Below are 42,660 nucleotides of genomic sequence, written 5' to 3'. Positions count from 1 at the left end.
ACACGACGACTGGTTTCTTTTTGTTTTACAATTTAGAGAAAAGGGCCGTCTCCAGCCAATTTTATGACTTATGGGACAGCCCCTTTTGGATCTTTTTCATGATATGAGCTGAACGAAAAATTCACATGAAAAACGGAGTAGGCGGAATGGTGATGTACAAGCAGCAACAGCGATGGGAAGCACCATCCGCTTGCGTAATGGCGCGTTATGTACATTTTATAGTAAAATCATCGGAATAAGCGAAGTGGAGGAAGAAATTCATGAATCCCGTGTTACATCATTACATTGCTGAGCTTGAATTTACCGGGGATCTATTTTCGGACGTAGAGAAGCTTTTTAACAAACCATATCCCCATTTTAGAAGAAGAATTAGCATTTCCGTATATCCTGCACCAAAAGCTGTCCAGAGAGATGACTATTCAGATCTTTGGACTAACGGATCCGATGCTGCTGAATGCGATTGAATGTCACACGACGCTGCGGAAGTCCATGAGTCTGCTGGATAAGATTTTATTTGTAGGAGACAAATTGTCATGGGATCAAGCACACGCCGCGCCTTTTCTAAAAGAGATAAGGAAGAATGTGAACGATCATTTGTTGGATGAAGCGATTATGATTTATTTTAACCATGTGTGGAGCAATAAAGAGAAGATGAAGGTTGTGCATCCCTGGTTATTAGAAGCCAGACAGTCTTTATTAAAAGAGCCCAAAGGAACATTCACGGATGTATTCGAGTAAGGTCAAGCACCTTCAGGGGTGCTTTTTTCATGGCTTTTGAGTTTCACCTTTTCACGTTATAACCTCGTAAAACCTCTAAAAAAACGGTAGCCGCTTTCGTTTCAAATACCGCAGAAGGGGTCAGAAAAGAGAATTTTCGAACGACCGGGAAGCCGCTTATATCCAACACTTTTAAAGTGCCCAAGGTGAGTTCCTTTTGAATCGTCCATTGTGACAGCAAAGAAATGCCCAAGCCTGCTTCTACAGACTCTTTAATAATCTGAGTGCTGCCAAAATCCATAATATGAGCAGGGGCAAACTGAAATCGTGCAAACATCTTTTCCGCCGCTTCCCGGGTTCCAGAGCCTTCTTCGCGCAGAATCCATATGTCCTCTTGTAGCTCACTTAAACTCACTTGAGATTTACCAGCCAAACGGTGATGATGTGGAACGACGATATACATTTCATCTTCTGCAAACGGTTCAATATACAAATGGTCATGTTGAAATTGTCCTTCAATAATCCCTACATCCAGTTGATTACTAATCACCAATCTTTCGATTTCCTGAGTGTTGCCGATGCTAATGGAGGGCTGAATGAGTGGATATTGACTTCTCATTTGCGCAATCACATGCGGTAGTACATATTCTCCGTATGTGTAGCTTGCGCCAATGGATAGATTGCCTTTTGCCGTATTCATCAGCTCGTCCACCAAATACTGCATTCGAGTATGGAGACGGATGATTTCCTGGGCATGGTGATATACAATTTCACCGGCTTTGGTTAAACGCACATATTTATTACTTCGCTCCAAAAGCCGGGCTCCCATCGTACGCTCCAGCGTTTGAATGTATTGACTTACGGCAGGCTGGGTCATGTGTAACTCTTCGGCTGTTCTTGTGAAGTTTTGTTTCTCCGCTGCCATAACAAATACGATTAAAGATTGATCCAAAGCCAACTCCTCCATTTTCATCATATGTATTTACTTATGGATACTATTATAATGATTTATTTTCCTTATGACAAAATACGCATTAAGCTTTATGAAGACAGAATTGGAGGTATTCACCATGAGCAGTCACATAAAGCGCATGAAATGTTCACTAAGTTCCGGTTTATCACAAAAGCGTTCCCCACACTCTAATCGAAATCGCTTTATCCAGCGTATCTTAGGCATTGGACTGACCATGATATTTGCATCCGTGGGGTATGGTCTGAACGAAATACCTGGCTTTCATTATGTAGGTCCTTTGGCTTGCGCCATGTTTCTCGCTGTCTTATACCGACAGCTATGGGGATATCCCGAAGCTTTACGCTCAGGGGTTGAGTTTTCGGCTAAAAAATTGCTGCGAGGGGCTATCGTATTATACGGACTAAAGCTCAATATGGATGTTGTTATTCATCACGGTATGGGCTTGCTCCTGCGTGATGTGGGCACCGTCGTATTTTCCATCCTGTTTACCATGTGGCTGGCCAAGCGCTTTAAGGCAGATGCTTCGCTCTCGCTTCTTCTCGGTATTGGGACAGGTGTCTGCGGTGCGGCTGCGATTGCGGCTGTTTCTCCCCTGTTGAAATCCAAGGATGAGGATACGGCTATAGGAGTAGGGCTCATTGCTTTGGTCGGAACTGTATTTGCCATTTTGTTTACTGTGCTTCGACCTTGGCTTCCTTTGACGGATATGCAATATGGAATATGGTCAGGCATCAGTTTGCATGAAATTGCACATGTGGCTTTAGCTGCCGAGCCTGCCGGACAGGATGCTCTCGCGATTGGCTTGCTAGCCAAATTGGGCCGTGTCTTTTTGCTAATACCGCTTAGCTTTATGTTCATGTACTGGATGAAGCGAACCGGAAAGATCCACTCGGATGCGAAAATGGAGTTCCCCTGGTTTCTCATTGGATTTGTCATAACAAGTTTGATCGGTAGCTATGTTTTGGGAAAATATATCGTAGTTCCTTCTAGTCTGATGAACGGACTTTCTCACATCACCACATTTATGCTAACGATGGCAATGGTAGGCATGGGGCTGAATGTGAGCTTTAAGACCTTGCGGGAGAAAGCGGTGCTTCCCTTACTGGTGCTGTCCATCACTTCGGTCATTCTTGCAGGCTTAACATTTTTAACCGTGTGAATATGGATACAAAAGAAGTCTCTGCTCGCTATGTAGCTGGTAGAGACTTTTTAGTGCTGTAAATGATAAACTTGAGATATGTGATGACTTATCCGTAACTTTTTACATATTATTGGCGTCTATCAAAATGGCGGGTACTGAGGATACTAGATTGCACGATTTTCATAAGTGAGGATTTTGCAAAAATCCACAAAGCGACGTGTAATCAGGAATATATAGATCGAAATGATTTTATTCGTCTATATATTGTACCTTGGAGCGACTGGAATCGAATTTCGCAAAATCCTGAAGTGAAAATTTATAGAATGGTAGGGTACATAATGAAGAAAATTTGTTTTTTGGCTTTTTTATTTCTGTTTTTATGGGTATTTCCAGGGGAAACTCACGCTACGTCTTCAAGTTCACATATTGAGCTGGATGGTAAAGATTTAAGTACTGCGAAGGGAATTCAGATCCAGGAAGTCAAAGGAAACATATTAGTTCCTCTTCGTCTCATTGTGGAGGAATTGGGTTATAAGGTCAATTGGGAGCCCAAGACAAGTACGGTAACGATACAGGATCGAGATCATAACCTCAGCCTCCAGGTAAATAGCCCCATAGCGTCAGTCGATGGTAATCAAATGGGGTTAACGGTAGCTCCATTGCTTAAAGGCGGAACGACTTATGTTCCTCTTCGCTTTGTATCTGAACAGACAGGGCTTGATGTGACATGGAGCAGCAAGTTAAAAACGGTGTTCCTGACTTCCCCGCCAGTCTCAAGCGGAAGTAGTGTTTCTTTGAATCAGGATTTAGAAGAAACACTGGAGCCAACATCTACTGAGCCTGTTACATCTACTATAGCTCCTGATACAATCGTCCCTGAGCCTGTCATCTCTTCCGACGGACATGCTCAAGGGATCGATGTCTCTCACTATAATGGCAATATAGATTGGCAGCAGGTTGCTGCCGCAGGCAAGATATTTGCTTTCATCAAGGCTACTGAGGGGACAACATACCAAGATAATCAATTTTTAGCAAATGTTCAGGGAGCGAGGGATGCCAACATACTGGTCGGTGCTTATCACTTTTTGAACGCTACAACTACGGATGGTGCTCGTCAGGAAGCTGCTAATTTTGCCAGAGCTATAGAATCGGCAGGGGGCAGTCTGGATCTGCCACCAGTGATGGATTATGAAAATAACCCAAAAGGTCTTACTCCTGCGCAAATTAGTGAGGTGGCTCATGCATTTTTGGATGAAACGGAGAAGCTTACCGGACGTCTGCCAATCGTGTACACGGGAAATGTCTTTGCTTCCAAGTTTGATCTTACACTTTCTATGTATAAATTGTGGGTAGCCAGATACAGCACCACTCAAAAACCGACTGCAGTTCCAGCCTGGGATAACTGGTGGGCCTGGCAGTACAGTAGCACAGGTAGTGTTCCCGGTATCCTTGGTAATGTGGATTTGAATGAATTCAATGGAACGATAGATGAACTCCGTTCTTCGCTGGCGGGAGATATTGAATAGCAGAAGCTTATGACAATAGTAAATCCTCGCGAATCCGGCATAGGATCGGCGAGGATTTTTGGCGTCTAATCGTTTAGTTGGGCATAATCCATACGATTTCGCAGATCCGGACAAAGAATTTCTTTCCGTACACATCCAAAATGACATGATCAGGTTTACAGTCCACTACACATCCGTCAATTCTGCCGCGTGTGGTCTCCAGTACAACATATTTGCCAATGACCGATTTTAATGTTTCTACGACATACGGGTCTACGGGAGTTACCATGATATGATGCGGGGTATGGTGGTGATGGGGAAAAGGTTGATTCGTACTGTAATTGAGCGCTTGATTTGGATTCAATTGCTTCACTCCTTCAGGATTAATTGTGATATCTTATGCTCCTGCCCAGAAAGGGTGTAGGCGGATGCCCAGTCGACGGAGAGAATCATTTCATTGCCGATAAGCCCGGTCCATAGGAAGCCTCTATACATAAGCTATGATGTACCTTGAAATGAAGGAGGAACTTATCCATGGGTGAATGCGAAAGAGGTTGTGGCGGTCAAGTTGGAGGCTACGGAGGTTGGACATCGACAGGGGCTATCCTGGTACTGTTCATTCTGCTGGTCATCATCACCAAGTCGTTTTGGATCTAAATTGAAATGAGTATATTAAATCCCTCACCGGTATAGCTGGTGAGGGATTTAAGCGTTTTAGGAGATCCAAATGGCTTGTTTGTATTGTAAAACACCCCAAATAGCAGCTACCACTTCCTGACGGATGAGTGTCGGGGGTGGTAGCTGTCATCAGAGGTGTCCTAGTTTGGTAGACAGGGATTGACGGTGCAGTGGACTTAAATTAAAGCAATTGCCAACAGGGTGAACAGGCTCAAGGTTAAGATTTGATTACCATATCCATAACCAGGATAGAAAGCAGATGTTTGAACACGCCCGTTTGATTCTTTTTTTAAGTACACGTTATTGCGATCCACCTTCACGATGGTTCCTTCGTGCTGTTGTCCGTCCATGGTCAAAACACGTACCTGTCTGTTCATACAGCCCAAGCAGTTGTAATAAGCGTCCATTCAATCACCCCCTCTTGTACATTCGCATTTTATGAGAGGAATGATGTAACGGTAACGGCTAATATACAGGGAGAAGGCATTCCCACCGATTTATGATCTTATCGGGTTAGGCCCATTCGTGATAAGGGTTAAAGGCGAAGCCGGGATATACGTCTGTAGGGGCATAGGTCCTTTCCGGGGTAGCCTGCTGGTGAGGGGGAGTATCGGCAAGTCTCACATGTATTCCCGGCTTTTTGGTCTGCTGGTGCTTGCAGTCATTGGGTGGACCGATGATCACAGTTTTTTTAATAGGAGCGAGCGCTTCCTGAATTTTATTCTCATTCAGGCAGTAGGTATGAGCCAGAATATTGCCTGGCGTTAATCGCAAGATGTCGGAGCCGAGGATGAATTCAGGGACGGGGGCATTAAAAATCGCTATCAAATGAGTATGGTCCATTGTGGCGACCTCGTAGTGCCACCATCCCTGGGGAACATTAGCGACCTGACCAGGTATGAGCGGGAAATGGTGCAACTCGCGGGTGAAAGGGTTAATTAGTGACACGGTCACTGCTCCAGAGACGCAGTATACCAGTTCTGCTGCATTTTGGTGGTAATGAGGCTCTACGACGTTGGCTGTGCTGAGGTAAATATCCAGCAGCGATATATTCGCCAACGTATTTAGTTGCTGGATTGAAAGCTCGTTGATGTAGTTTTGAGCATCCTTTTGAAATAAAACATTGTCTTTTAAATCATAAGTAAATTGTGCGGAGGGAGAGGTGTAATCCATATATGAATCCACGCGTCGTTCCTGCCTTTCTGCTATTCAGAATTTGATGATCGTACAGCTACCCTATGCATTCGCCCAATGTTGTGTGCAAGGATAGGGGCACTCGTCAGTCCACTAAGGCTAGCGTTATTTGTATGCGCAGTCATAGGACCAGAGCCGGATGATACGTAAATGCGGCTTGTGGTATACTGCAACGGACGTGTGAGAGCATCTTTGTCCGATTCCGTATGTAGCAACGCGTCATTTCCGCAGCTAGGCATAAGCTATAGCAGAAGAAACACATCGGATAAACGCCCCTGAGTTGTACAGGCCGGAGAGGTTGTACCGGACAGAACAAGAAAGAGGAGGTTGTCTGGAATATGAAAAAATTATCTATGTTGGTCCTGTCCTGCGCATGTATGCTGGGCGCTGTGTTGTCGGTTACGCCAGGACAAGTACAAGCGCAATCGTCAGCGTTGACGAAAGGGGCTCAGAGTGAGCAGGTGCTGAAGCTTCAACAGCAGCTTCATTCGCTCGGCTATTTCAAAGCCGGTTTTACCGGATATTACGGCTCTCTGACCAGTAAAGCAGTTGCCCGTTTCCAACGGGACTACGGCCTTACGCCCGACGGTGTAGCCGGAGCGGCAACGCAAGCCAAGCTGGATTCCTTCGGGAAGGTGCGTTTAACCGCCCTGGAGGAGCTGGCCCGGATTATTTATGCCGAGGCACGCGGGGAATCTTTTCAAGGGCAGGTAGCCGTGGGGGCGGTCGTATTAAATCGTGTGCAGTCCAATGAATTTCCAAGCTCGATTCCGGACGTTATTTTGCAGCCAGGCCAGTTCACCGCTGTACAGGATGGTCAATACCGCCTGAAACCGAACAAGACCGCGTATCGTGCGGCAAGACAGGCTCTTAATGGTGCTGATCCGACGAACGGGTCCCTGTTTTATTACAATCCGGCCATTGCCACAGCTAAGTGGAGCAAGAGCCGTCCGGCTGTCATTTCACTCGGCCGCCATACGTTTACAAATTAATTCAACGTAAGAACACGTCACTCGTCAGCCGCCAGTTGCTCCCTGTAGCCAGGAGCAGTGGCGGCTTTTTTTCATATTCACAAATTTGTAATATATTAGTGTCGATTTATCTATTTTAATATTAAAATTTCTACATATTTTTCCGATAATCTTAATAGACAAAAATATGAAATCAAAGGAGTCTTACTGAAATGAGTCAAAATCCTTACAGCATCGAAGTGGATCAAACCATTAAAACGGTACATATGGCGGTGAACGGTGTGTTTAGCCCGACTGAGTATGATAACTTTGTCAAAGAGTATGCATCCAAGACATCCTCCATTCAGTCATCCAGCTTTACGCTCAAAGTAGACTGCACCCAAATGGCACTGCTGGGCCCGGAAGAAGTAGAAAAACTGAAAGGTTCTTTTGTACGGTATAAAGAAACCGGGTTTGCCAAAGTGATTTTTGTTATCAGCCTGCAACAAACGATTATTAAAATGCAACTCGGCCGTGTAGCACGTGAAGCGGGATTAAATAACGTAGATGTCGTCGTACAATAATGCTCTGAAGCGGTGATAAACAGCGAGATGAATGTGTAAGGGGGATCCTGCTGATGAGCCACATTAGAATAAAGGCATTGGGTGTGTATCATCCGCCTCATTCGGTGGATAACGAATATTATATTCGTCATTTTGATGAACAGGGCAAAGATATTCGGCGCTTCATGGAGCATATGGGCAGGAAAAAGCGTTACATTATTGATAGCCCGCATGAGAACGGTTTGACGATGGGGATCGCGGCTGCCAAGAAAGCACTGGATCAAGCTCAAATGACAGGCTGTGATGTGGACATGATCGTGTTTTCCACCCAAGTCCCAGAGTCACTCTTCCCTATGAATGCCCTATTTATTCATCAAGCGATTGAGGCCAGACATGACGTGGTTGTCATGGATTCTAACGCGAATTGTGCAGGCATGACGGTGGCTGTCGATCAAGCCAGCCGATCCATGCTGTCTAGTCCTGACGTGAGGACAGCACTTATCATTGGTTCGGATTATAATTCACTTGTTTCTGGTCCTGAGGATGAAATTACTTATGCGAATTATGGGGATGCCGCTTGTGCGGTTATTTTGGAGCGTACAGAAGAGGATACAGGTTTTATGGATTCTATGTATTTTACGGACCCGGTCAACATAGATAAAATTTTGTACCCGGCTCAGGGATTAGCGGCAACACTCCAAGCAGATGCTCCGGGAAAATATATTCAGTGGCTTCCGTTTGACGCTAATATGGCCTTGCCCCCTACATTTGAGCTGCTTGAACGCATTTTGAAGAAGAACGGACTGGCGCCTCAGGATGTACGGGCTTATTGCCTGTCTCAGTTTTCCCTGGCAAATGTATTGAAGATTCAGGAGCACTTGAAGCTGGAGGACGCCCAAATGATCTATGTGGGTGATCGTTATGGCTACACGGGTACCAGTAGCCCGTTCATTGCCTTGTATGAAGGGATTGAATCCGGTCGCATCCGGCGCGGTGATTATGTGCTGTTCTGGACAATTGGAGCCGGATATCAGTTGGTTGCTATGCTTTATAAATATTAAGAAATATGAAAAAGACCTTGCGGCCGCAAGGTCTTTTTGTGCATTATACCCATTCAAATGTAATGAGAGATTATTTTTCGCAGGCAATTCCGTCATGATCACGGTCGAGTGCTGAGCGGTAGCCGGGATCACCTTTGTAGAGAGGTGCCTTACCTGCCTTTTTAACAGCTGTACAGTTTTTGTAATAGACGGAACTTTGCGTAGCTGATTTGTGGGATTTTTTTGATTTTTTGGCCTCTACGGTTGGGGCGAATTGAAAAGAAACGCTGAATACTAGAGCCGATGCCAGTGCGATGGAGACGATTTTGGATTGTTTGTTCATCCTTACTCTTCCTTTCTGTTCATGACTATAGTCCCGGTCCTTTATACAAATATGTAGGGATTAGACTGGTTATAGTCTATCAGAATCAGGAATATTTTTCTATAAAAAAGGATGAGTAGATAGTTTATGGCTATTTGTTTGTGTTTTGTCCGATTGTTTTGTAAAGTTTATACATTGAATTCCTGAGGGGGCTTATATTGCGGACGTTTAATAGCATAATAGCTAGAGCGAAAATGGGACAACATAAAACAGGAGATGGAGTGTCATGACAATCGAAAATTTATTTTATGGGGATCGGATTAAACTATCCGCTGTCAGGGAAGAAGATGCCGAAACGATGTTCAAATGGGGAGAGGATGCGGAGTATCTGCGTAATGTGGATACGGACCTGGCACTTCCTTATACGCTGAAGCAAATGGAATCGGAAGGTTCACCCAGTTCGAATGAGGTCTATTTCCGGTTGAGAACGTTAGAAGATGATGTCCTGATCGGATTTGTGGCCATTCACGGGATTGAGTGGAATAATCGGATCGGCCAGTTGGCGATTGGCATAGGCAATACGGACTACCGTGGGAAGGGATACGGTGCGGAAGCGGTGCGTCTCATTCTTCGTTATGCCTTTTACGAATTAAATTTGAATCGGGTAGGTCTGGATGTTATTGAGTATAATGAACAGGCCATTCGAACCTATGAAAAGGCGGGTTTCCAGCATGAGGGCAGGGTTCGTTCCGCTGTTCTTCGTGATGGCAACAGTTACGACCGTATTATGATGGGGATGCTGTATTCCGAATGGAATGAAAGCGTTAAAGTTTGAGAGATACACAATTTGTTCATAAAATATTCCATAAACAGTCTTTTAACAGGGTCAAAAGAGGTCTATAGTTAAGTTGTCACATACTGAGATACATAGTGTTTTCGGTGTGAGTCAAAGCTGAGGAGGAATTTACATGACAAACGTTGTAAGGTCTGTTACTTCACCCAAGAAATTTATTTCTGGCCAGAATCTGCTCTCGTCGTTAAATGACTACATTAAGGATTATGGCGATAAAGCCTTTATTATTTGCGATGAGTTTATACTTGAAAGGGCCCAAAAAGAAGCCGGCGCTTCTATTGAAGCGGCTGGCAATCAGGCCATTTTCGAGAAATTCCAATATGAATGTACTAAAGAAGAAATTGAGCGTAACCGGGAATTGGTGCGCAAACATAGCGCTAACATCATTATAGGAATCGGCGGCGGGAAAACGCTGGATACCGCTAAGGCAACGGCTTACTATGAAAAGCTGCCTGTCGTTATTTTCCCGACGATTGCTTCTACGGATGCCCCTTGTACAGCCCTTGCGGTTATCTACAAGAAAGATGGCTCCTTTGATGAGTATTTGTTCCTGCCAACCAATCCCGACGTTGTACTCGCAGATACGGGCATTCTGGCAGCGGCGCCTGCACGCTTCTTTGCAGCTGGCATCGGCGATGCGCTGGCTACTTATTTTGAAGCGCGGGCTTGTTATCAGTCCAATGGGGACAACCTCGTGCTGAACAAGCCTTCCACCACAGGGCTGGGGCTTGCCCGTCTCTGTTATGATACATTGCTGGAAAATGCCGTGAAAGCCAAGCTTGCGGTGGATCGTAAAGTATATACTCGTGCGGTGGAAGATACCATTGAAGCGACAATTTATCTGAGTGGTGTTGGTGCGGAATCAGGTGGTTTGGCAGCAGCTCATGCGATTCATAATGGCATGACGGCTGTTCCTTCACTGCATAAAGCACAGCATGGCGAGAAGGTCACATTCGGCTTGCTAACTCAGCTAGTGCTGGAAAATGCACCGAAAGAAGAACTGGAAACGGTCATCAAACTGGTTAAGGACGTAGGTCTTCCATTGACACTTCGTGATCTGGGTGTAGAGGAGTTTGTCGAGGCTGAATGGCGTCAAGTAGCCGAAGCTGCCTGTGCATCGAATGACACGATGGTCAATATGCCGTTTCCGGTCAGTCCTGCTGACGTGTACAACGCCATCATTGCGGCGAATGCGATTGCAGAATCCTATCAGGGATAGTTTTTTCCCTAAAGAACGAAAATATCTTTTGCAAAAACGGGTCTGTCATATTACTGGCAGGCCCGTTTGGTTTAAACGCGGACTTATATCATATCTTATTCTGACCGATATACATGTAACAGATGAAATTAGGAATGGTTACAGCAGGAGGAGATTTGATGTTGGTACATGGTAAAACACGAAGAGGCAGCTTGTACATCCATATGTCCAGCGGTTTTCACAAAATTGGAGATTATCGGGAAGAATATTCAGTAGCGCTGGGAGATCGACTGATGTCGAGACTGACCAAGCGGATCTATACCATTGTATCTGTGCATCTCGGTGAAGAGGCGTATGCCGATGTTGATCTGGAAGAAGTGATTAGAAATAGTTAAGCGCTTGGCTTGGTTAGACTCAAAAAAGCTTCAATTTCACTCATAGAGGGAAGTTGAAGCTTTTTTTGTTATTTCAGCGCAGGGCCTCGTTGAGAAGGTCCCGTGTGATAATATTATTTTGATTCATAAATGTTCTGATCGCTGATTGCGAATTGGTTGTGGATAGTTCCTTTCCCCATGTCATGGCATAAGCCCAGGTGGGTTGATTTTTTAGCACATTGGCGCTCGGCAGAATATTACTTTCTCCAATTCCAATCGGCTTGCCTTGTGCTAGCTTGAGCAGTCCGGTGTAATAAGAGGCTTTGTAATCATTATTGTAAATGTCAGCTGCGAGAATATCCACTCTGTTTATGCCTGGAAAAGTCCCATTGTACGGTGTGCTGTATGCGTTCGGTGCATTCGGACTCCATACCCATAACAGATTATCTAGATGATGAACATTAACGAATCGGTCATACATCACATTCCACAGTTTGGCGTAATTTTGTTTGTTCCCCCACCAGAACCAGCTGCCGTTCATTTCATGATAGGGTCTCCACAAAACAGGCACATCTGCATCCCGCAAGGTTTTGAGGGAGAGTGCAATCTCATCTATATCGGCAATCAGCTGTCGATATTGCGGGGTACCCGGCGTGATGTAGTGATTAAATTCAGCCTGACTAAGCTTGGTTTGCACGTTTTTCCACGTTTTGGGTTTACCTGGTAACGCCTGATGAAAGGTAATAGCTACAATTCCGCCGGACTGGCTCCACTGAATAGCACTGTCCACAACACGCTGACGTTGCTCTTGTAAGGCTGCGTGGGACTGATTGGCTAATCCTCCAAACTCATAGCCATGGAGTCCTGCATATTGTCCGCTGATTTGTTGTAACTTGTTGTTTTGTTCATCCGGTGCTTCCAAATAATCATGCTGCCCGGAAATTAGCGTACCCTCCGGCACATTGGAAAGGTAGGTGAGTAGTTGCCTTGCTTTGGCAGAGGCCTGGGGATTAACAGGCGGAGCGGCATCAGCTATAATGAACGATTGCTGAGAGACACTGAATAGTAAAACAAGTAGTAGCAGTAGCACCTTTTGCAACCAAAAGCGTATTGAGTGAGATTTCATGGCGCTCCTCCTTTGATGACAACATGATGAAATTACATTTTTTCTTTGCGTTTTCTCAGTTGGATACATGCGCTAATGAGGATTATTAGCAAACAGAAGTAGACCAACCAGTTCGGTTCCTGTGAATATATCCAGTCTTTTGCCAGAAGGAAGCCGGAAATCAACGCAAGCAAACCTATGATAAGAACCATTTTGGTTTGCGCTGGACGGCGGCTACGTGTATGATGCCCAGAACGATGGCTGCCTGGAGTAAAAACATGCCCATTAACATTAAAGTAGCTAGAAAGATTGGGGACATCGGTATCCTCCTCCTAAATTACAATCAGATTATGCAGGTTGTAACCGGGATGCGGATTCATGGATGTGAATTCAATATAGGTAAGTAAGTAGTTGTACTCTCGTTACAATCTAATTAAGTTGACTAAATTATACCATAACTACCGTCCTGCAATAAAAGGTGTCAAAATACCTACTCTGCCTTGATTCGCCATCGTACGCTATATTCAGTGAAATATTGACACATAGTTGTACGCTTCATAAATATGCAGGTGCAGTGGGAAATATACAGTAAGCATGAGTATAAAATCAACGCGAAATCAGCGGAAAATTTTGGTATCATTAAGGTGGTATTGTTAAGGAGGCCATTCACATGAATGAAGATAACCGACCGTTTTCTAGCCCTGTAGATGCTGAAGGAGCCAAAGCGAATTTTGATGCGAACCAGCGGAAGCTTCACTCTGAGGGAGCCTCTGGTTTATGGCGTCAGGTCAGCAATCTGCTTATTCTGGTTGGCGTGATCGCGTTGATTATTATTTTAGGTCGAGTGCTCTAAGGATAACATCTAAAAATAAAGCCAAGAAGATTAGAAGAACAGGGGTGCGAAATTGATGTTAAAGGCAGCGTTACTTTTTATTCTGGCTGGCATAGCCGAAATTGGGGGAGGGTACTTGATCTGGCAGTGGCTGCGTGAAGGGAAGACATGGTATGTCGGACTTTGCGGCGGGGTGATTTTGGCTGTCTACGGAGTCATTGCGACCTTTCAGGTTTTCTCCTCCTTTGGGCGTGTGTATGCAGCATACGGGGGTGTCTTTATAGTCCTTTCCATTGCATGGGGATGGTGGATTGATAAAAAGACACCTGATTTGTACGATATCGTGGGTGGATTGATTTGTTTGGTCGGAATAGCAGTAATACTTTTTCCCCGGACTGGATGATAGGACAAAAAGCCCTTTTTTATTTTTTTGGAAAACATGACTATTGATCTACATAAATGAGCTTCATATTCCGAAATAGAACTTAAGGAGGGGGTTCTATGAACTGGAATCAAATGAAGCTTAGAATGAAATTTGGCCATGCTGTACCGAAAAGTGAAGGGAATTTTTCAGTAGGCATCGTATGGGGAATCCTGATTAGTGTTGTGCTTTGGGTCTCGATTATTGGCTGGTTTATGCTTATTTTCAAGTGATCTCTAGGAATCACTGTATATAAGGTTGCTTGGTTCAATGTTGTTGTTTGAGTAACCCATGCCTTATGACCCATGTTTTAATCTGTAAAATCGTTACGCAGCTTGTTCAGGCCACGGCCCACAGCTTCTTCAATCATATCTGTAGCAGCAGGAGTATCGGCATCGAGGTCAGGGATACGATTAAAACCTGGCTCGCGCTGATCTAACGACTGTTCATGTTCGACCTGATCGACGGTGCGATTCATTTCTTCCCTAATGTTTTCTTTCATAATACATCACACGCTCCTTTACGAGTGCAAGCATATTGTACGCTTTATATAAACGTTAACGCTCAAGGCAGCTAAAGCGGCTATAATAATAAAGCCGGGGAGGAAATAGCTCCCGCCCGGCACTTCCCAAACGACTAGCGATGCTCAATCAGATCAATCGCTCCCAGAACAACATGAGCCAGTCCGAAACCGAGAATGCCTGTAGCCGCAAGCTTGTACTTACTGCTCAGCAACACAGCGCCTGAAGCCGATACTACCGTTCCAAGAACAGCTGGAATCATACCTTCACGCATTCGTAACACCCCTTCTGGTAGTTTGGAAAGACGTTTATTAGTGTAATTCAAAAGCGCCCAAGTTATGCAGAAAAGAAATTTTATTATTTTAGAAAAAAATACTTTACAACTTGATGAAATTGTCGTATTATATGTTGGTGCCCATTAAAACGATATTTACATAGCGAGAACCATTTTGTACATAAGCTGGATGTTTCTCCGTTACTTGCAAGATAAGTAAGCATGAAAATAGCGTTCCTAAAATTATGCCGGGGTGGCGGAATTGGCAGACGCACAGGACTTAAAATCCTGCGGTAGGTGACTACCGTACCGGTTCGATCCCGGTCCTCGGCATTAGTATGCTTTACCACGGTCACATCAGAGTTAAATGAACGAAAATAACGAGAGGTCCTGTGTACCTGCGGAGTATTCCGTTTTAGGTACACAGGACCAACGAAGCGCCTCACCGTTACTATCCGGAGGGGCGTTTTTTGTTTTGTCAAGATTACGGAGTATTAATCTGAACGCGGGCAACGAGACCAATAGGCGACAATTATTTAATAACCATCTGGTTACTGTAAAGAAACAAAAGACAGAGTGCCAGCAGTTCGGTCGATGTTGATGTGCTGACTGTGATATTAGCTGCACCTAACGAAAAAACGTTTGTTGATCTTCGCAACTAAACGCCCATGCTCGTGACGCTGGATACTGGCACACGTCCATTAGAGGGCGCAAAAAACCGAATACGGGCAACAAAGAAAGTAACAGAAGGGCCTGACAACACTTATACAGGTAGTCAGGCTCCACTCATTATCTTAGATACTTTTAAACGATTCATTGAGCTTAAAAAAGCTTGGAAGCCGTGACAAACGATTATTTGAGCTGCGTAGGTTCATTTGCTCTCGCAACATCTACTTTGCTTAGAAACAGATAACAAATTGTAAAGGAGAGCGCGACAGCAATGATCATTCCGGAAATGGCATAGATAAAGTAGGGCCCAAAGTAAGCGGGAATGCTAAATATACTGGATAACACATACCCATACAATCGGACACCGAAAAAGCTGATAAAAGCCGAAGCAACTGAACTTGCGACGATGGCGGCTAGAAAAGCTTTTTTGTACTTGGCCAGAACACCGAATAAAGCGGGTTCAGTAATTCCCAAAAGACCGGAGACGGCGGCTGAAACAATAATAGATTTTTCTTTAGGTGTGTTTACCTTGTAATACACTGCAAATGTTGCGCCTACGATTGAAAAGTTAGCCATACACATCATAGGCATTAACATATCGTAACCTTGTGTTGCAAAATTCTGCAAAGCAATCGGAGTCATTGCATGATGCATGCCAGTAAAGACAGCCAAAGGTCGAATCGCACCAACAACAACGCCAGCAAGGATGGGAGAGATACTGAATAAGCCTTGAACAAGCCAAGCCAAGCCATTGCCTAGGTGAATGCCAATGGGACCGATAACGGATAATGCCAGGAAGCCCGAAATAAACAAGGTTAACGTTGGCGTAACTACGGTTTTTAACACTTCTGGCATAAACCTGTTGACGATTTTATGAATATGGCTCATCGCCCATACGGCAAAGATAATCGGGATTACTGTACCGGTGTAGTTAAATACTGGGATAGGTATAAAGCCTAAAAACTGAAACGAGGAAAGTTCCCCGGCCTTGGCCGCGTCCACCATCGTTGGAAACATAATGGTAGCAGCGATTGCTATCGCTAAATATTCGTTGGTTTTGAAAATTTTAGCCGCCGAGGCTGCCAGGAAAAACGGTAAAAACGTAAATACTCCGCTCGCCATCATGTTAATGATCTGAATGGTTTCGCTTTGATCCGAGATGATATGGAGGGCGGTCAACCCTGCGATAAGTCCCTTGATCAATCCTGCCCCGGCAATAGCTGGAACGATAGGCCCAAACACGCCGGATACAATATTCATGAAGAGTGTAACAAACCCCTTCTTTTTTTCACCGCTTGCCTCATCTTCCTTTTGAACATCCGTTAGCTTTAATTCACTGGCCAAAATATTAAAATATTCCGCGACTTTAGGACCAAGAATGATTTGGAATTGGTCATTATTAAACTGCGCGCCCAAAACCGGGTCCAATTCCTTAATTTTCTCTATGTCCACTTTGTTTTTATCTTTTAAATCAAACCTGAGTCTGGTCATGCAATGCCAAGCGTTTTGAATATTGCTTTCTCCTCCGACCCCATAAATCATGTCTTGTACCGCTTTCACTTTGTTCATTAAAATTCTCCTGTCCTAGGAATATAAAGTATTGGTTCCGTTTACATTCTGAATGGTATCACAAAGGTCTGTCGAATAAAAGCAGTCCAAAATAAGCTTTGTTTTATGAAAAAACCTTGATATATAAGGATTTATTGAACTTTTTCTGATGAATTGGTCTGGTTTTTTTTAATAATCAGACAATTTACCCAGCCAAATTGATTCTGCATTTCAAACATGATTCAATAAACCTAGAAATTCTTAGAAAAGAGGAGAAATATGAACCCTTCCATCATCACTAATGTGGAATGTTTTGTGCTTAAACCTGATCGACATAATCTGGTGGTTGTCAAAGTAACTACAGAGAATCAAATTATAGGGTATGGCTGCGCTACTTTTCAGCAGCGCCCGAAAGCCGTTCAGCTCATCGTCGAGGAGTACCTCAAACCTATATTGATTGGAAGAGATGCCAATAATATAGAGGACTTATGGCATATGATGATGGTCAACTCTTATTGGCGTAATGGTCCCGTACTAAATAACGCTATTTCTGGAGTAGATATGGCTTTGTGGGACATTAAGGGTAAAATTGCCGGCATGCCCTTGTACCAGCTGTTTGGAGGCAAATCGAGGGATGCGATACCTGCATATACTCATGCGGTTGCGGACAACATCGAGGATTTGTACCGAGAGATTGATGGTATTCTTGAGCAAGGATATAAACATATTCGGTGCCAACTTGGCTTCTATGGGGGGAATCCTTCGCACTTGCACGCTCCGGATTACCCTACCAAGGGGTCCTATTATGACCAAGACGAGTATATGCAAACCACCACCAAGATGTTTGCTCTATTAAGGTCAAAATATAATGACCAGTTTCATATCCTGCATGACGTGCATGAACGACTTTTCCCCAATCAAGCCGTACAGTTTGCAAAAGACCTCGAATGCTATAAACCGTACTTTGTTGAGGACATTTTACCGCCGGATCAAAATGAATGGTTAAGTCAGATACGTTCCCAAACTTCAACTGCAATAGCCACCGGGGAACTGTTCAATAATCCTTTAGAATGGAGAAGCCTTATTGTCAACAGGCAGATTGATTTTATTCGCTGCCATGTATCTCAAATTGGAGGGATCACGCCTGCTCTTAAGCTCGGAGCCTTATGTGAGGCATTCGGAGTTAGAATTGCTTGGCATACACCGTCAGACATTACTCCTATTGGAATCGCCGTTAACACTCATCTTAATATTCACCTACACAGTGCCGCGATCCAAGAGAATATTCCGATTAAGGAGAACACACGCAGCATCTTTACGCCCATCATAGACGCTAAAGACGGATACATTTACCCTCTTGAACTTCCGGGCATCGGCGTGGAATTCAATGAAGAACAGGCGGAAAATTATCCGGTGGAATACAGGATGCACGAATGGACGCAGGCGAGATTGCCAGATGGAACACTTATGACCCCTTAAAACAAAAATACTCCAGCATATAGGAACCCTTATGCTGGAGAAGCTGCCGGTTTAGGTGAATGCTTCTATAAATTTCTTCTTTTGTGATGCTCATTATTGAAGGCTGTCAAATACGTACATTTATAGTCAATGGCTACGATTTCGCTTATCTCAAAGATAATCCCATTATTAAGTATGCCTCGGCTTGATATTTTCATCGCTGGGCTCTTTCTCTTTTGTTGCAAGAGCATAGCCTGTTCTTTATTAAGTGCGATTGCCTCATAGGTATTTAGGTAATGCGAAATCGTATATTTATGTTTTTTCACATAGGATTGAATGGAGTGTTCGGCATCCGTGTGGGTAAGGAGTGGAAATAAAATAACAGGTAATCGGGACAACTCTAACTGCATCGTTTGATAGTTAACGATTCTTAGACGTTGATATACCCATACCTCATCGCTGCTTGTTATTCCAAAAATCTGTTGGTCCTCGGGAGTAGCGGGTTGCTTTTGCAACTCGATTACTTTGGATTTTATGTTGGAGTATGGGTTCTCAGTTAAAGAGTTATAGATGAGTGGACTGGTCTGAATATTCTTTCCTATGAAGATGCCTGATCCTTGAACGACTTTAACCAAGCCCATGTATTTTAATTTTTTGATTGATTCATGGATGGTGTATCGTGAAACATTATACTGCTTCGCGAGTTCTCTTTCCGTCGGCAGTTTCCAGTCAGGATAATGATTTTGATAGATTTTGCTCAATAAATCGTGAATTACAAATTCCTTTTTGTTCACTAATAAGCCCCCTAGTCGTTGGTTCATTGATATTTTTATCATACTGTTATAGCAACTATTATCAAGTGATCATATTAATTATGAGATAGAGGTAGGAGGAATTTCTTATGTTTGGAAGCAAGAAAAAAAATACAGATTTGTCTTTTTTGGAAATATCATCTCCAGTATCTGGCCAATTTGTGCCTCTTGATAACGTTGAAGATGAGGCGTTTTCCACAAAGGCTATGGGAGAAGGGTTTGCAATCCTCCCGGACACGGGTAAGGTTATTGCTCCGTTTGACGGCATAATCGCTCATATTATGGAGAAAAGTAAACACGCTATTTTGATTCAGCACCAAACGGGCACGCAACTATTGATTCATGTGGGTATGAATACGGTTTCTCTTAAAGGCGAAGGCTTCAAAACGCATGTCAAAAACGGGGATCGGGTCAAAAAAGGACAGTTGCTGCTGGAATTCGACATAGACAGGATTCGTCAGGCCGGATACTCTACCGTGACGCCTATCATTGTTCCGAATGGTCAGGACAATGTCAAGCGAGTTGAAGTGGACAGTACCCTCTGTAAGCCTTTGGAGGATACGGTTTTACGGGTCTACTTCTAAATCGGTTATACAATGCCAAACCTGTATATATAACGTTAGAAGCTGTAGCGAGATAATTTATCTTAAAAATCCCTTGTTTACTGCTTCTCTTGATCCGCTTGTTTTGAGATGGAGTGTCATTCTAATAGGATAAGCAATACTCTAACCAATCTTCATGTCCCGTTGGATCACAGGCTATGATGGAAAATGTAATCATAGTCTGATCCTTTTGTATGATTGAGCAATATTAGTAATATCAAGACTATCTAAGTATGCCACCAACCTATAAAATAAAAGTAAGAAGAGTCTTCATTGTTGAATAGGAGATGATAATACATGAAACCCTGTGAACCTCTGATCATTTCAAATGAAAGCGGATACAATTTTCAAGCTGTCGGAAGTATACCGATTGCCCACGCTTGGAGAATGATTGTGCGAGATCATAAGCAAGTGTTTGGCAGAGAGCCGCTACAAACAGAAGAAGAGGCCGCAATCATTATTCGTTATGCGCAGGAAGAGGATGATTGCCCACAGTGGCCAGAGGGCTATTGTCTGCGTTTTGTTGCTGGTGAGAAGGGAACGGTACTACATATCATAGGCCGTGATGAGCTGGGGATCATTTATGGGCTGCTTCATTACAGTCGCTTCGTTTTGGGTGTGGAGCCATTCTGGTTCTGGGCGGAACTCTCTCCGACCAGACGGGATGCTATAGTTCTGCCGAGCCAGGATTATGATAGTGCACCGTCCAAGGTTCGCTATCGGGGCTGGTTCGTCAATGATGAGGTCTGCTTGATTGGCTGGAAGGATGATTATCCGCCGACGGAACAGGTGTGGGAGCCCGTTTTTGAAGCATTACTACGCTGCGGTGGCAACATGGTAATTCCGGGGACGGATTTACCGCGTACAGGTATCCATCATAAGCTTGCAGCAGAAATGGGATTATGGATTACTCACCATCATGCCGAGCCGCTGGGTGCGGAGATGTTTTTGCGTGTTTTTCCGGGTAAACAGGCCAGCTACAAAGAGCATCCCGAACTGTTTGAACAGCTATGGCAGGAAGCGATTGAACGGCAAAAGGGAGAGAAAATTGTATGGGTATTGTCTTTTCGTGGGCAGGGAGACAAGCCTTTTTGGGAAAATGATCCTTCCTTTAATACGCCGGAGAAACGTGGACAATTAATATCTTATGTGGTTTGCAAGCAGTACAGTATGATCTGCGAATTTGTGGAGCAGCCCGTTTGCAGTATGGCGATGTATGGCGAGATTGCCGAGTTATACAAGCAGGGTCACATTGAAGTCCCCGAAGGAGTGATTAAAATATGGGCGGACAATGGTTACGGTAAAATGGTATCCCGGCGCCATGGGAATCTCAACCATCGTGTACCCGCATTGCCCGAGGTGGGGGATGAAGGCAAGAACGGTGTATATTATCATGTGACCTTTCACGACTTGCAGGCGTCGAACCATCTTACGCAATTCCCCTCCTCAGCCGAGCTGATTGTGGACGAATTAACGGCAGCATTTGCCGCAGGAGCAGACGAGTATCTGTTGGTCAATTCAGGTAATATTTTGCCACATTTATATACTCTGGATTTGGCAGCGAATTTATGGACGTATGGTAACGTGGATGCTGAACAGCAGCTTACTGACTTTATCGGGCGGTTGTACAGTCGTCAGCATCAAGAGATTTTCCAATTATACCGGGATTATTCCCGTTGTACTATTGTTTATGGCCCGCATAAGGATGATCGGGCGGGGGAGGAATTCTATCACCATCCGGCACGGCAAATGATGGGCTTTTGGCTGCAAGGTAAAGAAGGCAGTGATGAACGGCTGTGCTGGGCTGCTGGAGAAGGACCTTTTCCTGAGCAGGTACGCTGGTTCAAGGAAAAAGCCGAATCGGCAATCTCCGGCTGGGTTGAACTGCGAAAGCGGTGTCTGCGAATTATGAAACAATTGCCTGAAGACGAATGTCGCAGGCTTTATAATCAGCTTCTTGTGCAGATTGAATTGCATCTGAGCGGCTCCCGTGGGCTGGCTGACATCTGCATTGCTTACGGGTTATTTCTTGAAGAAGATTATCCACGAGCATTTGTACAAGCTTCGCATGCAGTTTGGAGCTACCAGATGGGTAAAGAAGCGCTCTTGCTCGCAGGAACTGGAAGATGGGAGCATTTCTACTGGGCGGATTGGTTGACTAATCTTGATAACACCATTTCTCATGCGGACACGGTGCGGAGATTTCTCCGGATTCAGGGAGATAGTCCCGATATGTTCCTGTGGTACAAACAATATGTAATGCCGGAAACAGAGAAACATATCTACCTGGAAAATACGCATCGCAAGCCGCTACCCGATGATGAATTGGCACGCTGTTTGGAGAAGGTGCTATATTAGAGGACTCGGTCCCAGTAAAAGAACCTTCCGATCCATACCGTTTCTTGAGTTTCAGGTCTACTCATATCTTCTTGCAGAAAACCCGTGTTCCTTGGCAATCCACGAAATGACGAAGGCAAGAAGCATAAGGATAAGCAACGTCCACGGAAAAGAGTGAACCCCAAGCGTCTCTAAAAGAATTCCGCCAAGCAAGCCGCCCCCGCCAATGGCCAGATTCCAAGCGGTTACAAGCATAGACTGAGCTACATCTGCACTCTCGCCTGCCGCTTCGGCCAATGCGGTCTGTAATAAGGTAGCGGCACCGCCGAAGGTCAGTCCCCACAGGGCAACACTTAAATACACGATGGCAGGTTGGTGACTTCCGATTCCTAGTGCCACAGCAGTTACAGCAAAGCCAAGGGTACTCATGAGTACCAATAGACGCAACCAGCGGTCGATCAATGCCCCGACCAATCCAATTCCGGCAACCGAAGTTATCCCGAAAATAAGCAGCACCACATCCGTTCGGGAGGCCAGTCCAGCCTGACTCAAATAAGGAGCGATATAGGTGTACAGAATATTATGCGCAAGTACCCAAACCAAAACGACAAGTAAAATGGAACGAACACCGGCAATCGTGAAAACCTTACTCAGAGGTAGTCGCTGATGGGAAGCCTGTCCGGGAAAATCCGGAAGTTTCCAGAGTACCCAGACGACTAAGACTACCGCAAGAAAGGACATGGTACCAAAAACCGTTCTCCAGCCAACAAGCGCACCGAGGAACGTTCCTAACGGAACGCCGAGGGCAAGAGCCAGCGGGGTTCCTGACATGGCGACAGCCATGGCGCGTCCTTTTAGTGCATCCGGAACCATTCGCCGGGCATAGCCAGCAAGCATCCCCCATAACACACCAGCGGCTACGCCTGCAAGGAAACGGGCAGCCAGCGTCAAGATATAGTAAGAAGACAGTGCCGTAATGGTGTTAAATATGAGAAAGCCAATGATACAGAGCAATAATAAAGGCCGTCGTCGCCAGCCCCGTGTTGCGGCAGTCAACGGGATTGCGGCAGCGAGCGAACCTAGAGCATACAACGTGACCAATTGGCCAGCCAAAGCTTCCGATATTCCCAGTCCTTTGCTGATTTGTGGCAATAGACCAGCGGGAAGCGTTTCGGTGAGAATACAAATAAACCCGGTCATAGCAAGCGCCAGTAACCCGCCCCATGGAAGTCCTTTAGATAAAGCTGTATCTCTGGTAGTGCGTTCGGTAAAATTCAGATTTGAATTCATATTCCAATCCCCTTCTAATCAAGCATTACATCTGCTCATAAGGAGCGGAGCAGGAGTTGTTTTTTATCATAAGGTATGTTTTGATATAACTGAAATACTATTATTTCATATAGGGAATAACCGTATGGTTATAAGGGGTATATGTCTGTGAATATGAATCATCTTGAAGTGTTTATGAAGGTTGCGGAGAAAATGAATATGACGGAGGCTGCTAAAGCGCTGTTTATTTCCCAGCCTGCGGTTAGCAAGGCTTTGATCCAATTTGAAAATACTTTGCAGGTAAAATTGTTTATTCGCGACAAGCAGAATGGACTCGTACTGACCGAAGTGGGAAAAGAAATGCTGAGTCTGGCCAGACAAATGAAGGAAATCGAAGATAAAATGGTTCAGCTTGCGTGTCAGGAGAATAAGCTTTTACGTGGTAAAGTAAAAATAGGCTCCTTCCCAGCAGCCTCTACGAACTTGCTTCCAGAAGCGATCTGCTTATTCCGCTCCCAATACCCCGATGTCACTATTGAACTGATGGAAGGAAACTCGAATCAAATTAAACAATGGGTGGAGGATCGCACTGTTGAAATTGGAATAGTAGCTTCTCCATTCGATCATTATGACGTCCATATTCTTGAACACGATTCCATGGTTGCCATCATACCGGAGAATCATCCATTGCAAGCAGAACACGAGGTTTCTCTGGAGCAGAACAGGAACGACCTTATCTTCTGTAAAGGAGGACATGAATCTGCTGTATTAAACACCTTGCATGAGCAGCAAATTCCTTTCCAGGAGAGTCTCACGGTCCAAACGGCCGAAACGTTAGTCCATATGGTCCAAAAAAAGCTGGGCATCGGCATTATATCGAAGTTTACGCTTTCCTCGGTGTCCCATTCACTAATCGTTAAAGAGATTATTCCTCGGATTACGCGGGATATCGGAATTATCGCGCATTCCTTTGATGAAGCGACCCCGGCAGCCCGTGAATTTGTAAAAGTATTGGGTCAGTTATATCGTTCGAGTGAGTAATTTAATAACAGGGCCTTTGTAAAAGCAAGGGCCCTGTTGTATGGTTTGTTTTGGGAGATATGAGGAATGAAGTATAGAGTTTATTTATAAAATGGGAGATTCATGCTGTTGTTGCACTACAGACTGAACAGCCCGCTGCCAGCCAGCATAATATTTCTCTCTGGTAGCGTCATCCATCTTTGGTTCATATGCTTCATACATTTTAAGATTGGAAGCGATTTGATCTGGATCGGACCAAAAGCCTGTGCCGAGCCCACCGAGATAGACTGAACCCATGGCCGACAGCTCGGCACATGTGGATCGGGTCACAAGGTTGCCCAGAATATCGGCCTGAAATTGCATCAGCCAAGTGTTGGAGGAAGCCCCGCCGTCCGTGCGCAGGCCGACCAACTCAATCCCGGACTGTTCCTGAATAAACTCTATAGCGTCCCGTACTTGGTAAGCGATGCTCTCCAGCGCAGCCCGGACAATGTGTCCTTTGCCAGTTCCACGGTTCATACCGATAATTGCCGCCCGGGCGTAGGGATTCCAATAGGGAGCGCCCATTCCGACAAAGGCAGGCACAAGATAGACGCCATCGTTTGCAGGAACGCTTTCGACTAAGCGCTGCATTTCCTCAAAGGTAGAGAACAGTCCTAAGTTGTCCTGCGTCCATTTGATGCTGTCACCTGTTGTCCGGATGATGGCTTCAAGTGCATACGTAACAGTTCCGCCGGCCCCCCAGGCGATAGCGGTTACAAGTCCGTCACCGCCATCCACCGGATGATTCCCTACGTTCATTAATACAGAGGTGCCCGTGCCAAAGGTTGCTTTGGCTGTTCCGGGCTTGAAACACAGATGCCCATACAATGCCCCTTGTGAATCCCCAATGACGCCCGAAATCGGTATTTTCTCATTGAAAAGGTCGCAATCTGCCGTATATCCGAAAATAGCGTCGGATGGTTTAACCTCGGGCAGCAGGGAAGAAGGAACGGAAAACAACTGAGCAAGCTCTTCATCCCACTCCAGTGTGTGGATATTGAACAGCGATGTACGGCTGGCATTTGTATAGTCGGTTGCATGGTTTTTGCCGCCGGTAAGCTTCCAGACTAGCCAACTGTCCATGTTCCCTGCAAGCAGCCTCCCTTCAGCCAGCAGGTTGGCAGCTCCTTCCGCATGTTCAATGATCCACTTGAACTTGGCAGCGGAGAAATAAGGGTCAAGCATAAGCCCTGTTTTGGCGTGGATGGTGCTTTCGTGGCCAGCTTGCTTCAGCTCGGCGCACAGGTCCGCCGTACGCTGGCATTGCCAGACAACAGCATTATATATTGGCTGACCAGTCGCCTTATCCCACACCAGTGCCGTTTCGCGTTGATTGGTGATTGTCAGCGCAGCTAGCGCGGACGGGGGAACGCAGGCTTGCTCCAATACGCTGCGGGCCGTTATTTTGACATTTTCATAAATTTCGAGCGGATCATGCTCTACCCAGCCGGGATGGGGGTAATATTGCTTATGCTCCATCCCGCTGCGGGCGATTACTGTACCCTGATGGTCTACAAGGAGTGCTTTGGTGCCTGAAGTACTCTGGTCGATGGCCAATATATATTGTTGATTGTGCTCCATATGCTTCGCCCTCTACTTATTAATCAATTCGAATGCAATTTGTTTGATATTGTCACCCGTAATGCCGTAGTGGTGGAAAACTTCCGCCGATTTACCGGCAATCGCCGGCTCATCAGGGATGCCAAGCACTCTCATAGGAACCGGGTGATTCTGCACAACAACTTCTGCCACGGCTGCGCCGAGACCGCCGTAAATGCTATGTTCCTCAACGGTTATGATGCGTCCAGTTTCACGTGCAGCGGTAATGATCGCCTCTTCATCCAGCGGCTTGATTGTATGCATGTTGATTACCCGGGCGGATATGCCTTCGTCGTTGAGTGCCTTGGCGGCATCGAGTGCGATTCGCACGGTTTCACCGACACCAATAATTGTAATGTCGTTGCCTTCTCTCACAGTTATAGCTTTGCCTATTTCGAATGGGTAATCATCGGTTTCGTAAACGTCCTCAACGGGATTACGCCCGATTCGCACGTATACGCCGCCGTCATATTTTACAAGCGCTTCGGTCAGTTTCTTCGTTTCGTGACGATCAGCAGGCAGGACAATCGCCAGTCCCGGAATTGCCCGGGCTACTGCGATATCCTGCACGGAGTGGTGTGACATGCCAAGCGCCCCGTAGCTGACGCCTCCGCTAATGCCGATGAGCTTCACATTTGTCCGCGAATAAGCAATGTCAACTTTGACTTGTTCAATACTGCGCATACTGAGGAAGCAGGCTGGTGAAGTCACAAACGGTTTTTTGCCGCTGTGGGCCAGGCCTGCAGACATGCCTACGATATTCTGTTCGGCAATGCCGACCTCGACGAACTGCTCCGGGAACGTATTGGCAAAGGGGGCCATTGCAGCAGAACCGCGCGAATCGCTGGCCAGTACCATGATATCACGGTCATCTTTGGCCAACTCCAGCAGTGTGTCACAGATTACTTGGCGATTAGGAATTTTATTCATGCTTAATGCACCTGCCCTTTCTGCGTCAATTCTTCGATCGTTGCCTTTAGCTCTGTGAGAGCCAGCTCCAACTCTTTATCATTAGGCACATGGTGATGCCATGCCGGGACATTTTCGGCGAACGATACGCCTTTGCCCTTGGTGGTATTGGCCATAATTAACGTTGGCTTTCCCGCTACTTCAGGGGCGGACCTGAATGCCTTAAGCAATTCTTCCATATTGTTGCCGTTGATAGAGACGACGTTCCAGCCGAAGGCAGTCCACTTCTCTTCCAGCGGCTCCAGTCCCATGACTTCTTCGGTAGCACCGCTGATCTGGAGTCGGTTGCGGTCGATAATGCCGATCAGGTTATCCAGCTTATAATGAGAGCCTGCCATAGCGGCTTCCCAGTTGGAGCCTTCGGCCTGTTCGCCGTCTCCCATTAGACAAAATACACGGTAAGGACGGTCATCCCGCTTGGCAGCTAGTGCCATGCCTACGGAAATGGGCAGGCCGTGGCCGAGGGCCCCGGTGTTCATTTCAATCCCTGGAACCTTGTTGTTCGGGTGGCCAATGAGTCGGGTACCGAACTGGCTATAGGTCTCCAGCTCTTCTTTTGGGAAAAAGCCCCGGTCGGCCAGAATACACCATAGAGATTCTACGGAATGCCCTTTGCTGGCGATAAAGCGATCACGGTCATCCCATTTTGGATTAGCAGGGTCAACGTTCATGATTTCATAATATAAAGCCGTTAAAATGTCTGTATTGCTCAGCGATCCCCCCGTATGTCCCGTTTTGGCGCGGTGAATGATGGTTAGCAGGTCCATGCGGATTTGTGCGGCTTTGACTTTCAGTTCCTGGATTTCCATAATGTCCTCCTCAAGATAGATATTATAGGGATGGGCTTTGTCGCTTTAGACGTCTCAAACGTGAATGTTTGGGCGCTTATTACGGGCGAGATCGGATCCTCTAAGCCAGCTTTGAATTTCCTGTTCCGTGGGATCGACCGGATCAGGCGTCAGGCCGGGTATATAATTGCAGGCCTCATAAATGGCCGGGATCACATTGGCGTGGATACCTACGGAATGATGGACGTAAGGCCCTTTTACGAGTTTTTCCTCCCACAGCGGCCAATCGTTTACTTCCACCCATACGTAGGAGCCGCGGGTATAAGGACCTTCAATACCCCGGGCACGCCCGAGGAACATGGAGTACTCACCGTGGTCGCCGTCAAATCGGGCAATGGTCATACCGCCACCGCGGATTTCACCTTCATGCGTTCCGGGAGAATGGTCGTCGAAGAGAAAATGCTTGCGTAACTTCGGTTTGTTCTCTACAGAGAGCGAGACCGGGAAATTGCCACAGTGGAAGAGAAGTTCGCCGTTATCATTCTCAGGATGTCGAACAGTAATATCTGCGAAGAAGGTTGGCATTGTGTTCATGGAGGCAGCCTGCACCATAATGGAAGTAATGGCTCCATGGATATCTGTTTCACAAGTAACCGGAATTTGTTCGTCAGTCAGGATTGCATTGGCCAGACACGGCATAATGGATATGGCATCCTGCAAAGAGGACCAGCACTGGATTGCGATAGCGCTGCTTCCCGTCTCACGGGCGAAAGATTTCATGGCGACCTTTAAAGCAGCTATCCTTCTTACGTCATCTTCGGTCACTTCACTGTAATCGAGTTTTTCTTTAATGTAATCCATCGTTTCCAGAAGCTCGGAGCTATTGCTGGAGGCGATTTTTTTGGTTCTAAGCTGAATGTCGACAATGGTAATGGGATGAATCTCAATGCCGAAGCGTTCCAGCAGTTCGCCTTCATTGCACATCATCGTCCAGAACGAAGCGGGGCGGGGGCCAATCTGGAGAATGCGTAAGTTTTTGAATTGGCGCACGACGTTGGCGGCAGCCACAAAGTTGGTAAAGCCTCTTTCGAAAACCGGATCATTCACCCAACTGTTCGTTACATAGGTGAAGGGAACGTTGAATCTTCGCAGCACTTTACCTGTGGCAAAAATACCGCATTGGGTGTCGCGAAGGCGCATGCCGTCCGCAAGCGGCGCTTCATCCCGCGGTCCCCACAGCAGGACAGGCTTGCCGAGCGCCTTGCCTACACGAGCTACAGTATCTTCTGTACCAAAGTTGCAATGTGGGAAAAAAACAGCGTCGACTTCTTCCTCTTTGAATCGCTTTGCAATTAAATCCGCGTTTATATGGTCGTCATACAGCAAGCCTTCCTCATTAAGGCCCTCCAGGTCTACAATGTCGATATCCATGCCAAAGCTCTCAATTTTCTTGCGAATTTCCACTTTGTACTTAAAGGCATCGTCGGCGCTGAACGTAAATCGGCGCGTCGGAGCATAACCCAACTTTAATTTCTTCATGATCATGTCTCCTCTGTACTTGAATAAACAACATTTACTGAACAAAATAAAATAAATAAACTAAACAAAATAAAATTAGTTTAGTTGTAAAAACTAAATTCAATGACTATTTCTATGTCGAGGCCATAATAACATCGAATTAAAACGGTGTCAATGAATTATTCAGTTATATTTAGTTATAAAAACTAAACAAATAACTAAACAAATATAAATAAATTCAGCTAATTATTGCATCGCATCTCAATTCGGTGTAAACTTCACTTATTCACTTCACTGCTGTGTTCATCTTATTTAGAATGGAGAATTAGGGCATGAAAATGGAAGACATCGCTAAGCTGGCCAACGTATCCAAATCAGCTGTTTCACTGGCCTTCAGCGGCAAGCCGGGTATTGGCCCGGATACGCGTGAACGTATTCTCCAGGTAGCCCACGAGGCAGGATACAGTCCCAAAAGCAAGACGATAACGGCTTCAAGAAGTGATAAGTCCTTGCTTTTTCTCGTGTGTACAAATTCGGGCATTGTCCTTGAGGAATACTATCAGCAGCCATTTTTTAAAGAATTAATCCAGTTTATTGAGGAACGTTGCCGACAAAAAGGGTATTCGTTGATCTTCTCGACGGTCGACGTAGAATTTTTCCAGAGGGATATCCAGATGGTTGCAGAGGAGAAACGCAGTGCAGGCACCATTGTTCTGGGAACCAATCTGACCCGTGAGCAGATCAGTGATATTCATGCCAAGCTGCCGAATCTGATTGTGCTGGATACCTGCTTTGATACGCTTCCCGTACAATTTATCCAGATTAATAATGTTATGGGTGCTTATCAGGCAGGAGCTTATTTATGCGATATGGGTCATACCTCAATCGGTTATATTGCTTCAAATGTACGAATTCATAATTTTGAGGAACGTAAACGCGGATTTTTGGCGGCACTCATGGAACGGGGGCTGAAGATTCCGGAGGCACAAATGCTGGCTGTAGCGCCAACCATTCTTACTTCGCAGGAGGATCTGAATCGGCAGTTAACCGTTTATCTGGAGAGCGGGAAAACTTTGCCGACGGCCTGGTTCTGCGAATGCGACTATATTGCTATCAGCGCCATGAAGACCATGAGCGAGCTTGGCATCCGGGTGCCGCAGGATACTTCAATTATCGGCTTTGACAACATTACGGAATCGGTCATTGTTACGCCGGAGCTAACGACCATTCATGTAGAAAAAGAAAGAATGGCCGTTCTGGCTGTCGATCTCCTGACCGATACTATTGAGCAGGGAACGCAGGTTACAGCAAAAATCACAGTGGATACGAAATTTGTAGAGCGCAATTCCTGTGCTGCTCCTGCCACTTTCGTACCTAAAGGCGAGCTAACCGAGCAGGCCTGAGTAGAGGATAGATTTGGACAAAAGAACGGAGGGTCACCTTGAATGAATAAGCGAATAGTTTCGATTCTACAGCATTTGCTGGCTGCGGACACTCCTGTCAAGAGCGAGCATCTGGCAAAATTGCTCCAGGTTACTTCACGTACCGTACGTAGCGATATCAGAGAACTGGATGAATTTCTGGCCAAGCATGGAGCATCGATTCAGCCTGTTCGTTCAAGGGGGTATGAACTGAAAATCACGGACGACCGCAGCTTTCGTACGCTCCTACAGCAGTTGTTCCTGTATAACGAACCGGATGATCCCAATTCTCCTGAATACCGACAGCGTTATTTAATCTCGCGCCTCCTGCTTACAGAAAATTATTTGAAGCTGGAAGAGTTGGCGGATGAGTTATACATTAGCAAATCCACCGTACAAAATGATTTCAAAGAGGTTAAGCATATGCTACAGGCTTACGGAATCGGCATTGATAAGCGCCCGAATTACGGTGTCAAGCTGAGGGGCGACGAGGTTCGCTTACGTTTCTGCATGTCTGAATTCATCGTCAACCGTTCTGAAGAAGAAAGGACTGGGGGCGTGGAGGCTGCATCGAGAATGGTTACCCCTTGGGAAATGACACTCATTCGCGGTATTATTCTGGAGCAAATCCAGAACCACGGGGTCACTTTGTCGGATGTTACCTTCAACAACCTGTCCATTCATATCGCTATAGCTTGCAAGCGTATTCGCGATGGGAACCGGGTCGCGATGCTTTCCGATGAAGGGGAAGATTTTCGGGCTACCGAGGAATTTCGAGCCGCTGAACATATTGTTAGCCACATTGAAAAGCAAATGGATTTGACCTTTCCGGAGGATGAGGTTGCTTATATCGCCATGCATCTGGCCGGGAACAAGTGGTTTGAGGGAGTTACGGAGCAACAGACAGAAGAGGCGGGGCCTCAGAAGCTCTTGGATCGGGGGATTTATGAGCTTGGCAGAGAAATGCTGGCTGAAATTGACAGGGGCTTTAACCTGAATATTAGCCGGGATCAAGAACTGTTAATGGGCATATGTCTTCATCTGAAATCGGCGCTAAACCGCGTAAAATATGGGATGAATATCCGTAATCCGATGCTGGATCATGTGAAGTATAATTATCCTTTGGCTTTTCAGGCAGGGGTCATAGGTGCCAAGTTGATCGAGAGCAAACTGAATTTGGCTATACCAGAGACAGAAATGGGTTATTTGGCGATTCATATCGGGGCCGCCATGGAAAGGCAGCAGATGAACAACAGACCTAAACGCTGCCTTATCGTATGCACTTCGGGTGTTGGAAGTGCCCGCTTGCTGTATTACAAGCTACGTAGCAAGTTCGGTGAAAGGCTTGAGGTTGCTGGCACGACCGAGTATTACAAATTGCAGCAGGTTCCTTTGCATGGCATTGATTTTGTGGTAAGCACAGTTCCAATCCCGCAGACATTATCCGTTCCGGTCGTGGTAGTTCAGACTCTGCTTGGCGGCGGTGACATCGATAAGATTGAAGAGCTGCTGACGGATGAAGGCGAATTTACTTTCCGCTACATTATGGAAGAGCTTGTATTTCTGAGACAGAACTTCACTACAAAAGAAGAGATTATTACTTTTTTGGGAGAAAAAATGCATGCTTCCGGATTGATCCGCTCTTCCGAGGGATTCATCGGATTGGTGCTGGAAAGGGAAAATGCTGCTCCTACGGCTTACGGAAATCTGGTAGCCATTCCTCATCCCATTATTCCGCAAAGCAACCGGACGGTATGGGCGGTCTGTACACTGAAATCTCCCATAGATTGGTCCGGTAAGCCCGTGCAGTTCGTCTGCCTGCTTAGTATTAACAAAAACGGCGACGAGCCTCCGGCGAAAATGTATAAGCATCTGATGGGGCTGGTCGACGACTCCGATATTATCCAGCAAATGCTGGAATGCAAAACCTACGGGGATTTTGCTCAAATTATTGTCAAACATAAACTGTATTAAAATAAAGCTCTGCACAACATCTGCTTGGATTTTGAACAAGCATCGTGCGGAGTTTTGCTATTTTTACCATTGTAAGCATTTCCGCTTCTAGTGGAAAAGGGTTGCGTTTAGAAGTCGGCAAGAATCGTATACACTGAATCTGTAAGCTAAAGAGATGAATGCATGAGGTGAATTCAATGGATGAGTATCAGGAAATCATAATGGGACTTATAACAAATTCGGGTATTGCGAAGAGTAAAGCTATGGAAGCTATCAGCTTTGCTGAGAAGGGTAATGCGGAGCAGGCAGCAGAATGTCTTGAAGAATGCAAGAACGAGCTGGTCCAAGCGCATAAATCGCAGACGCGACTGATCCAGCAGGAAGCGGGTGGGACAACTCAAGAAGTGACACTGCTAATGGTGCATGCACAAGACCATCTCATGTCTGCCATTACAACCAAGGATCTGGCGAGACATATCGTGGAACTTTACAGCAGATTGAACCGTTACGAAGCAGCAGTATCCATAACACCATTATCGGGGAGGAATAACCAATGAAACAAATTACGCTTGTATGTGCAGCAGGAATGTCTACAAGTATGCTGGTACAGAAAATGCAGAAGGCTGCACAGGCTCAAAATGTTGAGGTTGAAATCAGAGCTACTTCCGAAAGCGCTTTTAAAGAGTATGCGGACAAAACGGACGTACTGCTGATAGGACCGCAGGTCGGCTACTTGGAAGACGATTTTAAAACCAAATACGAGCCTAAAGGCATCAAGGTAAGCGTAATCGACAGAATGGATTATGGCATGATGAATGGTGAAAAGGTACTTGCCGAAGCGTTAAATCTATAAAGGAAGACATTTTCTTATTCACAAGAACAGCTTCCATGGGTACAAAAATGTGATTTACTCAAATGGAAGCGTTCTCTAGATTATAGTACAACAGATGAAACTCTAAAGCAGGAGTTGAAGGAATATGGCTAACGAAAAAAAACTATCGCATAAATTGCAAAGATACGCTGGGAAAATTCAGCAAAATCGCTATATGAGTGCTATATCAAATGGACTGATGTCCACCCTTCCTTTTTTGATTATTGGAGCATTTTCGACGCTTTTCTCCGCACTTGCCTGGGAGCCTTACCAGAACCTCATCACACCCATCAAGGGTATTATCGGATTAGGATCGACGATGACAACTGGCATCATCGCCCTCTATGCAGTCTTCTTCATCGCCTACAGACTGGCGCAAGCTTTTGACAAGGACCCGCTGGTTCCCGCAGCAACGGCACTGCTCTCGTTTCTTATTTTGACGCCGATTCAAACATTCGATAAAGTCCGGGCGCTTCCACTTCAGTGGCTCGGTGCGCAGGGTTTGTTTGTCGCTATGTTGGTTGGCTTGCTGGCTTCCCGATTGTATATCTGGATTGTCGATCGCAACTGGACCATTAAAATGCCCGAAGGAGTACCGCCCACCGTTGTCAAAACATTCTCAGGATTGATTCCGGCGATACTCGTAGCTATGGTATTCGTTATTGTTTCCGGTCTGTTCATGCATACGTCATTCGGTACGGTCCATGAGTTTATTTATACCTATCTGCAAGTGCCACTGGAAGGACTGGGTGGATCACTGGGGGCTATGATTGTCGCCCTCATCATTATGCAGGTGCTCTGGATGTTCGGAATCCACGGCGCAATCGTAACGCTTGCCATCGTCAAACCGATCTGGATGAGCCTGGATCTTGCCAATCTCGACGCTTTCCAGGCGGGAGCTCCGCTTCCAAACATTATCGGGCTGGCTTTCTGGTATATCTTCTCAAACTATGCGCCGATGCTGGGCTTCGCTCTCCTGCTGGTCTTCTTGGCCAAGAGTAAGCAATTACGCACAATTGGCAAGCTCGGTCTTCCGGGGACTTTCTTCTCGATTCACGAGCCACTCATTTTCGGAATTCCAGTTGTATTGAATCCGCTCCTGGCTATTCCGTTTATCGTTGCTCCTATCGTCTGCGCGGTCCTCGGTTATTTTGCGACAACTGCGGGCTTGCTGCCTGCACCCATCGGAATCTACCCGGCATTTGGCACTCCGATTTTTGCTCTGGGCTTTATTGAGGGGAGCTGGAGACTTGCAGCTGCACAGCTTTTGCTCATTCCCGTCTGTATGTTGATTTACTATCCGTTCTTTAGAACACTTGATAAACAAGCGTTGAACAGGGAACGCGAAGCACAGGAGAAGTCAGAGCAGGAGGGAACGGCTGGAGCCCAAGCTAGTATCGTTACTTCATAAATGAGCAATAAAAGGGAAAGCGGCGAACTGTTCGCCGTTTTCTGTCATTACAGCAATAAGGGGGATGCCGTATGATAAAGCTTGGCATAGCGGAGAACAAACGTTACTTTGTCAATGAAGGAGTTCCATTTTTTTATCTGGCGGATACCGTCTGGAGCGCATTTACCAACATCTCACTGGAGGAATGGGCTGATTATCTTGACTACAGAAGTAGCCAGGGGTTTAATGTTCTGCAAATCAATTTGCTGCGTCAGTGGGATGCCAGCGGCAGTGATTTGGATTACGAACCGTTCGTACGGATTGAGGACGGGAGCTACGATTTTTATTCGCTGAATCCAGACTATTTTGACAGGGCGGAGACAATGGTCGAGATGGCGGTGAGCAAGGGATTTGTACCCGCGCTTGTTTTGCTTTGGTGCAATTATATCCCGGATACATGGGCGGCCAAGCTTCGTGATGAGAAAAAGATGCCTCTGGAGGCGGTAGAACCGTATGTGCGTTACGCGGCAGACCGATTCTCAAAGTATCACCCTATCTATATCGTGAGCGGGGATACCGACTTCCCGTCAGAGCGAGCGAACGAGTATTACCGTACCACACTTCACGTTGTGAAGAAGCATAGTCCTGAGTGTTTGACTACTCTCCACATTCAGGGGAGACTGGCGGATCTGCCGGATGAGTTCATTAACGATCCTAATTTGGACTTTTACATGTACCAATCAGGTCACAATTCGCAGTTTCAGTCCAAGGCCTACACCTTGGCGTTGGACTTCTACAACAAGCGGGTAACACGGCCTGTGCTAAACTCGGAACCTTGCTACGAGATGATGGGATACAGCCGGAGAGAATACGGTCGTTTCGGCCGTGCCGACGTGCGTAAAGCTGCATGGCAAAGTCTTTTGTCCGGTGCGGGAGCCGGCGTAACCTATGGAGCACATGGAATATGGAGCTGGCACAAAAAAGGGAAGCGCTTTGGAGTTACCGGGGAAGGTTTTGATAGCCCCTATGAATGGCAGGCTGCCCTTAAATTTGAAGGAGCGTGGGATTATGGATTCGCGAAGTGGCTGTTCCAGATGTACGGACTGGTAGATTTGCAGCCTTGGAACATAGTACTTAAGAACACGGAAGAGATTCGAGTTGCCTCAACCAGAGGCTTCGAAAAAATTGCTATTTATGTGCCGGTGAACACGGTCCTGAAGCTAGACGCCGATCTCAGAGAATATGACTTTACGATTATCGACCTGGAATACCGCCGATTTGCAGCAGCTTCGGTAGCGTTTCAGGACAATGTAACGGTTATTGATATGCATAATTTTGAGGGGGATGTCATCGTGATTGGCGTGAAAGATAAGAATTGAGCGTTCGGGCAATCTTCATCCGAATCTCTGTTAGATCGCTTGCAACCTTTCCATCCTGAACTACGTCAAAGAGGTTGTTAATGGCCAGGCGGCCTAATTCAACTACAAGGTGGAACTTACATGAATATGAGAAAAAGCGCATTCGCAGCCATGACCACAGTATCACTTCTTTCCTTCTCTTTTGGAGGTCAAATGTTTGCGGCGGGCAATCCGTTCAAGGATTTGGACAGCGTAAGCGGCAAAGATAAAATCATCTCCCTTCAAAGTCAGGGTTTGCTCAAAGGGGTCTCTGATACGCAGTTTCTCCCCGCCTCTAAAGTGACTGCTGCCCAAGGCATTCAGTTGATCTCTGGCGGATTTCAGCTCAGTTTGGCCGCTATTGATTTTAATAAGGCGCCACAGGCCAGCGGACTGTTCGCCCATGTTAAGGATACCGCATGGTATGCCGAAGCCTTTATCAACGCGCATTATAATGGCGTAGAGATTCCAAAAGATATCGATCCTTCAAAAACGCTGACCAAGGAAGAGTTCACCCATATGCTGATTCAGGGCATGGAAAAAGCAGGTAGCCTGCCGATGATCAAAATTGCACCTGTAACGATTGCCGATGGTAGCAAGTTGGAGCCTTCGTATCAAGGCAGCATTCAGCGTTCGCTGATATACAAGGTCAATACCTTGGATGCAAATAAAAAGTTTAATCCAAAAAGCGAGATTACACGTGCGGAAGCAGCCGTTATGTTGTATAACGCGCTAGAATATCTAACAGCTCATAAGGCTTAACCTACTATTCTGGGCCAACCTCTTGATTTTTACGAGGTACCGTGTGGATTTGGGCTTACAGTTACTTGACACCATTATCGTTAATGCTATAATAAGGAAATCGAATTTAGATCCAACGGTAGCTGATTATCGTATGGTTTCTATCCTGGTCCTTCGGCATGTAACACAGGTAACGAATAAATAAGCTGGCTCCGGATGAGGGAGACCAGCTTATTTTTTTGTGAATAAAACGCCTAAACATTTCGGGACCCATATATCGAGAGGAGACGGGAGTTATGTTTGGTAATGATTGGGATGAAGTTTTACGGGAAGAGGTAGAAAAGCCTTATTTCAATGAATTGAGGTATACATTAGCACGTGAATACAAGATACATAAAGTCTACCCTCCAAAGGAAGATTTGTTTTCCGCACTTAAATTAACACCATATCATCTTACCAAAGCGGTTATATTGGGGCAGGACCCCTATCATGGAGAGGGGCAAGCCCACGGCTTGAGCTTTTCCGTAAGACCAGGTGTGCGTACACCGCCGTCTCTGCAAAATATATATAAAGAGTTGCGTGATGATCTCGGCACTCCCATTCCCAATCAGGGCTACCTTGTTCCTTGGGCAGAGCAGGGAGTGCTGCTGCTGAACAATGTGCTGACCGTGCGTGAAGGACAACCGCAATCTCATCAGGGAATAGGCTGGGAACGTTTCACGGATGCCGTTATTGAGGCGATTAATGAACGTGAGCAGCCGGTAGTGTTTATTTTGTGGGGAAGCCATGCCCAGAAAAAAGCAAGCTTCGTGAATACGAGCAAGCATTTGGTTTTGAAATCCGTCCATCCGAGTCCTTTGGCGGCTCATAGGGGCTTTTTCGGCAGCAAGCCTTTTTCGCAAACCAATGCATTTTTGCTGGAGCATGGAATGGAACCGATTCGGTGGGAGATTCCTAACCGCTAGCACTGGAGGTGAGGACATGCGTCAATGGAAGGGACGTCAGGTCATTTTATATCACGGCAACAACGGTCATACCCAAAAGGTGCGCGGCACGATTGAAAAATGGGATGACACGCACAAGTGCGTTATTTTAGGCCCGAAGATGTTGTCTATTCCTTTTGAAAATATTACGTATATTACGATGCTCCCTCCTGGGCGTGAGCGCAGAAGCCGTCATCCGGCGAAGCTAAATTCTATCGGTTATGTGATGAGCGTTCCATTGCAGTTTGATAATGCCATTCTTTTTCAATCGGCGGTGACCGTTTGGAAAGAAGACCAGTTGATTGCCTACAACACAAAATTGACCAGTCACACGGATTACGATGTCGTTCTGGATGATGGACAAACCTTGTCCAAGGAGGGTCATCTGTTCGTGGTCAGGTCGCTACACGGAGAACTTTAACTGTTATAATCCACCTTTTTTTCTTCCTAAGGGTTCAAATCAAGTAGCTGTTTACCGATAAAGTAATAGGATTGTTAATTATATCCTATTTATAGAGCTGAAACTAAGGGAGAGAAACGAATGGAACGTATGAAACGTATGAGCAAACGGAGTACCTTCTTACTTGCTGTGCTGATGTTTTTATTTGCAGCATTGCCAGCGGGTTTGATCCAGGCGGCAGAGGAGAGCAAGACCTCTACGGTACAGTGGGACAGTCAAAATCCGACTACAGTCAATCTGGGTGGAAACCCCGCTCAATTAAAAGTGTGGTCATTGACAGAAAAGGGCAAAGAAGATGTTACACAAAAGGCAGAATGGATCTCTGGAGACTCAAGCATATTAAAGGTAGATAAGGGACTTATTACTCCAGTGTCAAAAGGGCAAATTAAGGTTGTTGCCACATATGAACAGCAAACGGTAAGCACAACGATTACGGTTAAATCGCCTTACAGCAAGCTGCAAATCGATCCATCTGGTCCCATCAATCTGGTGGTGAGCGGAGATTCGAAGAAATTGACTGCCCAAGGTACGCTTACAGCGGGCGGTACAGAAAAAGTATCCGATGTGGAATGGACATCCACGAATCCGTCCGTGGCTACAGTGGAAGATGGTCTGGTTCGTCCTCTTGCCAAGGGCATGACTTACATTAAAGCAAGCAAAGATGAACTCAAAGCACAAACGATCGTGTATGTACGTTCCTCTTCCCAGGCATTAATATTGAGTCCATCCGCTTCCCAATCGGTCTTTCTGGGGAGTTCACCAATTCAGATCAAAGCGACTGATGTGAACCTTACCGGAGGTAAAACTGATGTCACCAGCACTGCAGAATGGACTTCCTCCAATCCGCTGGTTGCCACAGTGGAGCAAGGAAAAATTAGCCCATTGGACGCAGGAAATTCGGTAATTACAGTGTCCTATCACGGCTTGAGCAAGACCTTGAAGGTCAACGTATTGCCGACCATTGAAAAACTGATATCAAGCAAAGCGAGCTTATCGCTCGAAACAGGAAGCAAAACGGCTCTTCCGAGCATATCTGCTTACTTGGTCAATGGAGCCAAAAAAGCAGTCCAATCCGATGTTAAATGGAGCCTGAGCAATGAAAGTGTCGTCAAAATCGCAGACGGTAAGCTGGTTGCAGTGAATCCGGGTAGCGCAACATTGACAGCTACATTGGGTGCCATCAAGCTGGATATCCCGGTAACCGTGCAATACAAAGTGCTCAAGCTGACCGCATCCGAGAAAAAGTATGTGCTGGTAGCAGGACAAGAAGTGAGTGTTCCCACGGTAAAAGCACAAATGGCTGGTGGTGGAACGCTCGATGTTACGAATCAGGTAAGCTGGGTGGCTACTACTGCGGCAGTTACAGTAGGAAATGGCAAGGTAAAAGCAGTAAGCGGGGGGAACTCCGGAATCAAGGCCATGTATTTGAATAAATATGTGAAAGTGCCTGTCATCGTAGAAGGAACGATTTCTACGTTGACGCCAAGCCTTTCAAGCGCTGAAATGAATTTGAAAGGGAGTCAATCGGTCAAGGTCATCGGTGTATATACAGATGGTAAAAAAGTTACCCTCAGCAACAAAGTGAAATGGACAACATCCAATGCTTCCGTGGCGATTGTAAAAGGCTCAGCCATCAAAGCGGTTGGGATTGGAACAGCGACGATTACGGGCACATACCAGAATAAGTCATTTAACATTGAGGTCAAGGTTACACCTAAGCTGCTCAAGCTGGTATTGAGTAACAAGAACTTGAAGCTTCCTAATGGTTCCTCTCAAGTGCTGAGTGTGAATGCGGTTTATGACACAGGCACAATTACCAATGTGACAAGTTCAGCGGTATGGACTTCCTCCAAGCCTTCTATCGTACAGGTTAGCGGAGGACAGGTGAAGGCATTGGCTTACGGAAATTCCAGTATTAAAGTGGTTTATAAAGGTAAGACTGTAGCTACCTCTGTCAGAGTGCTAAAATAATCTTCATGATCGCTTATGCAAAAATAACCCCGGTCAATGACCAGGGGTTATTTTTTAACTTATTCTACGCCGTCCTGATAATGGTTCTTCCAGTGTTTGTCGCCTTTGTGTGATAAGTCTTCAACCGTCTTTTCCAGCGTGGCCACCAGTTGAGCTTTAATCTCGGAAATGGTATCTCGGAACAGTCTTTCTTCCGTGCCGTTAATTTTTTCACCATACAAAGCCTGAGCGGCTATAAATTGACGATGTTGCTCCACAAAGCTGTCAATTGAATGCAGCGCATGGTCCACGTATTGTGAAATGCTATGATGCTCGCTAGGTAGTTGCAATTTTAACTCCTGTACTCTGTTTAATAATGCCATGATGATCACCTCGTACGTTTTATTATGTCAATAATTATACATCATTTTCGGAAAACTTTCATTAAATTTTGATTAAAATGTGATTTTTTTTATATCATAATTGTCATTTCCGATGGGATGAAACTTATTTCCGGAATGATTCCAATTTATCTTCAGATTATTATGTTTTAAAATTAAAATATTTATGATTAAGATATATGCGGGGCATGTTGCGACAACAGTCTTTCTGGCATGTTATAATAGGGCAAAGCCCAGTCGGAAAGGTTGTCAGTGCGGTATGAAGCTTTTTAAAGGTTTATTTTGGGGAATATTGATCAGTCTTCTCCTGTGGTGTGCCTTCTTCGGGTTTGTCCGCTGGATATCTCATTGAGTCGGGTTATAGAAAATAAAGTTCGGGGATTTCCTTGATTGAAGGTTTTCCACTGGAATAGCTTGAAGGGAAGAGGAAAATTGAAGAAAAAGTTGTTAAGTTTTATAACTCTAGTGCTGCTAGCTACTGGCGTGTATTGGTTTGAAGGTGCCAATCTTCTTACGAAAACGACAGGAGAGAACCCGCCTTCAACGGCTCAGGTTACGTTGCAATTTCCGTCAGGTCGTTATCCTGAAACGGCGCAGCATATCAAGGAGGCCATTCAGGCGGGGAAATCATCCATATGCACCATTGACCGTGAAGGAGCCGAGCAAAATCGCAAGCATTCGCTTACAGGAGTTCCCACTCGTAAAGGATACGATCGTGACGAATGGCCAATGGCTATGTGCTCAGAAGGTGGAAAAGGTGCAAATGTCAAATACATAGCTCCTAAGGATAATCGTGGGGCAGGATCATGGGTCAGTCACCAATTGGATGAGTATGAGGATGGAACTCGCGTAAAATTTGTCGTCAAATAATATGTTATGAGATCGTATCGTTACTTTTTTTTCCCCTTAGTAGGCTCCTGTTTGGCCCTAACCAGAGCCACAAAATTATTTTCCTTAGGCTCCTGTTTGGCTCTAATCAATGCCAAAAAAGCAAAAAAATCACCTAGTGTAGTGAAGCCGGCACCTAATATCGCCAGATCTTCAGCGGATAGTTGATTGAACCATTCCATTTGCTTAGCATCAAACATTTTATCACCGCCAACCATTAATAATGTATAGTATGTTCTGATGGCAACGAAGGTCAGGGCTCTGGCATACCATTTAAGTATGCTTGTTTTTTGTGCAGAGGATGTGTAGAACTCATGTTTAAATTTAATTTTTATACTAAAATCGTCTCTATCGTTATCGTATTGCTTATTCCTGTGCTAATCCTGTATGTCTATTCTAATCAGACAACGACAGGCGTGTTACGTGAGGAACTGAATCAGTCTAATTATAACCAGTTGACTTTTTTTCAAAATCAGGTGAATACGAATATTGAAATGATTTCCTCCTGGCCGCATCTGCTGATTCATGATCCTGATGTAGCCAGTTTTCAAGCGATTTTTTTAAAGGACAAGGTTCTCAATCTGGATGGCATTAACCTTGTCAAACGAATCCAAACCAAGCTTGGACTCCAAGAAAGCTCATCTAATTGGAGAACCGGTCTGAGTATTTATTCACCTTCGCTCGGACGTGTTGTATCAGAGAATGGAGCCGTTTTTTATGATCAGAAAGAATTAAAGCAAATGATTAAAAACGGCTGGCAGGTATCTAAAAAAAGGATGTACGGGAAGGATCAGTTTATATTTTCGTTGTATACATTATCCCCGTTTTCTTCACTTGGTAATCCGGAAACCGCTAACACGATTATTAAGGTCGAATTTGACAGCAGCAATATTCAGGACATGAGTCGTCGTGT

General features: G+C 45.5%; 45 protein-coding genes, 1 tRNA gene and 2 pseudogenes. 30 read left to right on the top strand and 18 right to left on the bottom strand.

The genetic code is table 11. The features are described from left to right. The first annotated feature begins 411 nt into the window (after positions 1-411). Positions 412-738, top strand: coding sequence for a hypothetical protein (locus QD47_RS22620; protein ID WP_152643853.1), 327 nt, complete (start codon positions 412-414; stop codon positions 736-738). A 43-nt stretch (positions 739-781) separates the two neighbouring features. Here QD47_RS22620 and QD47_RS22615 read toward each other — a convergent pair whose 3' ends face one another. After that, entirely contained in the window at positions 782-1,669 is an 888-nt protein-coding gene (locus tag QD47_RS22615) for a LysR family transcriptional regulator (protein WP_044648247.1), read from the bottom strand. A gap of 118 nt (positions 1,670-1,787) precedes the next feature. Between QD47_RS22615 and QD47_RS22610 the strand changes: the two genes are divergently transcribed. Continuing rightward, the gene (locus QD47_RS22610; protein WP_152643852.1) at positions 1,788-2,849 is read left to right on the top strand and encodes a YeiH family protein; all 1,062 of its coding nucleotides are present in this window, start codon (positions 1,788-1,790) and stop codon (positions 2,847-2,849) included. Between the two features lie 320 nt (positions 2,850-3,169). Beyond that, entirely contained in the window at positions 3,170-4,357 is a 1,188-nt protein-coding gene (locus tag QD47_RS22605; protein WP_044648246.1) for a GH25 family lysozyme, read from the top strand. Positions 4,358-4,430: 73 nt separating this feature from the next. On the opposite strand, the gene QD47_RS22600 is transcribed toward QD47_RS22605, so the two are convergent. Continuing rightward, positions 4,431-4,700: a YuzF family protein gene (locus QD47_RS22600; RefSeq protein ID WP_044648245.1), complete on the bottom strand. Its 270-nt coding sequence runs from the start codon at positions 4,698-4,700 to the stop codon at positions 4,431-4,433. Between the two features lie 170 nt (positions 4,701-4,870). On the opposite strand from QD47_RS22600, the gene QD47_RS33785 reads away from it, so the two are divergent. After that, entirely contained in the window at positions 4,871-4,993 is a 123-nt protein-coding gene (locus QD47_RS33785; RefSeq protein ID WP_268794268.1) for a hypothetical protein, read from the top strand. Positions 4,994-5,190: 197 nt separating this feature from the next. On the opposite strand, the gene QD47_RS22595 is transcribed toward QD47_RS33785, so the two are convergent. Together QD47_RS22595 and QD47_RS22590 are read right to left on the bottom strand one after the other, a co-directional pair. Next, positions 5,191-5,421, bottom strand: a complete 231-nt coding sequence (locus QD47_RS22595) for an LSm family protein (protein ID WP_044648244.1) — start codon at positions 5,419-5,421, stop codon at positions 5,191-5,193. A 106-nt stretch (positions 5,422-5,527) separates the two neighbouring features. Beyond that, positions 5,528-6,199 (bottom strand): cupin domain-containing protein, encoded by a 672-nt coding sequence (locus tag QD47_RS22590; RefSeq protein ID WP_044648243.1) that lies wholly within the window; start codon positions 6,197-6,199, stop codon positions 5,528-5,530. Between the two features lie 347 nt (positions 6,200-6,546). On the opposite strand from QD47_RS22590, the gene QD47_RS22585 reads away from it, so the two are divergent. From QD47_RS22585 to QD47_RS22575, 3 genes are all read left to right on the top strand, one after another. Further along, entirely contained in the window at positions 6,547-7,200 is a 654-nt protein-coding gene (locus tag QD47_RS22585; protein ID WP_044648242.1) for a cell wall hydrolase, read from the top strand. Between the two features lie 191 nt (positions 7,201-7,391). After that, a complete protein-coding gene (locus QD47_RS22580; RefSeq protein ID WP_044648241.1) occupies positions 7,392-7,742 on the top strand; it encodes a hypothetical protein in 351 nt (116 codons plus the stop codon). 53 nt (positions 7,743-7,795) lie between these two features. Beyond that, complete coding sequence (locus QD47_RS22575; protein WP_044648240.1) at positions 7,796-8,782, top strand: ketoacyl-ACP synthase III; 987 nt, start codon at positions 7,796-7,798, stop codon at positions 8,780-8,782. Positions 8,783-8,852: 70 nt separating this feature from the next. Here QD47_RS22575 and QD47_RS22570 read toward each other — a convergent pair. Next, a pseudogene (locus tag QD47_RS22570) lies at positions 8,853-9,020 on the bottom strand (excalibur calcium-binding domain-containing protein); the annotation flags it as partial. Positions 9,021-9,369: 349 nt separating this feature from the next. Between QD47_RS22570 and QD47_RS22565 the strand changes: the two are divergent. From QD47_RS22565 to QD47_RS22555, 3 genes are all read left to right on the top strand, one after another. Next, complete coding sequence (locus QD47_RS22565) at positions 9,370-9,918, top strand: GNAT family N-acetyltransferase (protein ID WP_044648238.1); 549 nt, start codon at positions 9,370-9,372, stop codon at positions 9,916-9,918. 133 nt (positions 9,919-10,051) lie between these two features. After that, positions 10,052-11,155, top strand: a complete 1,104-nt coding sequence (locus QD47_RS22560; RefSeq protein ID WP_044648237.1) for a glycerol dehydrogenase — start codon at positions 10,052-10,054, stop codon at positions 11,153-11,155. A 158-nt stretch (positions 11,156-11,313) separates the two neighbouring features. Then, positions 11,314-11,529 carry a hypothetical protein gene (locus QD47_RS22555; RefSeq protein ID WP_044648236.1) on the top strand — a complete coding sequence of 72 codons (216 nt, stop codon included), beginning with the start codon at positions 11,314-11,316 and terminating at the stop codon, positions 11,527-11,529. A 73-nt stretch (positions 11,530-11,602) separates the two neighbouring features. On the opposite strand, the gene QD47_RS22550 is transcribed toward QD47_RS22555, so the two are convergent. Both QD47_RS22550 and QD47_RS33780 read right to left on the bottom strand, forming a co-directional pair. Next, on the bottom strand, positions 11,603-12,634 hold the full coding sequence (locus tag QD47_RS22550) for a glycosyl hydrolase (protein ID WP_044648235.1): 1,032 nt from the start codon (positions 12,632-12,634) through the stop codon (positions 11,603-11,605). Positions 12,635-12,809: 175 nt separating this feature from the next. After that, entirely contained in the window at positions 12,810-12,932 is a 123-nt protein-coding gene (locus QD47_RS33780) for a hypothetical protein (RefSeq protein ID WP_268794267.1), read from the bottom strand. Positions 12,933-13,283: 351 nt separating this feature from the next. Between QD47_RS33780 and QD47_RS22540 the strand changes: the two genes are divergently transcribed. The 3 genes from QD47_RS22540 (at position 13,284) to QD47_RS32620 (ending at position 14,099) form a co-directional block, all read left to right on the top strand. Next, complete coding sequence (locus tag QD47_RS22540) at positions 13,284-13,466, top strand: hypothetical protein (RefSeq protein ID WP_044648234.1); 183 nt, start codon at positions 13,284-13,286, stop codon at positions 13,464-13,466. Between the two features lie 55 nt (positions 13,467-13,521). Then, positions 13,522-13,848, top strand: coding sequence for a YnfA family protein (locus QD47_RS22535; protein WP_044648233.1), 327 nt, complete (start codon positions 13,522-13,524; stop codon positions 13,846-13,848). A gap of 98 nt (positions 13,849-13,946) precedes the next feature. Further along, a complete protein-coding gene (locus QD47_RS32620; protein WP_200893493.1) occupies positions 13,947-14,099 on the top strand; it encodes a hypothetical protein in 153 nt (50 codons plus the stop codon). Positions 14,100-14,176: 77 nt separating this feature from the next. Here QD47_RS32620 and QD47_RS22530 read toward each other — a convergent pair whose 3' ends face one another. Together QD47_RS22530 and QD47_RS22525 are read right to left on the bottom strand one after the other, a co-directional pair. Continuing rightward, positions 14,177-14,368, bottom strand: coding sequence for a hypothetical protein (locus tag QD47_RS22530; protein WP_044648232.1), 192 nt, complete (start codon positions 14,366-14,368; stop codon positions 14,177-14,179). 134 nt (positions 14,369-14,502) lie between these two features. Beyond that, positions 14,503-14,661: a hypothetical protein gene (locus tag QD47_RS22525; protein WP_013311032.1), complete on the bottom strand. Its 159-nt coding sequence runs from the start codon at positions 14,659-14,661 to the stop codon at positions 14,503-14,505. Between the two features lie 247 nt (positions 14,662-14,908). Between QD47_RS22525 and QD47_RS22520 the strand changes: the two genes are divergently transcribed. Further along, positions 14,909-14,994: transfer RNA gene (locus tag QD47_RS22520), tRNA-Leu, on the top strand. Between the two features lie 519 nt (positions 14,995-15,513). Here the strand turns inward: QD47_RS22520 and QD47_RS22515 are convergent. After that, positions 15,514-16,899, bottom strand: a complete 1,386-nt coding sequence (locus tag QD47_RS22515) for a PTS transporter subunit EIIC (protein WP_044648231.1) — start codon at positions 16,897-16,899, stop codon at positions 15,514-15,516. 258 nt (positions 16,900-17,157) lie between these two features. Here QD47_RS22515 and QD47_RS22510 point away from each other — a divergent pair, with 258 nt between their 5' ends. Beyond that, complete coding sequence (locus QD47_RS22510; RefSeq protein ID WP_044648230.1) at positions 17,158-18,357, top strand: enolase C-terminal domain-like protein; 1,200 nt, start codon at positions 17,158-17,160, stop codon at positions 18,355-18,357. Between the two features lie 65 nt (positions 18,358-18,422). Here QD47_RS22510 and QD47_RS22505 read toward each other — a convergent pair whose 3' ends face one another. Continuing rightward, on the bottom strand, positions 18,423-19,130 hold the full coding sequence (locus QD47_RS22505; RefSeq protein WP_044648229.1) for a GntR family transcriptional regulator: 708 nt from the start codon (positions 19,128-19,130) through the stop codon (positions 18,423-18,425). A 107-nt stretch (positions 19,131-19,237) separates the two neighbouring features. Here QD47_RS22505 and QD47_RS22500 point away from each other — a divergent pair, with 107 nt between their 5' ends. Together QD47_RS22500 and QD47_RS22495 are read left to right on the top strand one after the other, a co-directional pair. Further along, entirely contained in the window at positions 19,238-19,732 is a 495-nt protein-coding gene (locus QD47_RS22500) for a PTS sugar transporter subunit IIA (RefSeq protein ID WP_044648228.1), read from the top strand. A 315-nt stretch (positions 19,733-20,047) separates the two neighbouring features. Further along, positions 20,048-22,108, top strand: coding sequence for a glycosyl hydrolase 115 family protein (locus tag QD47_RS22495; RefSeq protein ID WP_044648227.1), 2,061 nt, complete (start codon positions 20,048-20,050; stop codon positions 22,106-22,108). A 57-nt stretch (positions 22,109-22,165) separates the two neighbouring features. Here the strand turns inward: QD47_RS22495 and QD47_RS22490 are convergent, their stop codons facing one another. Continuing rightward, entirely contained in the window at positions 22,166-23,377 is a 1,212-nt protein-coding gene (locus tag QD47_RS22490; protein ID WP_044648226.1) for an MFS transporter, read from the bottom strand. Between the two features lie 141 nt (positions 23,378-23,518). Between QD47_RS22490 and QD47_RS22485 the strand changes: the two genes are divergently transcribed. After that, a complete protein-coding gene (locus QD47_RS22485) occupies positions 23,519-24,397 on the top strand; it encodes a LysR family transcriptional regulator (RefSeq protein ID WP_044648225.1) in 879 nt (292 codons plus the stop codon). A gap of 84 nt (positions 24,398-24,481) precedes the next feature. On the opposite strand, the gene glpK is transcribed toward QD47_RS22485, so the two are convergent. From glpK to QD47_RS22465, 4 genes are read right to left on the bottom strand one after another with little or no spacing between them, the layout of a single operon-like run. Then, positions 24,482-25,999 (bottom strand): glycerol kinase GlpK, encoded by a 1,518-nt coding sequence (glpK, locus tag QD47_RS22480; RefSeq protein ID WP_044648224.1) that lies wholly within the window; start codon positions 25,997-25,999, stop codon positions 24,482-24,484. A gap of 12 nt (positions 26,000-26,011) precedes the next feature. Next, positions 26,012-26,947: a transketolase family protein gene (locus QD47_RS22475; RefSeq protein WP_044648223.1), complete on the bottom strand. Its 936-nt coding sequence runs from the start codon at positions 26,945-26,947 to the stop codon at positions 26,012-26,014. Between the two features lie 2 nt (positions 26,948-26,949). Further along, the gene (locus tag QD47_RS22470; RefSeq protein ID WP_023989376.1) at positions 26,950-27,795 is read right to left on the bottom strand and encodes a transketolase; all 846 of its coding nucleotides are present in this window, start codon (positions 27,793-27,795) and stop codon (positions 26,950-26,952) included. Between the two features lie 54 nt (positions 27,796-27,849). Continuing rightward, positions 27,850-29,313 (bottom strand): L-fucose/L-arabinose isomerase family protein, encoded by a 1,464-nt coding sequence (locus tag QD47_RS22465; RefSeq protein ID WP_044648222.1) that lies wholly within the window; start codon positions 29,311-29,313, stop codon positions 27,850-27,852. Between the two features lie 311 nt (positions 29,314-29,624). Here QD47_RS22465 and QD47_RS22460 point away from each other — a divergent pair, with 311 nt between their 5' ends. The 10 genes from QD47_RS22460 (at position 29,625) to QD47_RS22415 (ending at position 40,479) form a co-directional block, all read left to right on the top strand. Further along, positions 29,625-30,695, top strand: coding sequence for a LacI family DNA-binding transcriptional regulator (locus tag QD47_RS22460; RefSeq protein ID WP_044648221.1), 1,071 nt, complete (start codon positions 29,625-29,627; stop codon positions 30,693-30,695). A gap of 42 nt (positions 30,696-30,737) precedes the next feature. After that, entirely contained in the window at positions 30,738-32,687 is a 1,950-nt protein-coding gene (locus QD47_RS22455; protein WP_044648220.1) for a BglG family transcription antiterminator, read from the top strand. Positions 32,688-32,863: 176 nt separating this feature from the next. Then, a complete protein-coding gene (locus QD47_RS22450) occupies positions 32,864-33,223 on the top strand; it encodes a PTS lactose/cellobiose transporter subunit IIA (protein WP_044648219.1) in 360 nt (119 codons plus the stop codon). Further along, entirely contained in the window at positions 33,220-33,519 is a 300-nt protein-coding gene (locus QD47_RS22445) for a PTS sugar transporter subunit IIB (protein ID WP_044648218.1), read from the top strand. Before QD47_RS22450 ends, QD47_RS22445 begins: the two co-directional genes overlap by 4 nt. Before the next feature lie 124 nt (positions 33,520-33,643). After that, positions 33,644-34,948 (top strand): PTS sugar transporter subunit IIC, encoded by a 1,305-nt coding sequence (locus QD47_RS22440; RefSeq protein ID WP_044648217.1) that lies wholly within the window; start codon positions 33,644-33,646, stop codon positions 34,946-34,948. A gap of 71 nt (positions 34,949-35,019) precedes the next feature. Next, on the top strand, positions 35,020-36,306 hold the full coding sequence (locus tag QD47_RS22435; RefSeq protein WP_044648216.1) for an apiosidase-like domain-containing protein: 1,287 nt from the start codon (positions 35,020-35,022) through the stop codon (positions 36,304-36,306). A gap of 120 nt (positions 36,307-36,426) precedes the next feature. After that, entirely contained in the window at positions 36,427-37,086 is a 660-nt protein-coding gene (locus QD47_RS22430; protein WP_044648215.1) for an S-layer homology domain-containing protein, read from the top strand. A 275-nt stretch (positions 37,087-37,361) separates the two neighbouring features. Then, complete coding sequence (locus tag QD47_RS22425) at positions 37,362-38,030, top strand: uracil-DNA glycosylase (RefSeq protein WP_044648214.1); 669 nt, start codon at positions 37,362-37,364, stop codon at positions 38,028-38,030. Positions 38,031-38,046: 16 nt separating this feature from the next. Continuing rightward, positions 38,047-38,469, top strand: a complete 423-nt coding sequence (locus QD47_RS22420) for a YolD-like family protein (RefSeq protein WP_044648213.1) — start codon at positions 38,047-38,049, stop codon at positions 38,467-38,469. A 120-nt stretch (positions 38,470-38,589) separates the two neighbouring features. Next, positions 38,590-40,479 carry an Ig-like domain-containing protein gene (locus QD47_RS22415; protein ID WP_044648212.1) on the top strand — a complete coding sequence of 630 codons (1,890 nt, stop codon included), beginning with the start codon at positions 38,590-38,592 and terminating at the stop codon, positions 40,477-40,479. A 59-nt stretch (positions 40,480-40,538) separates the two neighbouring features. Here QD47_RS22415 and QD47_RS22410 read toward each other — a convergent pair whose 3' ends face one another. Beyond that, the gene (locus QD47_RS22410; protein ID WP_044648211.1) at positions 40,539-40,841 is read right to left on the bottom strand and encodes a hypothetical protein; all 303 of its coding nucleotides are present in this window, start codon (positions 40,839-40,841) and stop codon (positions 40,539-40,541) included. Between the two features lie 450 nt (positions 40,842-41,291). Here QD47_RS22410 and QD47_RS22405 point away from each other — a divergent pair, with 450 nt between their 5' ends. Then, positions 41,292-41,729: a NucA/NucB deoxyribonuclease domain-containing protein gene (locus tag QD47_RS22405; protein WP_044648248.1), complete on the top strand. Its 438-nt coding sequence runs from the start codon at positions 41,292-41,294 to the stop codon at positions 41,727-41,729. A gap of 20 nt (positions 41,730-41,749) precedes the next feature. On the opposite strand, the gene QD47_RS22400 is transcribed toward QD47_RS22405, so the two are convergent. After that, complete coding sequence (locus QD47_RS22400; RefSeq protein ID WP_044648210.1) at positions 41,750-41,947, bottom strand: hypothetical protein; 198 nt, start codon at positions 41,945-41,947, stop codon at positions 41,750-41,752. A 114-nt stretch (positions 41,948-42,061) separates the two neighbouring features. On the opposite strand from QD47_RS22400, the pseudogene QD47_RS22395 reads away from it, so the two are divergent. Next, positions 42,062-42,660, top strand: a pseudogene (locus QD47_RS22395) (two-component sensor histidine kinase); the annotation flags it as partial.

The sequence above is a fragment of the Paenibacillus terrae genome (genome assembly GCF_000943545.1).
GTDB lineage: Bacteria > Bacillota > Bacilli > Paenibacillales > Paenibacillaceae > Paenibacillus > Paenibacillus terrae_A.
This window is presented reverse-complemented; position numbering and strand designations above follow the sequence as displayed.

What these genes read in the sequence shown, in the direction of transcription:
- QD47_RS22485 (WP_044648225.1), top strand. Translation starts at nt 23,519, where the DNA reads ATGTCTGTGAATATGAATCATCTTGAAGTGTTTATGAAGGTTGCGGAG.
- QD47_RS22510 (WP_044648230.1), top strand. Translation starts at nt 17,158, where the DNA reads ATGAACCCTTCCATCATCACTAATGTGGAATGTTTTGTGCTTAAACCT.
- QD47_RS32620 (WP_200893493.1), top strand. Translation starts at nt 13,947, where the DNA reads ATGAACTGGAATCAAATGAAGCTTAGAATGAAATTTGGCCATGCTGTA.
- QD47_RS22550 (WP_044648235.1), bottom strand. Translation starts at nt 12,634, where the DNA reads ATGAAATCTCACTCAATACGCTTTTGGTTGCAAAAGGTGCTACTGCTA.
- QD47_RS22530 (WP_044648232.1), bottom strand. Translation starts at nt 14,368, where the DNA reads ATGAAAGAAAACATTAGGGAAGAAATGAATCGCACCGTCGATCAGGTC.
- QD47_RS33780 (WP_268794267.1), bottom strand. Translation starts at nt 12,932, where the DNA reads ATGTCCCCAATCTTTCTAGCTACTTTAATGTTAATGGGCATGTTTTTA.
- QD47_RS22565 (WP_044648238.1), top strand. Translation starts at nt 9,370, where the DNA reads ATGACAATCGAAAATTTATTTTATGGGGATCGGATTAAACTATCCGCT.
- QD47_RS22525 (WP_013311032.1), bottom strand. Translation starts at nt 14,661, where the DNA reads ATGCGTGAAGGTATGATTCCAGCTGTTCTTGGAACGGTAGTATCGGCT.
- QD47_RS22425 (WP_044648214.1), top strand. Translation starts at nt 37,362, where the DNA reads ATGTTTGGTAATGATTGGGATGAAGTTTTACGGGAAGAGGTAGAAAAG.
- QD47_RS22495 (WP_044648227.1), top strand. Translation starts at nt 20,048, where the DNA reads ATGAAACCCTGTGAACCTCTGATCATTTCAAATGAAAGCGGATACAAT.
- QD47_RS33785 (WP_268794268.1), top strand. Translation starts at nt 4,871, where the DNA reads ATGGGTGAATGCGAAAGAGGTTGTGGCGGTCAAGTTGGAGGCTACGGA.
- QD47_RS22515 (WP_044648231.1), bottom strand. Translation starts at nt 16,899, where the DNA reads ATGAACAAAGTGAAAGCGGTACAAGACATGATTTATGGGGTCGGAGGA.
- QD47_RS22435 (WP_044648216.1), top strand. Translation starts at nt 35,020, where the DNA reads ATGATAAAGCTTGGCATAGCGGAGAACAAACGTTACTTTGTCAATGAA.
- glpK (WP_044648224.1), bottom strand. Translation starts at nt 25,999, where the DNA reads ATGGAGCACAATCAACAATATATATTGGCCATCGACCAGAGTACTTCA.
- QD47_RS22415 (WP_044648212.1), top strand. Translation starts at nt 38,590, where the DNA reads ATGGAACGTATGAAACGTATGAGCAAACGGAGTACCTTCTTACTTGCT.
- QD47_RS22535 (WP_044648233.1), top strand. Translation starts at nt 13,522, where the DNA reads ATGTTAAAGGCAGCGTTACTTTTTATTCTGGCTGGCATAGCCGAAATT.
- QD47_RS22605 (WP_044648246.1), top strand. Translation starts at nt 3,170, where the DNA reads ATGAAGAAAATTTGTTTTTTGGCTTTTTTATTTCTGTTTTTATGGGTA.
- QD47_RS22595 (WP_044648244.1), bottom strand. Translation starts at nt 5,421, where the DNA reads ATGGACGCTTATTACAACTGCTTGGGCTGTATGAACAGACAGGTACGT.
- QD47_RS22445 (WP_044648218.1), top strand. Translation starts at nt 33,220, where the DNA reads ATGAAACAAATTACGCTTGTATGTGCAGCAGGAATGTCTACAAGTATG.
- QD47_RS22555 (WP_044648236.1), top strand. Translation starts at nt 11,314, where the DNA reads ATGTTGGTACATGGTAAAACACGAAGAGGCAGCTTGTACATCCATATG.
- QD47_RS22450 (WP_044648219.1), top strand. Translation starts at nt 32,864, where the DNA reads ATGGATGAGTATCAGGAAATCATAATGGGACTTATAACAAATTCGGGT.
- QD47_RS22560 (WP_044648237.1), top strand. Translation starts at nt 10,052, where the DNA reads ATGACAAACGTTGTAAGGTCTGTTACTTCACCCAAGAAATTTATTTCT.
- QD47_RS22470 (WP_023989376.1), bottom strand. Translation starts at nt 27,795, where the DNA reads ATGGAAATCCAGGAACTGAAAGTCAAAGCCGCACAAATCCGCATGGAC.
- QD47_RS22500 (WP_044648228.1), top strand. Translation starts at nt 19,238, where the DNA reads ATGTTTGGAAGCAAGAAAAAAAATACAGATTTGTCTTTTTTGGAAATA.
- QD47_RS22540 (WP_044648234.1), top strand. Translation starts at nt 13,284, where the DNA reads ATGAATGAAGATAACCGACCGTTTTCTAGCCCTGTAGATGCTGAAGGA.
- QD47_RS22580 (WP_044648241.1), top strand. Translation starts at nt 7,392, where the DNA reads ATGAGTCAAAATCCTTACAGCATCGAAGTGGATCAAACCATTAAAACG.
- QD47_RS22610 (WP_152643852.1), top strand. Translation starts at nt 1,788, where the DNA reads ATGAGCAGTCACATAAAGCGCATGAAATGTTCACTAAGTTCCGGTTTA.
- QD47_RS22585 (WP_044648242.1), top strand. Translation starts at nt 6,547, where the DNA reads ATGAAAAAATTATCTATGTTGGTCCTGTCCTGCGCATGTATGCTGGGC.
- QD47_RS22410 (WP_044648211.1), bottom strand. Translation starts at nt 40,841, where the DNA reads ATGGCATTATTAAACAGAGTACAGGAGTTAAAATTGCAACTACCTAGC.
- QD47_RS22440 (WP_044648217.1), top strand. Translation starts at nt 33,644, where the DNA reads ATGGCTAACGAAAAAAAACTATCGCATAAATTGCAAAGATACGCTGGG.
- QD47_RS22620 (WP_152643853.1), top strand. Translation starts at nt 412, where the DNA reads ATGACTATTCAGATCTTTGGACTAACGGATCCGATGCTGCTGAATGCG.
- QD47_RS22475 (WP_044648223.1), bottom strand. Translation starts at nt 26,947, where the DNA reads ATGAATAAAATTCCTAATCGCCAAGTAATCTGTGACACACTGCTGGAG.
- QD47_RS22455 (WP_044648220.1), top strand. Translation starts at nt 30,738, where the DNA reads ATGAATAAGCGAATAGTTTCGATTCTACAGCATTTGCTGGCTGCGGAC.
- QD47_RS22430 (WP_044648215.1), top strand. Translation starts at nt 36,427, where the DNA reads ATGAATATGAGAAAAAGCGCATTCGCAGCCATGACCACAGTATCACTT.
- QD47_RS22420 (WP_044648213.1), top strand. Translation starts at nt 38,047, where the DNA reads ATGCGTCAATGGAAGGGACGTCAGGTCATTTTATATCACGGCAACAAC.
- QD47_RS22460 (WP_044648221.1), top strand. Translation starts at nt 29,625, where the DNA reads ATGAAAATGGAAGACATCGCTAAGCTGGCCAACGTATCCAAATCAGCT.
- QD47_RS22465 (WP_044648222.1), bottom strand. Translation starts at nt 29,313, where the DNA reads ATGAAGAAATTAAAGTTGGGTTATGCTCCGACGCGCCGATTTACGTTC.
- QD47_RS22400 (WP_044648210.1), bottom strand. Translation starts at nt 41,947, where the DNA reads ATGTTTGATGCTAAGCAAATGGAATGGTTCAATCAACTATCCGCTGAA.
- QD47_RS22490 (WP_044648226.1), bottom strand. Translation starts at nt 23,377, where the DNA reads ATGAATTCAAATCTGAATTTTACCGAACGCACTACCAGAGATACAGCT.
- QD47_RS22575 (WP_044648240.1), top strand. Translation starts at nt 7,796, where the DNA reads ATGAGCCACATTAGAATAAAGGCATTGGGTGTGTATCATCCGCCTCAT.